A 56,527-nucleotide genomic window follows, 5' to 3' on the forward strand; every position below is an offset into this window, starting at 1 on the left:
GTGTAGAGGTACGCCTGCTGGTCGACGGGGTCGACGAAGCGGTGCAGGCCCTCACCGGTGTTCGTGTACGCGCAGTCGGCGACCACGCGCAGGATGTTGCGGCCCTCCAGCAGGCCGGGCAGGGCGATGCGGGAGTCCGCGAAGACCTCCGCCGGGTCGAGCCCGTCGCCGTTCAGGGTGACCTCGTGGACCGTGGGGGCCACCAGGTCGATGAAGGACTCGGCGCCGTTCTCCGCGACGTCGAAGCGCACCGTCGTCACGGACCGGTACGTACCGCCCTCCTGCGCGCCGGAGAGGTCGAGGTCGATCTCGTACGACTCGACGGTGAGCAGCTTCGCCCGCTGCTGAGCCTCTTCGCGGGTCAGGTTTGTGCCAGGCACGCGGTCATCTCCTCGGTATGTGTCGGTTCGGCGGTCCGGCCATCCTTCCACGCCGTCGGCGGAGAACGCGATGTCCAATTACCGCCGGTGAGCGCGGCGGCCGCGCGTCACCGTGAACCCATGACGACCTACATCCCACGACCCGTCCCCCCGACCGTCCTGAAGGAACTGCGCGCCGCGGACGACGCGGGCCGCCCGATGGCCCCCGTGACCGACGACGAGGGCGGCGCGCCCTTGCGCTGCTGTCTGCGCCGGAGCGCGCCGGGGGAGCGGATCGCCCTCGTGTCGTACGCGCCGCTGCGCCGCTGGGCGGCCCGGACGGGCGCCGAACCGGGGGCCTACGACGAGCAGGGTCCCGTCTTCATCCACGCCGAGGAGTGCGCGGGCCCCGACCTCGACGGCCACCCGTTCGCGAACGCGCACCGCACCCTGCGCCGCTACTCCGCCGACGGGCACATCCTGGGCGGGGAACTTGTCGACGCCCCGGACGACGACGCCTTCCGGAAAGCGTTCGACGACCCGGCCGTGGTGCTCGTCCACGTCCGGGCCGTCGAGTACGGCTGCTTCCTCTACGAGGTCGAAAGGCCCTAGCCCTTGAGCTCCGCCGCCACCAGCTCCGCGATCTGCACCGCGTTCAGGGCCGCGCCCTTGCGGAGGTTGTCGTTGGAGATGAACAGGGCGAGGCCGTTGTCGACGGTCTCGTCCTCGCGGATGCGGCCGACGAAGGAGGGGTCCTGTCCGGCGGCCTGCAGCGGGGTCGGGATGTCGGAGAGCGCGACACCCGGTGCGCCGGCGAGCAGCTCGGTGGCGCGCTCGGGGCTGATCGGGCGGGCGAAACGGGCGTTGACCTGCAGGGAGTGGCCCGAGAAGACGGGGACGCGGACGCAGGTGCCGGAGACCTTCAGCTCGGGGATCTCCAGGATCTTGCGGGACTCGTTGCGGAGCTTCTGCTCCTCGTCGGTCTCGTTCAGGCCGTCGTCGACGAGGTTGCCGGCGAAGGGCAGGACGTTGAAGGCGATGGGGCGCTTGTAGACGCCGGGCTCGGGGAAGTCGACCGCCGCGCCGTCGTGGGTGAGCTTGTCGGCGTCGGCCACGACCTTCTGCGTCTGGCCGTGCAGCTCGGCCACGCCCGCGAGGCCGGAACCCGACACCGCCTGGTAGGTGGCGACGACCAGCGCCTCCAGGCCCGCCTCGGCGTGCAGCGGCTTCAGGACCGGCATCGCGGCCATCGTCGTGCAGTTCGGGTTGGCGATGATGCCCTTGGGGCGGTCGGCGATCGCGTGCGGGTTCACCTCGGAGACGACCAGCGGGACCTCGGGGTCCTTGCGCCAGGCGGAGGAGTTGTCGATCACGACGGCGCCCTGCGAGGCGACCTTTTCGGCCAGCGCCTTCGAGGTCGCACCGCCCGCGGAGAACAGCACGATGTCCAGGCCCGTGTAGTCCGCGGTCGCGGCGTCCTCCACCGTCACGCCGTCCAGCTCCGTCCCGGCGGAGCGGGCCGAGGCGAACAGGCGGAGCTCGGTGACCGGGAAGTTCCGCTCCGTGAGGATCCTGCGCATGACCGTGCCGACCTGACCGGTGGCTCCGACGATTCCGACCCTCACGGTGACTCCTTCTGGATGTTCTCGGTGTCTGCGGCTTTTCCATCATGCGGCCGACCCGGTGCTACCTGTCCAATTCTTTGCATGCCATGCCCGAGGAACGGGACGGCTCGGACCGGGCGGCCGCTGCCAAACTCCCGCCACGCCCCTTCTGAGCTGGAGAAGTTCGTCCTACGATCCCCCTTCGCCGCAAGCCGTGCAGCTCGGGGCGCGGGTGTGACGTACGCCTCGACGCGCGGCGCGGACATCCGGCGAACGTTTCCGTGCGGTGCTGCGTCGTAGAGGAAACGCGGTGAGGGGGGTGGCTTGTGCTGCGCAGAAAGGCCCGCCGTGCCCAGGAGGACGATCACGGCGATCCCCTGGACGCGGCTCAGGAACGCCGGGTGCGGGCAGTGCTCGCGCTGGGCGGGGTGCCGCAGGCGGACCTGCCGGACGGGGTACAGCAGGTACGCCTGCGGCTGCTGGAGCGGGCGGCGAAGGGCTACGAGGCCCCGCGCGACGTCTCCGCGTGGGCGGCGGTCGTCGCCTCCAACCTGGCCATGGACTGGCACCGGGCCAAGAAGCGCCAGGAGCGGCTGGGGGAGCGGCTGTCCTCCCTGCGTCAGCACGAGCAGCCCTCCGGCGAGGACACCAGCGTGCTGTCCCTGGCCGTCGCCCAGGGACTGGACGAGCTGCCCGACGCCCAGCGTCAGGTCCTCGTCCTGCGCTTCTACGCCGACCTGCCCGTCCGCTCGATCGCCCAGGAGCTGGGCGTCCCGGAGGGCACGGTCAAGAGCAGGCTGCACACGGCGGTCCGGGCCCTGCGCGCCCGCCTGCACGAGGACGAGGTGGTGTGAGATGACCGCCGAACACGAGACCCACGGGATGGACGACGGGACCGACGCGCTGATGGCCGCGCTCACCGGCGAGCGGCCCCCGGACGACGCCGACGCGGCCTTCCTCGCCGAGCACCGGCGGGCCGAGGCCGACGTGGCGCTGCTGCGCGAGCAGCTCGGGCTGATCGGGGACGCGCTGGCGGCCGAGCCGCGGCCGGGACGGAGGCCCGCGGCGGTACGGGTTCCCCGCGACCGGCGTCCGGTGCGCAGGTTCGCCTTCGCGGGCCTCGCCGTCGCCGCCGTCACCGGCGTGCTGTCGGGCATGGTCTGGCTGCTCGGGCAGGCCGGCGGCGGGATGAGCGCCGACTCCAGCAGTGCGTCCGGCGCCAAGGCCGCCGACTCCGCGGCTCCCCGCTCGCCGTTCTCCAGCCCCGGCTACCTCGCCTGCGCGGGCCTGGTCGCCGAGGGCGAGGTGACCCGGGTGGACCAGGTGCCGGGGAACGCCGAGCAGGAGCGGATCACCCTGCGCGTGACCCGGTCGTACAAGCCGGAGAAGGGACAACGGGAGCTGAGGCTGCTGGTCGACGAGGAGGCCGTCCGCAAGGACCTGCAGCGGGGCGACCGCGTCCTGGTCGCGGTCCCGCGGCAGGCGGCCACCCCGGACTACGTCCTCGTCGGGGAGAAGGACATCGCCCGTGAACGCCCCGGCCTGCTGCGTGCCCTGCCCCAGTCGGCCGGCCTCACCTGCTGACGGGCCCGGGACGGCGAAGGGCGGGCGCCCGCACGGACGCCCGCCCCACCTGTGCCGTGACGGCTACTGCGTGACCTTCTCGATCTTCACGCTGCCGCTGCCCGCGACGGTGCCGCGGGCGTTGACCAGCTGCACCTGGCCGAAGAACGCGCGGCCCTCCGGGGCGGCGGCCGCCGCGGTGACCGTGCCGGAGACGGTCGCCGAGGCGCCCGTGCCGAGCTTCACCGGCGCCGACTCGTCGACGGTGACGGTGCCCAGGGACGGGGAGAAGAAGACGTCCTGGTAGTCGTAGGCGGTGGAGCCGGCCGGGACGGAGTAGCCCGCGACCTCGATCGTGTACGTACCGGCGGGGGGCGAGGCGATGGAGACCGCCTCCTCCGAGTCGCCGTCGGCGGACTGGCCGACGACCGTGCCCGCGGCGTTCTTCACGGTCAGGTCGAGGTCGGCGGAGGCGTCGGAGACCTTGCCGATGGCCACGTCGAGGGACTTGGCGCCCGCGGGCACCTCGACCGTCGTGGTCTGCGTCTCGCCCTGCTTGATGGTCGGGCGGGCCGTCTTGGCGGAGCCCAGCGGGCCGCCGGCCAGGTGGCCGTCGATGGCGGCCAGCGTGTTCGTCACCTTCCAGGAGACGGCGGCCGGCGTGCCGACCTTCGCCTCGGGCACGGTCACCGTCGCCGGGTCGAAGGCGGCGCCGTAGACGGCGACGTCCAGCTTGTACGGGTTGTCGAGCAGCGGCGAGGTGCGGCGCGACTCGACCTCGATCTCCCAGACGCCGGCCTGCGGGTCCGCGTACGCGCGCACGTCGGGCTTGCAGCCGTTGCCGTCGAGGTAGTTCGGGTAGCAGTACGGGGTGCCGGTGTTGTCGACCGGGACGCCGTAGGGGTGGATCGCGATGAACCGGGTCTGGCTCTTGCCCTTCAGCCCGCCGATGGCGACCTCCAGGGACTTGGCGCCCTCGGGCACGGTCACGAAGTACGACTGCGTGCTGTTGCGCTGCACGGTGTTCGAGGCGGAGAAGGTGTACTTCACCGGTGCCGAGACCACGACCGTGGCCAGGATCTGCTTGTCGACGCCCTCGGTCCTCGGGTCGTCGACCTCCAGGATCGCGCTCTTGAGGCCGGCGGAGCGCGCCTTGGCCTGCACCTTGACGGTCACCGGCTGGTCCAGCGGCAGCCGCACCTCGTCGTCGCCGACGATCCGGAAGGTGTCACCGGCGTTGTTCGCGAAGTGCAGCTCGTGGCGGATCGCCTTGTCCGGGCCGGAGGTCCGGGTGACGGTGACGTCGTAGGTCTTCTTCTCGCCGGCCTTCAGGCCGCCCTCGCGGTCGTAGAGGCCGGTGCCGAAGCCCGGCGTCTTCAGGGCGTAGTCGATCGCGGTGTCGACCGGCGCCTTGACGGTGTAGTCGTGGGCGGTCGCGCCGTGCCGGATGGCGTCCCAGGCGTCGACGATGTCGATCCGGCCCGCGCCTTCCTCGTACGCCTGGACACCCTTGATGTGACCGGCCGTCGAGGTCAGGGCCGTGCGCAGGTCGGCCGGGGAGAGGACGATGCCCCTCTGCTTGGCGGCGCTCAGCAGCAGCGCGGTGGCGCCGGTGGCCTGCGGGGACGCCATCGAGGTGCCCTGCAGCATCGAGTAGCCGGCCGGCAGCGAGTAGCCCGCCTCGGCGACCGGGGAGCCAGGCAGCCAGGTCTGGGTGGTGTTGATCGCGGCGCCGGGAGCGACCAGGGTGGGCGTGAAGCCGCCGTCCTCGCGCGGGCCGCGGGAGGAGAAGGGCATCATCGCGTACTTCTTCTCCACGGCCGAGCCGTAGTTGGCGGCCCAGGTCTCCTTGGAGATGGCGGCGCCGACGGAGATCACCTTGTCGGCCAGGCCCGGGTCACCGATGGTGTTGGCGCCGGGGCCGGAGTTGCCGGCCGAGATCACCAACTGCACGCCGTAGGTGTCGATGAGCCGCGTGTAGAGCTCGGCGCGGGCGTTGTTGCCGTCGTTCAGCGCGGGCAGGCCGCCGATGGACATGTTGACGACGTCGACGCCACGGTTGACGACGAGGTCGATCATGCCCTCGGTGAGCGCGACGTTGGTGCAGCCGCCGCTCCAGGTGCAGGCGCGGGAGGAGACGATCTTCGCGCCAGGGGCGGCGCCGTTCATCCGGCCGCCGAACAGGCCGTTGGCGGCGGTGATGCCGGCCACGTGGGTGCCGTGCTCGGACTCGATGACGCCGATGTTGACGTAGTCGGCCTTCGCGCCCGAGGAGTTGTAGACGACGTCCTTGCGGATCTCGACGACGAACGGGATGCGCTCGACCACGTCCGTGGACGGGTCGTCCGTGCCGAAGTAGCCGATCTGGAAGCCGTCCTTGTACGGCTTCATCGGCACGTCGTCGGTGAAGTCCAGGTTGTCGTTGGTGTCGACGCGCACGGTGCCGGAGGCCGCGTCGTAGAGCACACCCCACGCGTCGGTCGTGTCGCCGTCGCGGTTCAGGTCGCCCTTCATGTCGCCGCCGGTCGTGGCGGACTCGTACATGTAGTTGAACCTGTACGAGCCCTCGGGCGCCTTGAAGGTCTCGCCGCCGGCGGTGAACACGGGGCCGGAGACCGCGGCGGTCATCCGCCGCCAGGTGCCGTCGCCGTCGCTCACCGGGTCCGTCGCCGTCACCCAGTCGACGATCTTCCGCTCGCCGGTGGTGGTCTTCTGCAGCGCGGGGTGGCCGAGGTCGACGCCGGAGTCGAGGATGCCGATGGTGACTCCGCGGCCGTCGGACTTCGGGTGGTCCTTCACGAAGTCGACGGCACCCGTCTCGAAGGACGGGTTGTACGGGTTGCGCGCGGGGGTCTTCTTGCCCGGGGCCGGGTAAGCGGCGCTCGCCGAGGCGGACTTGGCGCCGCCGGTCACGGCGGGGTCGTCCAGCGGAATCTCGTCGCGCAGGTCGATGCCGTGCACGGAGGGGAGCTTCGCGGCGGCGGCGATGGCCGAGTCGGCCTTGCCGGTCGGGACGGTGGCGCGGACGTAGCCGAGCTTGTCGTACGTCCTTCCGACCGTGCCGCCCTTGACCGCGTCGAGCTCCTTGGCGACCTGCTCGGTCTGCCCGGGCGCGGTGGCGATCATCATCGTGACGTTCTTGGCGCCGTCGGCCTTGGCGTCGGCGAGCAGGTCCGCGTCGTCGGAACCGAGCTTCTTCTGCGCGGACTTGACGGTGCCGTCCGCGGGAGCGGTGGCGGCGGGCGGGCCGTCGGCGGAGAAGGCCAGGGGTATGGGCCCGGCCGCGGAGAGCGCGGCGGCGAGACCGGCGACCACGGCTGTGCGGGCCACGCGTCTCTGGGGGGTGAGGGTCATCGGCATCCCTTGTACGTAAAGGAACGTGCGAACGACCGCAAAGCTTTACGCAAGGGACAGTTGTTTGGCAGCTGTTGACCGAAACGATATGGATGTATGGGGAAAACCCCCGATGCCCTTTACCGGCAAAGGTGGTCAACCGGGACGGACCGCCCGGACCTTCATGTCTCCTTCGAGCGCGCGTAATGCCGGGACGCCTTGGCCCGGTTGCCGCAGGCCGCCATCGAGCACCACCGTCGCGTGCCGTTGCGGGACGTGTCGAAGAAGTGCAGGACGCACGCGTCGTGCGCGCAGCCGCGGATGCGGTCGGGGGCGGTGGCCAGCAGTTCCAGGTAGTTCCGGGCGGCCAGCCAGGCGGGCCCCCAGGCCGGGTCGGCGAACTCGGGGAGCTCGCCGGGCCCTTCGGCGGAGAGCGTGGCCCGGATCCTGCCGTGCGCGAGCACCGCGTCCACGGCCTGCGCGCCCTCCTCCAGTGACCCGTCGACGGCCCCCTTCAGCGCGTCGCGGGCCCGCAGCAGGTGCCGCAGGGTCGTGGCGTCGGCGGTGAAGCGGTCGTCCAGGGCGTTGGCCGCGAGCCACACCGCGAGTCCTTCGGTGCCGGTGAGCAGGTCCTGAAGGACGCCCTCCCGGTTCCACCGCGTGTTGAGCAGGTCGAGCGCGAGGGGCTCGCCGGTGAGAGGGCGCGGATCGCGGGCGGCGGACATGGGGGCTCCTTCCTGGCTAACCACTCAAGGGTACGTGACCGGTTGCGCTTATCGCCTCTAACCTTTAATCTCGCTTATAGAGGTTAGACCCAAGAGGGACCGTCACAGGGAGAGCCATGACGACGCTGCGCACCGGCCACATCGGCCTCAACGTCACCGACCTCGACCGCTCGCTCGCCTTCTACCGCGACGTGCTGGGCTTCGCGCTCGTCGCCGAGGGCAAGGAGGAGGGCAGGCGGTACGCCTTCCTCGGCGACGGCGAGAACCTGGTCCTCACGCTCTGGCAGCAGGCGGAACAGACGTACGACGGCGCCCGCGCCGGCCTGCACCACCTCGCGTTCCAGGCGGACTCGGTCGAGCGGGTCAGGGAGTACGAGGCGGCGCTGAAGGCGTACGGCGCCGAGTTCGCGTACCAGGGTGTGGTGGCCCACCGCGAGGGCGCCGCGTCGGGCGGCATCTTCTTCCACGACCCCGACGGCACCCGGCTGGAGATCTCGGTGCCGAGCGGGGCCGAAGGCGCGCCCGCCCCGGTCGAATCGGCTCCGACCTGCGGTTTCTTCTAGGCGAGGCGGCACTCATGGGTGTGTATCACGAGGGTGCGCGGGCGTTGCAGGACCGGCTCGGCGTGCGGACCGCCGCCGACCACGTGGGCCAGATGGTGGGGGAGGGCATCAAGCCGGTGGCGGCGGCCTTCCTGGAGCTGCAGCCGCTGCTGGTGCTGGGCGCGGCGGAGCCGGCCACGGGCCGCGTCTGGGCCTCCGCGCTGACGGGCGCCCCCGGGTTCGCCCGGGCGACGGACCCGCATCGGATGTCGGTGACCGGCTCGGTGCGGCCGGGTGACCCGCTGGCGCGGGCGTCGGCGACCGCGGGCACGCCCGTGGCCACCATCGCCCTGGACCCGCGCACCCGCCGCCGCATGCGCCTCAACGGCCGGCTCCGGCCGACGGCGAGGGGGTTCGCGGTCACGGCGGAGAAGGTCTTCGCCAACTGCCCCAAGTACATCCAGCGACGGCAGTCGTACGAGGTGGTGGACGGACGCACCCCGGGAAGTCCCCGCACCGGCACCGAACCGACCCACGAACAGCGGGAGTTCATCGCCGCCGCCGACACCTTCTTCCTGGCCACGGTCGGCCCGGGCGGCGTGGAGGTCAGCCATCGCGGCGGCAACCCGGGCTTCGTGCGGCCGGCCTCGCCCCGTGAACTGACCTGGCGGGACTACCCCGGCAACAACATGTTCCTGACCCTCGGCAACATCGAGGCCGACCCCCGCGCCGGACTCCTCTTCCTCGACTGGACGACGGGCACCACCCTGCAACTGACGGGCGAGGCACGGACGGTGTTCGGGCCCGACGGGGAACGCGGGGTGCGCTTCACGGCGCTGGAGGTCGTCGAGACGGAGTCCGCGCTCCCGCTGCGCTGGTCCGCGCCGGAATACTCACCTGCCAATCCGCCGCGGTCGGGCTAACTTCCCTGTGTGCGACAGAAATTGAGGGTGGCGGCCTACGCCGTGTGCGTCCGCGACGACCGACTCCTGCTGGCCCGCGGGACCGGCTTCGACGGCCGGCCCGAGTGGACGCTGCCGGGCGGCGGCATGGAGCACGGGGAGGACCCCTACGACACCGTCCTGCGGGAGGTCGAGGAGGAGACCGGCTACCTGATCGAGGTCACCGGCCTCCTCGGCGTCCACACCAACCGCTTCCGCGTCCCCCGCCGCCTTGGCCGCACCGTCGACCGCCAGGGCCTCCGCCTCGTCTACGAGGGCAGCGTCACCGGCGGCGACCTGCGCCACGAGATCGGCGGCTCCACCGACATGGCGGCCTGGCATCCGCTGGCGGACGTGGCCGGGCTGAACCGGGTCCGGCTGGTGGACGTCGGACTGACGCTGTGGCGGGAGCGTCCGGTCACCGGACACGTGACGCCGAGCACTCCGTGAAGCCCGCGGAACACCTCCCCTACCCCGGAAGATGAACACGGAGCGACCGGTCCCGGGCCGTGCGACGAGCACCCGTGAACGCGCGGGGTGCCCGAAGATCCACGTACGGTGATCGGCGTTGCCCGTTGCGGTCTCGTTCACGCACAGGTCATCCCCGGTGCCAAGCATCCAGAGTGAGCGGGTCGTTCGCGCGAGCGAAAGCCCGCGACCACTGCCGACGCGTTCGCACTCGGGGAGATCGCGCCATGTCGCGCACACGCTCTGTCGCCGCCAGCACCCCGGCGGTCAACCGCCGTACCGTCCTCGCCGCCACCGGCGCGGCAGCCGTCTCCGCGGGCGTCGGCTTCGCCCTGCGGCCGACCGACAGCCAGGCCGCCGCCGTCACCCAGCCCCACCAGGCGGTCGTGGCGCAGTCCCGCCGGGCCGCGGCCGCGCCCCTCGCCCCCTACACCAAGGGCACCACCCTCGCGACCGTCGCCGCCCCACGCAGCAGCACGCCGTACCGCCGCCTCGGCGACGGCCCCGGCTGGAGCCGTGTGGTGCGCGGCGAACTCGCCGCCGCCAAGTCCGGCCGCGCCGGCCGCCGTACCGCGCTCGCGGCCTTCGTGCAGCTCACCGACCTGCATCTGATCGACACCCAGCACCCGATGCGGCTGGAGTACCTGCGCTCCACCGACCCGCACGCCTGGCGCCCGCACGAGGCGCTGACCGTGCAGGGCGCCGTCTCCCTCGTGGAACGGATCAACGCGCTGCGCGGCGCCCCGGTCACCGGCTCGCCCCTGCACTTCGCCATGACCACCGGCGACAACACCGACAACAACTCCAAGACCGAGCTGGAGTGGTTCCTCACCATCATGAGCGGCGGCAGGGTCACCCCCAACTCGGGTGACCCGCGCCACTACGAGGGCGTCCAGAACAGCGGCCTCAAGCTGTACTGGCAGCCCGACTCGACGGTCCGCGACGGCGACAAGCAGCTCGGCTTCCCGCACCTCGCCGGCTTCCTCGCCGCAGCCACCCGCGAGGTGCGCAGCCCCGGCCTGAACCTGCCGTGGTACTCCACCGTCGGCAACCACGACGCCATGCCGCTGGGCTGCTACGGCCACGGCGACTCCTGGCTCGCCGAGTACGCCGTCGGCGGACGGAAGCTCATGTCGCTGTCCGCGTCCGAGGCGAAGAAGCTCCAGGACCACATCAAGAACGGCAACGACCCCAAGGGCCACGCCTTCCGGGACCTGCTGAAGGCGCACGCCCGTGACATGCGCTCGGTCACGGCGGACGACCGGCGCGCCCCGTACACCCCGGCCGACTACCTCAAGGCCCACCTCGACCCCGCCCACCGCGGTCTGGGCCCGGTCGGCCACGGCTACTCCTCCGCCAACCTCGCGGCCGGCACCCAGTACTACACCTTCCGCATCGCCGACGACGTGATCGGCATCAGCATCGACACCACCGACCCCGGCGGCCACTACGAAGGGTCCATCGGGACGGCCCAGTTGAACTGGCTGGACAAGCAACTGCGGGACAACAAGGACTCGTACGCCGTCGTCTTCAGCCACCACACCAGCAAGACGATGACGAACACCGGCCACGCCGACCCCGCCCGGCCCGACGAGCGCCGCCACAACGGGCAGGAGGTCGTCGCCCTGCTCGGCCGGCACGCCAACGTGCTGGCCTGGGTCAACGGCCACATCCACCGCAACGACATCACCCCGCACGCGGCCTCGGGCGGACGCTCCTTCTGGGAGATCTCCACCGCCTCGCACGTCGACTACCCGCAGCTCGCCCGCGTGATCGAGATCGCCGACAACAAGGACGGCACGATCTCCCTGTTCACCACCCTGGTGGAGTCCGCGGCCCCGCACCGCACCGACTTCGCCGACTTCACCCAGACCGGTCTGGCGGCGCTCTACCGGGAGCTGTCCTACAACGCCCCCGGCGCCAACAAGACCCTCGGCGGCGCCGCCGACGACCGCAACACCGAACTCGTCCTCAAGAAGGGCTGAGGAGGCGCGGAACGGCCGGTGTCATCGAGCGGACCCCGGCCCGAAGCGCCGGGTTCATCCGCCCGCAACATCCGTGGCGCCTCATATCGGCTAACCCGCTGTTCACGGGGATGGCTCGATTGTGTGCAAGGCGGGTGGTCGTGTGCGTGCCAAGCGCGGACTGCACGTGCTGTCGGTCTACGAGGGCTTCTTCTCCGGGGGAGCCCGAATCGTCCACAGCGACGTCGTACTGGGATTGCAGGAGGGTGGCCAGCACCATCGTGTGCTGAGCATCCACGGTGAGGTGCACCGGGAGGCCACCCGGCAGCGCATGGAGGACGACGCCTGCTACCGGTCGCTGACCGCGGCCGGGGTGGGCGTGACAAGTCTCGGCCGGAGCTTCGGCCCGGGTGGCGCAACCGGTTCTCCGGCCGGCTTCACCGGGCCGGAACTCGCCGACACCGCCCGGGCGACGGCCGACGCGGACGTCATCCTGTCCCTGAAGGAACAGCCGCTGCGGCTGCTCAACCAGGCGGGCCTGCCGCGCCGCCCGGTCGTGGTCGCGCTGCACCGCTCCGACCCCGAGAACCAGGGCGCCGCCCTGGACGAGCTCAAGGCGGCCATCGCCGACGGCACGGTGGTCGCGTGCGTGTGCTGCGCCGAGTCGACGCGGGCCGCCTACGAGGCGGCGGGCGTCCCCGCGGACCTGCTGCACGTCATCCCCAACGGCGTGGACCTGCTCCGCTTCCGCCCCGACCCCGCCCGCCGCCTGGCCCTGCGCACCTCCCTCGGCATCCCGGCGGACGCCCCCGTGGTCGTGTTCGCCGCGCGCTACGACGCGATGAAGAACGTCCCCCTGTTCCTGCGGGCCGCCCGCGCCTGGCTCGCCCGCGAGCCCCACGGTCACGTCCTGATGTGCGGCGCGGGCATGACCCCCCTCAACCCCGGCCTGGACGCGGACATCGAGGCGGCCTTCGGCCGTCGACGCCCGGGCACGGACCGGCTCCACCCCCTCGGCGTACGGCACGACATGGAGCACGTGTACGCCGGGGCCGACGTCGTCGCCCTCACCTCCTCCTGGGGCGAGGCGGCCCCGCTGTGCCTCGTCGAGGGCATGATGTCCGGCGCCGTACCGGTCTCCACCGACGTCGGCGACAGCGCGGCGATCGTCGCCGGACACGGCTTCGTCACCCCGCCCGACGAAGAGGCGATCGCGGCCGCCTGGAGCGAGGCGGCCACCGCCCGCGCGGGCCTGGCACCCGCCCTGTCCGCCTGCCGGGAACGCTTCAGCCGTACGAGGATGATCGCGGCCTACGCGGCCCTGCTGGACGGCGTCCACACCCGCGCGGCCGTGCCCCCCGCCCTCCCCGAACCCTCTGACCCGGTACCCGAGGAGGGGCCGCCCGGCCCCCACCGACGCCCCCTCCCCTCCTGATACCGCCCCCTCCATCACTAACGGGGCAGTACCACGACATACGCGGCCGGGTCGCGGTCGCCCGAGGCCATCAGGGCCGTGCGGACCACCGCCGCCTGCTGCTCCATCGCGTCCCGCAGCTTCTTCGGGGCGATGTGGACGACCGTGATCCCGAGCCGCTCCAGGGTCTCCCGCTTGCGGGCGTACTCCGACCACATCGCGTCCTCGTCCTGGCGCGGGGCGCGGGTGTCCAGCTCCACGGCCACCGCCTGCTCCGGCCAGTACGCGTCCAGGCCCCCGAGGCGCGGGCCGCCGGGCAGGCGCAGATCGACGCTCCAGACCGGGTCGGGCAGGCCGTACTCCCGGACCATGCGGTACAGGCGGTCCTCCGCGGTCGCGCGCACCTCCGCGAGCAGCGAGTCCACCGCGTCCACCACATGCGGTCGGCTCAGCAGCTTGGCGCTCTTCAACTCCTTTACCACCGCCGCCGGTTCGCAGTGGCCGCCGCGCACCGCCTCGGTCAGCAGCCGGCGCACCGCGCCCGCGTCCGCCAGCTCGGACACCGCGTCGGCCAACGCACGCGGGACCGGGGCGATGGGAACTCCCGTCACCTGCTGGGGAGCCGGCAGGGCCGGTGTGCGCACGATCCGCGCGCAACCCGTCGAGCGCAGCCGGCGCAGCCGGGGGACCAGGACGTCGATCTTCTCGATCGACGGCAGCGGGGGCGCGGACGTGAAGCCGTGCAGGGTCAGGGCCGCCAGCCCCGTGATCATCGCCTCCGCGTACACCGCACGGCGCGGGTCGTCCGCGCCCGGTTGGGCGGGCACCCCGGGGGCCGACTCCCGCGCCGCGTAGGTCAGCACCGCGTGCAGCCGCTCCTCGCTGGTCGGCGGTCCCGGGTGGACCAGGAAGACACCCGGGAGGAACTGCTGCCAGGGGCCGCCGGTGCGGCACTGCTCGTTCATCTCCGCCGACGTCACGCCCCGCGCGCGCAGCTGCGCCGTGGTCAGGACGCGGCGGTGCACCTCGGACAGGTGGCGGAGGGTGCGGGGGGAAGCCAGGGGGAGTGGCGTGTAGTGGTTCATGGCGAGGAGGTTCCCGCGCCTGGCGCCTCCCGTAACCGCTGTTACACGCCCGTCGACAAATGCGGACAAGGTCGCACTAAAGGACGGGTGTTCGGGTGCCGAATAGGGACGGAAAACCCCTGGTCCGTTCAGGTGCGGACCAGGGGTTACGGCTGTGATTGCCTGAATTCCGTAACGGTGACCGAGCGGGCAAGCTCAGGCCAAGGATCAGCCTGCGTCCGCCGCCGCGTCGCACGCCTGTCCGCGCAGCGCCCGCGCCAGGTCGTCCCGCGCCTCCAGCACCAGCCTGCGCAGCGCCGGCGCGGCCTGTTCGTGGGCGGCGAGCCAGGCGTCCGTCGCGTCCAGCGTGGCCTGCGAGTCCTGCAACGCCGGGAACAGGCCCCGCACCACGTCCATGCCGATCTGGATGGACCGCTCCCGCCACACCCGCTCGATCGCGTCGAAGTACTTCGCCGCGTACGGCGCGGTCAGCTCCCGCTGCGAGGGCTGGTCGAAGCCCGAGATCGTCGCCTCCACCAGCGCGTTGGACAGCGCGTCCGACTCCACCACCTGGGCCCACGCCTGCGCCTTCACCGCCTCCGAGGGCCGCGCCGCCAGGCAGCGCACCTGGTGCCGCTTGCCCGACGCGGTGTCGTCGCGGGCCAGTTCGGCGGCGAGGACCGCCTCGTCCGCGGCGCCGTGCGCCGCGAGCGGCTCCAGGAACGCCCAGCGCAGCTCCTGGTCGACCTCCAGCCCGTCGATCTTCTCGGTGCCCTCCAGCAGCCCCCGCAGCAGCCGCAGATCGTCCGGCGCCGACGCCACCGTCGCCAGGAACCGCGCCCACGCCAGTTGCTGCTCGCCGCCCGGCCCGGCCGCCCGCAGCTCTCGCAGCGCGCCCTCGGCCAGCAGCAGCTCGCCCGTCTCCCGCCACTGCGGGGCCACGTAGTGGACCAGTGCCGAGTTCGCCCACGCGTGCAGCATCTGCAGCACGCCGATGTCGGACTCGCGCCCCGAGAAGCGCAGCACGATCCGGACGAACTCGCGGGCCGGCAGCAGCGCGTCCCGGGTCATGTTCCACAGCGCCGACCAGCACAGGGCGCGGGCCAGCGGGTCGGTCATCGCACCCAGGTGCTCGCGCAGCGTCGCCAGCGAGGTGTCGTCGAAGCGGATCTTGCAGTACGTCAGGTCGTCGTCGTTGACCAGCACCAGTTCCGGCGCCTCGGCGCCCGCCAGCTCCGGCACGACCGTACGCGCGCCGTCGACGTCCACCTCGGCGCGCGCGTACCGCTCCAGCGTGCCCTCGGAGGTGCGCCGGTACAGGCCCACCGCCACCCGGTGCGGCCGCAGCTCGGGGTGCGACTCCGCCGCCTCCTGGACGACGGCGAGCTCGTCGACCCTGCCCTGCGCGTCCAGCAGCACCTGCGGCGTCAGCGAGTTGACCCCGGCCGTCTGCAGCCACGAGCGCGCCCACGCCCCCATGTCCCGGCCGCTGGTCTCGCCCAGCACCGACAGCAGGTCGCCCAGGCGCGTGTTGCCGTACGCGTGCCGCTTGAAGTAGCGCCGCGCGCCCTCCAGGAACGCGTCCTGGCCGACGTACGCCACCAGCTGCTTGAGCACCGAGGCGCCCTTGGCGTAGGTGATGCCGTCGAAGTTGAGCTTCGCGTCCTGCAGGTCGCGGATGTCGGCGGTGATCGGGTGCGTGGAGGGCAGCTGGTCCGCGCGGTAGGCCCAGGCCTTGCGACGGTTGGCGAAGGTGATCCAGGCGTCCTTGAACCGGGTCGCGCCGACGTTGGCGAACGTGCCCATGAAGTCCGCGAAGGACTCCTTCAGCCACAGGTCGTCCCACCACACCATGGTGACCAGGTCGCCGAACCACATGTGCGCCATCTCGTGCAGGATGACGTTGGCCCGGCCCTCGTAGGAGGACCGGGTCACCTTGCCGCGGAAGATGTACTCCTCGCGGAAGGTCACCAGCCCCGGGTTCTCCATCGCGCCCAGGTTGTACTCGGGCACGAACGCCTGGTCGTACTTCCCGAAGGGGTACGGGTAGTCGAAGTGGTCGTGGAAGAAGTCCAGACCCTGCTTGGTGACGAGGAAGACGTCGTCGGCGTCGAAGTAGGGGGCGAGACCCTTGCGGCACATCGCGCCGAGCGGGATGTCCAGGCGCGTGCCGTCGGGCAGGGTGCGCGCGTAGGAGTCCGTGACGTAGTGGTACGGCCCCGCCACCACACAGGTGATGTACGTCGAGATCGGCTTCGTCTCCGCGAACCGCCAGACGTCGTCGGTGAGTTCGCCGACGCCGTTGCTCCACACCGTCCAGCCCTGCGGCGCCCGCACCTCGAAGCGGAACGGCGCCTTGAGGTCCGGCTGCTCGAAGTTGGCGAAGACGCGGCGCGAGTCGGCCGGCTCGTACTGGGTGTACAGGTAGACCTCGCCGTCCTCGGGGTCGACGAAGCGGTGCATGCCCTCGCCGGTGCGGGAGTACGCGCACTGGGCGTCCACGACCAGCTCGTTCTCCGCGGCGAGGTCCTCCAGGAGGATGCGGGAGCCGTCGAAGACCTGACCGGGGTCGAGGTCCTTGCCGTTGAGTGAGACGGACGTCACACTCGGCGCGATCAGGTCGGCGAATGTGGCGGCGCCGGGCTCGTTGCAGCGGAACCGGATCGTGGTGACCGAGCGGAAGGTGCGCGGCTCCGCGTCCGCCTCGCCCACCGCCGTCCGCAGGTCCAGGGACACCTCGTACCCGTCGACGGACAGCAGGGCGGCCCGCTCCCGGGCCTCGTCACGGGTCAGATTCTCACCGGGCACGGGCGGTACTCCCTCGACAGGTGTTCGGTATGTGGACACGACTTTCTGCTGATCCTGCCACGCGCCCTCGACGGCGGGCACCCGGGAATGGGGACGGTACGGCCCGGCGTTGGTCGTTGAAACGAACACTTTTCCTAGGAGATTCATGTCCGAGACCGCGAGCACCTCCGCGAAGACCCCCGTCGACTTCTGGTTCGACCCGCTGTGTCCCTGGGCCTGGATGACCTCCCGGTGGGTGCTGGAGGTGGAGAAAGTCCGCGACATAGAGGTCCGCTGGCACATCATGAGCCTCGCCGTGCTCAACGAGGACAAGCTCGACCAGCTGCCCGAGGAGTACCGGGACATGCTGGCCACCAAGGCGTGGAAGCCGGTGCGCGTGGTGACCGCCGCGTGGCAGAGGCACGGCGCGGACGTCCTCGGCCCGCTCTACACCGCGCTCGGCACCCGCATCCACAACAACGGCGAGGGCCCGACCGTCGAGGCGATCGCCGGCGCCCTCGCCGACGTCGGCCTGCCCGCCGACCTCATCGACTACGCCGACCAGGAGGACTTCGAGTTCGACGCCGAACTGCGCGCCTCCCACAAGGAGGGCATCGAGAAGGTCGGTCAGGAGGTCGGCACCCCCGTCATCGCCGTCCCCGGCGCCGACGGCGAGCAGATCGCCTTCTTCGGCCCGGTCGTCACCCCGGCCCCCAAGGGCGAGGAGGCCGCGAGGCTCTGGGACGGCACCCTCGCGGTCGCCTCGGTCCCCGGCTTCTACGAGATCAAGCGCACCCGCACCAAGGGCCCGGACTTCAGCAACCTGTAGGACGCCCCTCGCTAGCTCTTGTCGGGCTCGGGGAACTTGGCGCCGTCGGTCCAGTCCCCCCGCCGCTGGTAGCGGCGGCAGCCCTCGCGGGTGCAGACCAGGTAGGAGCCCAGGCGGGTGTGATGCGGGATCTGCCGGCGGACGTACTCCCGCTCGTCCTGGGTGAGCGGACGGAAGTCCTCGTAGGTCCCGCAGTCGTGGCATCGCCAGGACTCCATGCGTCTCCCTCCGGTTCCCGATGAAGGCTCGGTGACCGCCTCCGGCCCTGTGAGCGTAGGTTCTCGCAGGGCCGGTAGAGTACGCCCGGAATCAGTCCCTTCGCGCCCGTTTCCGCGCCTGCGCCAGCCTCTCCAGGTGTTCCTCGAACTCCTTCGCGTAGTACGCCGCCCGTGCCGCGTCGGGTTCCACGACCGCCGTCGGCGCGGTCCACGCCGCCGTGTCCAGCTCCACCCCGTACCGCGCGGCCGCCGCCAGCACCGCGCCCCGCGCGCCCACTTCGCCCTCGACCACCCGCAGCGGGCGGCCCAGGACGTCCGCCAGCAGCCGCATCCACGCCGGACTGCGGGTGCCGCCCCCGCAGACGGCCAGGGTGCCCGTCAGGCCGGCCGCCCGCAGACAGTGCCGGGCCGCGAAGCCGATGCCCTCGCAGGTCGCGCGGATCAGGTCGGCCTTCGTCGACTCCAGTGACACCCCGCTCAGCTCGGCGCGCAGGCTGGGTTCCACGAACGGCGCCCGCTCGCCGGACGGGGCGAAGTACGGCAGCACCCGCACCCCGTGCGCGCCCGGCGGGGTCTCGGCCAGCAGGGCGTCGACCTCCTCGTGACGGACACCGGTCGTGGTCAGCACCCAGTCCAGGGCCGCCGTACCGACCATCGCCGGCATCGCGCGCAGCCAGTGGCCGGGACGGTCGGTGCTGATGTACAGGCCGGCCGGCTCGCCGGTCAGGTCGAGGTCGGTGGTCGCGACCAGGCCGGCCAGACACGTGCCGACGATCAGCAGACCGTCGCCGGGCGACGTCACCCCGGCGCCGAGCGCGCAGGACGGCAGGTCGTACGGGCCGTTCGCCAGCCGGGTGCCGGCCGGGAGCCCCTCGCGGGCCTCGGCGGTGGCGATCGGGTCGCTGACGGGGGCGAGGAGACCCCGGCGGTGGGTGAGACCGAGGAGCTCGACGACCCGGTTGTCGTAGGCGCGGGTGCGCGGGTCCAGGAACGGCATCGAGGCGTCCGACACGTCCGTCGTGGGCCGGGAGCGGCCGGTCAGCCGCTGGAAGACCATGTCCTTGCAGTAGACGGCCGCTCGCGCCGAGTCCAGCGCCTTCGGCTCGTGGCTGTCCAGCCAGGCCAGCAGCGGGCCCGGACAGCCCGGGAACATCGCGCTGCCGGTCCGCCGGAACACCGTCTCGAACGTGCCGTCCGCCAGCCACCGGTCGACCAGTTCATGGGCCCGGCCGTCCATCCAGGAGGCGGCCGGGCGGACCGGGCGGCCGTCGCCGTCGACCAGCCAGACGCCGTCGCCCTGGCCGGTCAGGCCGGCCAGGGCGACAGGGCCGGGACGGCGCGAGGTGAGTTCCCCGAGCACCGTGAGGACCGCGGAGTACACCTCCTCCATGTCCTGTTCGACGACGCCCCCGTGCAGCGCCAGCCCCACCGGGCGTGCCGCGACGTCCAGTTGACGCCCCTCGTCGTCGAACGCGGCGGCCTTCACCATGGACGTGCCCACATCGATACCGACGTACATCTCGCCTCCCGGGTCAGGTCAGACAGTGCGCCAGCGGCTCCCCGCGCACCCAGCGCCCCACTTCCTCCGCGGCGATCCGCGCCGCCTTCTCCGCGACCGCGCGCGAGGCGCCGCCCAGGTGCGGGGTCAGCACGACGCGGTCGGCCAGCGCGTGCAGCCGTGAGTCCGCCGGCAGCGGCTCCGTGACGTACGTGTCCAGGGCCGCCGCGGACAGCCGTCCGCTCTCCAGCGCGTCGCACAGCGCGTCCTCGTCCAGCAGCGGCCCGCGCGCCACGTTCACCACCACCGCGCCCTCGGGCAGCAGGGCCAGTTCACGGGCGCCGATCAGGCCCCGGGTCTCGGCGGTGAGGCGGGCGTGCAGGGTGACCACCCGGGAGCGGCGCAGGAGGTCGTCGAGGGAGTGCACGCGCAGGCCGTGGATCTCGCCCCGCACGTAGGGGTCGTGGACCATCACCTGCGCGCCGAACGCGCACAGCGCGCGGGCGACCCGGCTGCCCACGGCCCCGTAGCCGACGAGACCGACGGGCAGGTCCTCCAGCTCCAGGCCGCTGTGCTCGTAGGTGTAGTACGTCGCTCCCTGCCAACTTCCCCGTCCGGCGAGGAGGTTGTGGGCCTGGGGGATGCGGCGCAGGGCCGACAGGAGGAGGCCGACGGTGAACTCCGCGGTCGCGGCGGCGTTGCGGCCGGGGGAGAAGCAGACGCGGACGTCGTGCCGCTCGGCCGCGTCCAGGTTGACGTTCACCGGCCCGCCCCGGCAGACGACGACGAGGCGCAGGTCGGGGCAGGCGTCCAGGACGCGTTCGGTCACCGGGCCCATCTGGGTGACCAGCACCTGGGTGTCGGCCAGCGCCTCGATCAGCTCGTCCTCGGCGTCGCTCGCCTCGGTCACCTCGGCCACCGGGCCGAAGGGCTCCAGCGGCCAGCCGAGGGTCAGTTCGGCCACCTCGCAGGGCAGGTCGCCGCCGATCGCCTGCCTGATCAGCGACGGCAGGATGAAGTGGTCGCCGGCCGCCAGGACACGTACGTGTTCGCTCATCGCAGGGAGTCTCCCGTCTCGGCGTCGAAGACATGGGTCAGGCGCGCGTCGGCGGTGACCCGGACGGACTCGTCGTGGGCCAGCCGCACCTCGGGGCCGGTCAGGACGACCAGGGGGCGTTCGACGCCGGCCAGGGCGAGGGTGGCGATCCCCGCCTCCAGCAGGGGCTCGTGGGCGACGACCCGGGCGGGCAGGCCCTCGGCGCCGGTCAGGCTCAGGTCCTCGGGGCGGATCCCGACGACGACCTCGCGGCCGGGCGGGACGGGCACGGGGAGCGGCACGCGCACGGAGCCGGAGAGGCGGGCGTGGGCGTCCCCGTCCGCGATGCCGGGCAGCAGGTTGATCGCGGGTTCGCCGACGAAGTCCGCCACGAAGAGGTTCGCGGGGCTGTCGTAGATCTCGTACGGCGTGCCGAGCTGCTGGATCACGCCGTCCTTCATCACCGCGATGCGGTCGGCGAGGGAGAGCGCCTCCTCCTGGTCGTGGGTGACGAGGATGGTGGTGTGGCCCAGGTCGCGCTGGATGCGCTTGAGTTCGCGGCGCGTGGTGTCGCGCTGGGCCGCGTCGAGGTGGGAGAGGGGCTCGTCGAGGAGCAGGACGTCCGGTTCGCGGATCAGGGCGCGGGCGAGACAGACGCGCTGCTTCTGGCCGCTGGAGAGGGTCGCCGGGTGGGCGTCGAGGAGGGGTGTGAGATCGACCCGGGCGGCCATGTCCGCGACCTTGCGGGCCACTTCACCGCGGTCGCTGCCCCTGCGGGCCCGCAGGCCGAACGCCAGGTTCTGGGCCACGGTGAGGGGCGGGTAGAGGGCGTAGTTCTCGAAGGCGACGCCGATGTTGCGGGCCTGCGCGGGCAGTGCGGTCACGGACTTCCCGGCCACCAGGATGTCCCCGTCGGTCACCGTCTCCAGGCCGGCGATCATGCGCAGCGTCGTCGACTTGCCGCAGCCCGAGGGACCGAGGAGGCCGAGGAGCTCCCCGGAGCGCAGGGTCAGGTCGAGGCCGCGTACGGCGGTGACCGGCGGGCGGCCCCGGGAGCGGTAGGTCTTGCGCAGGTCACGTAGCTCCAGTTCGGTCATCTCCGCCCCTCGTCGCGCAGACTTCGTAGGTGACCTTGTGCTCGTCCAGGTCGCGCAGTGCTTCGGGAGAGGCTCCGTCGTCCACCAGGAGCAGGTCGAAGCGGGACAGCGGGGCGACCCGGTGCAGGGCCGTGCGGGCCAGCTTGGTGTGGTCGATCAGCAGGACGTCGCGGGCCGCCGAGTCGAGCATCGCCCGCTTCACCGACACGATGTGCTGCTCCTGGTGGTAGGCGTAACCCCCGTGTACGGCCGACGTGGAGGCGAAACAGACGTCCACGCGCAGGGACTGGACCGCCTCGACGCAGGAGACGCCGAGGAAGGAGGAGTGCAGGGGGTCGTAGTCGCCGCCCAGGGCCATCAGATGGATGCCCCGCTGGTCGGACAGGAGGTTGATCGCCTGGAGGAAGTTGGTGACGACCGTGAGCGGGGTGATCTCGCCGTGGCGCAGGCGGCGGGCTATCTCCAGGGTCGTCGTGGAGTCGTCCAGCATGATCGCCATACCGGGCTCTATGAGGTTCAGCGCACGGTCGGCGACGGCCGCCTTCTCGGCGCGCATGGTCTTCAGGCGGTACTCGACGTTGGACTCGAACACCCCGGACGGCTGGGCCGTCACCCCGCCCCGGAACTTCCGTACGATTCCCTGCCGTTCGAGTTCGTCGAGGTCGCGGTGGATGGTCATCAGGCTCACCCCGAACCGCTCGGCGAGCTCGGCCGCCGTCGCCGAGCCCTCCGCCAGGACCTGTTCGGCCATGGCGGCCTGGCGGGCCGCGGGCCCCTGCTGTGCACCGGTGCTGCTGCTCATCGTTTCCCGATCCGTCGTCCTGGGCCCTGCGGCCCGTCGGCCTCGAACAGCAGCAGGTTCTCAGGCCGCACCGTCAGCCGTACCGGATCGTCGGGCCGCAGACCGGCCGTGTCGCCGCGCGGGGCGACCAGCGAGACGTGCTGCCCGCCCAGCCGGACGGTGACCTCGACCGACCGGCCGAGCACCTCGGTGACGTACACGGTGCCGGTGAGCTCGTGGCCGGGCGCGGTGAGGGAGAGGTCGCGCGGGCGCACGCCGACCAGGACCTCCGTGCCCGCCGGGGCCGCCGCGCGGACGGGCAGTTCCACCTTTCCGTCCGGCGACCGGAAGCGGCCGTCCTCGGTGACCGTCCCCGGCAGGAGGTTGATCCGCGGCCGACCGAAGGCCCGGGCGACCTCGGTGTCGCGGGGCTCGTACCAGATCTCCTCGCGGGTCCCCGTCTGGACGATCCGTCCGTCGCGGATCACTCCCGTCCGGTCGCCGAGGGCCAGGGCCTCGACCGAGTCGTGGGTGACGTAGAGGGTGGTGGTGCGCTGGACCGCCCCGATCGCCTTCAGTTCGGCACGCATCTGCTGGCGGAGCTTGGCGTCCAGGTGGGAGAGGGGCTCGTCGAGGAGGAAGGCGCGGGCGGGGCGGACCAGGACCCGGCCGAGGGCCACCCGCTGCCGCTGGCCGTTGGAGAGCAGACCGACGGGACGGTCCAGCAGGGCGCCGATGCCCAGGAGCTCGGCGATGGCGTGGATGCGGTCGCGGGCCTCGGCGGCCGGGAGGCGGTGACGGGGGGAGCGGAGCGGGGAGGCGAGGTTGTCGTAGGCCGACTTGTGCGGGTAGAGGGCGTAGCTCTCGAAGCACATGGCCACGCCCCGGTCGTAGGGCTCGACGCCCGCCATGTCCTCGCCGTCGAGCAGGACCGTGCCGGCGTCGGGGCGTTCGAGGCCGGCGATCGTCTTGAGCGTGGTGGTCTTCCCGGCACCCGAGGGGCCCAGGAGACAGAAGAACTCTCCTTCGCGGACGTCGAGTTCGAGTCCGTCGAGGGCGGTCACCGGGCCGTACGCCTTGCTGATCCCGCGCAGCCCGATCACGACTTCACCGCCCCGAAGGACAGGCCCCGCACCAGATAGCGCTGGATGGTCAGGGCGAGCAGGAGCGGCGGTACGACGGAGACGAGCGCCGCGGCCGCCGTGAGGTTGTACTTGGGGCGGTCGCCGCCCAGGAAGGACAGCGCGCCGACGGTCACCGTCTGGGCCTCGTTGGAGGTGAGGATCAGCGGGAAGACGAAGTTGTTCCAGGCGAAGATGAAGGCCAGCAGGGACACGGCCGCGACGCCCGGCCTGACCAGCGGCAGCGCCACCTTGAAGAAGGCCTGCTTGCGGGTGTAGCCGTCCAGCAGGGCCGCCTGCTCCAGCTCCGGGGTGAGGTCGGCGAAGTAGGACCGCATGATCCACACGATGAGGGGGAGCGTGACCAGTTGCAGGACCCAGATCATGCCGACGTACGTGTCGAACAGGCCGAGCTTCTGGTACAGCACGAACAGCGGGATGATCACCGTCAGTTCGGGTGCGAAGCGGAACGACAGCAGGGTGAACATCAGGTTCTCGGAGCCCTTGAAACGCCAGCGCGCCGAGGCGTAGGCGGCGGGCAGCCCGACGAGCAGGGAGAGCGCGACCGCGCCCACCGACACCACCAGGCTGTTGACGAAGAACCGCACGAACGGGATGCCCTCGCTGTCGCCGAGCACCGTCCGGTAGGAGCCGAGGGTGGGGGCGAAGGAGAAGTACGTGCTGAAGAGCTGGTTCGCGGGCTTGAGGGACAGGATCACCATCCAGGCGATCGGGAAGAGCGCGAAGACGAAGTAGAGGATGAGGGCCGCGTCCGCGAGCCCGCTCAACAGACGTTTCCGGAAGGTCATTTGGCCTCGGCCGCCTTTCGCTGGATCCGGCCCAGGTGTTTCACCAGCACCATCGCGGCGAGGTACACCACGGCCCACAGCACGATCGTGTAGCTGATGCCGAAGCTGTAGCGCTGGAAGCGGATGGCCTCCAGGTACGCGCGGATCTGCAGGACCACCGTGGAGTCGCCGGGGCCGCCCTCGGTCAGGGCGTAGATGATGTCGAACACCTTCAGCGAGTCCATGAACCGGAAGATCACCGCGACCAGCACGTACGGCCACAGCATGGGCAGCGTCAGCCGCCGGAAGGTGTACCACCAGCCCGCGCCGTCGACCGCCGCCGCCTCGAAGGGGCTCGTCGGCAGGGAGCGCAGTCCGGCGAGCGCGAGGATCGCCACGAAGGGCGTGTAGACCCAGACGTCCACCGCGATCGACGACAGCAGGGCGCCCGTGGGGGTGTCGGTCCACTGGACCCCGCCCAGGCCGAAGGGTCTCAGCAGGTGGTTGACGACGCCGACAGACGGCTGCAGCATCAGCTTCCACATGATCGCCGCGATCACCGGGGCGATCATCAGCGGCAGGATGAGGATCTTCTCCAGCACCCGGCCGACGAGTGAGGAGCGGTGCAGCAGCAGGGCGACGGCCACCCCGAGCACGGTCTCGGCGGCGGCGGCCCCGACCGCGTACAGGACCGTGACCCAGGCAGAGTTCCAGAAGGCGTCCTGGGTGAAGACGGTCTCGTAGTTGTGCAGCCGCACCATGTCGGGCTGCGGTTTGCTCGCCGAGAAGTCGAACAGGGTGTAGTAGAGGCCGAGTCCGAACGGGTAGAGGATCCCGCAGGTCAACAGCAGCGCCGGGACGATCAGGACGTACGGGCGCAGGGTGAGCCGCCAGCCCATCGGAGCTCAGTCCACCTTGGCGGCGAGGTCGCCCGCCAGGCCGTTGAGCACCGACTTCGCGTTCTTGCCGCCGTAGATCTCCTGCAGGGCCGCCGCCCAGCTGGTGGTGGCGTCGAAGAACTGGGCCTGCGGAGTGAACTGGATCTTCGTCTGGTCGACGACCGTCTCGAAGGTCTCGATGAAGCCGGGCAGGTGCCGCATCTTGTCCTTGTAGGCGGCGTCCTGGCTGACCGACTTGCGGACCGGGTCGATGTGGTTGCCGGTGATGGCCGCCCTGCGCAGGTGCTCCTTGCCCGTCGCCCACTGCAGGAACAGCCAACTGGCGCTCTTCTTCTTGGACTTGGCGTTCATGCCGAGCGACCAGATCCACATGTTGGTGGCGAGCGAGCCGTCCGGGCCCTTGGGGCCGGGGTGGAAGGCGATCTTCCCGGAGGCGGGGCTGGCCCCCTTCACGGCCTGGAAGTAGGCGGCCGTGTCCGCGTCGAAGAGCATGCCGGCCTTCTTCGCGCCGAGGTCGCTGGAGCACTGGTACCAGGTGTACGACGTCCAGGACGGCGGCCCGCCCTGCTTGACCATGCCCGCCCAGTCCTGCGTGAACGCGACGGCCTCCGGGGTGTTCATCGCCGGCCTGAGTTTTCCGCCGGAGACGGTGAAGTCGTGCAGGCCGTTGCGGGCGTACATGGTCATGAAACCCGGGTGGATGGTGGCCCAGCTGCGTGAGCCGCGCACGGCGATCCCGTACATGCCGTCGTAGCCGGCGCCGGGCGCCTTCCGCTTGATGGCGCCCGCGATCTCACGCAGTTCGTCGAAGGACTCGGCCGGTTTCAGGCCCAGTTTCGTGAACACCTCGGTGTTGTAGGCGACGACGTTCGTCTCCCAGCCCCACGGCAGCGCGTACTGCCCGCCCCGGCCGAGCGGGGCGCCGTCCTTCAGCGACCACTGGTCGGCCTGGAGGAGGTTGGGGAAGAAGTCCGCCTGGTCCCATTCGGCTCCGGTGGCCGAGGAGTTGCGCATCCACGGTCCGAGGTCCTCCAGCCAGCCCGGCGGGCCGTACTGCCAGACCATGTACGCGCCGAGCATGAAGACGTCGTAGGAGGCGCGCCCGCTGGACAGGTCGACGGTGAGCTTGTCGAAGTAGTTGTCCTCGGGGAAGACGTCGTACTCGACCTTGATGCCGGTCTTGGCGGTGAAGGACTTCAGGTCGGCGATCAGGGCGTCCGTGTACGGGTGCTTGTTGAGCAGGGCCTTGACCGTCCTGCCCTTCTCCCGCTTCCAGTCGAAGGAGCCGGTGACGTCGTCGGCGGCCGAACCGCCGCCCTTGTCGTCACCGCCGCCGAAGCCGGCGCCGCAGGCCGCCAGCAACGGGGTCGCGGCGGCCCCGGCGGTCAGGGCGAGGAAGCGTCTGCGGTCGTGCGCGTGCGTGTCCATCCGTGACCTCCGAGTGGGGTCGGGCCCGGTGCGCTGGGTGGGGGTAACACGTCGAGTCGACTCGCTAACAGAGGGTGTAACGGCGGAAGTTGCGCGTCAATCCCTCGCGCAAGCGAAAATCCCGGGTCAATATCGTGGGTAGGTGTGAAGTTCACAGACTGGATCGCGATGCCCGGGAGGTCCGGATGGCGGACGAGCAGGAGGCGTGGCTGGGGATCGACCTGGGCACGCAGAGTGTCCGTGTGCTGGCCGTCACCGGGGACGGGACGGTCGTGGGGCGGGGTTCGGCCCCGCTCGGCGGGCGCCGCGACGGGGACCGGCACGAGCAGGACCCGGGGGAGTGGTGGGAGGGGGTGTGCGCGGCCGCGCGGCAGGCGGTGGAGGAGTCGCGCGGGGTGCGGATCGGCGGGCTCGCGGTGTGCGGGACGTCCGGGACGGTGCTGCTGACGGACGTGGCGGGGCGGCCGCTGAGCCCCGGGCTCATGTACGACGACCGGCGGGCCTCCGCACAGGCGGCGCGGGCGCGGGCGACGGGGCTGGCGGTGCAGGACACCTGGGCGCTGCCGAAGGCGATGTGGCTGGTGGAGGAGTATGGCGGCCTCCCCGAGGCGCCCGCCAGGGCCCACGCCCACCTCCGGGTCGCCCGGCCCACCCGTTTCCTGCTCGCCCACCAGCCCGACGTGATCGTCACCCGTCTCACCGGCGAGCCCCCGCCCGCCGACTCCTCCCACGCCCTCAAGACGGGCTACGACCTCGAACGCGACGCCTGGCCGCATCCCGCCCTCACCGAACTCGGCCTCCCCGACGGCCTGTTGCCCGACGTCGTACGCCCCGGAACACGGCTCGGCGAGGTCTGCCCGGCCGCCGCCGAGGCCACCGGCATCCCCGCTGGCACCCCCGTCGTCGCCGGGATGACCGACGGCTGCGCGGCGCAGATCGCGTCCGGCGCCCTGCGCCCCGGCTCCTGGAACTCGGTGCTCGGCACCACCCTGGTCCTCAAGGGCGCCTCCACCGCGCCGGTCCACGACCCCACCGGAGTGGTCTACAACCACCGTGCCCCGGACGGGACCTGGCTGCCCGGCGGCGCCTCCAGCGTCGGCGCGGGGGTGCTGACGGCCGCCTTCGCGGGCGCCGACCCGGCGGTCATGGACGAGCGGGCGGCCGCCCACGAACCGTCCGGCGCGGTGGCCTACCCGCTGGTCTCGCCCGGTGAGCGCTTCCCCTTCCACGCCCCGCAGGCCGTCGCCCTCGTCCTCGGCGAACCGGAGGACGACGCGGATCTGTGGGCCGCCCTGCTGCAGGGCGTCGCCTTCACCGAACGGCTCTGCCTGGACTACCTGCACCACCTGGGCGCCTCGCTGGACGGCCCGCTCACCTTCACCGGCGGCGCCGCCCGCAGCCGCTACTGGAACCAGCTGCGCGCCGACGTCCTGGGCCGCCCGGCGCGCGTACCGGCCCAGACCGAACCGGCACTGGGCATGGCGGCGCTGGCCGCCCACGGCGTGGGCGCCCGCCTCGGCCTCGCGGACGTCACCGAGCGCATGGTCCGCGTCCGCACCGTCGTGGAACCCCGCCCGGACCGCACCGCCCTGTTCGCCGAGCCCTACGCCCGGCTGGTCGACGAACTGACGGCACGCGGCTGGCTCCCGCCCCCGGTCGCGGCGCACGCGCACGCCCGCCTCACCCGGAATACTGCGGACTCATGAGCACCACCCTTCTCCTGGCCCGCCACGGCCAGACCGTCTGGCACGCCGAGAACCGGTACGCGGGGATCAGTGACGTGCCGCTCACCGAGACCGGGCACGCGCAGGCGGAGGCCCTCGGCCGGTGGGCCGCCGACCATCCCGTCGACGCCGTGTGGACCTCCCCCCTCTCCCGGGCGGTCGTCACCGCCGAGCCCGCCTGCCGGGCCCTCGGGCTCACCCCGGGCCGCGAACCCGACCTGCGTGAATGCGACTTCGGGGTGGTGGAGGGCCGTACCCTCGCGCAGTTCGCGCGGGAGGACCCGGACGCGGCGGCGGCCTTCCACGCCGACCCGGTGGCCCACCCCTTCCCCGGTGCCGAGGACCCGGTCGCCGCCGCCGGCCGGGGCGCCGCGGCCCTGCGCCGCATCGCCACCGCCCACGACGGCGAACGCGTCCTCGTCGTCGCCCACAACACCCTGCTGCGGCTGGTGCTGTGCCGCCTGCTGTCCGTCCCGCTCGGCGAGTACCGACGGGTCTTCCCGCAGCTGCGCAACGCCGCCGTCACCGAACTCCGCATGGAACCCGACCAAGTCGGTCTGATCTCGCTGAACGTGCCCTGCGACCGGGGAACGGCGTAGGAGGAAGCGGGCCCGCTCGGTGCGACTACGCGGCCACCGACGTGTAGTGCGAGGCGTCGCCCTCGATCGAGTAGCTCTCCTTGCCCTCGATGCCGACCGGAATGTCACCGGCGGCGGTCACCCGGTGCAGCCGGCGCGGCAGACCGTCGTAGTTGTCGACGGCGTAGTGCTGGGTGATGCGGTTGTCGAACAGGACGAGCTGGTTCTCGGACCAGCGGTGGCGCAGGATGTTCTCCGGCCGGGTCACGTACGCCTGCAGCAGGTCGAGGATCTTGCGGGACTCGCCCGGGGAGAGGCCGACGATCCGCTGGGCGAACCCGCCGATGAACAGGCCGCGTTCACCGGTCAGCGGGTGGACGCGGACCACCGGGTGGACCGTGCGGTACTTGATGGACGTGAACTGTGCGCGCTGCGCGGCCTGCCGCTCGTCGACCTCCTCCTCCGGTACGGCGTAGTCGTAGTCGTTGGTGTGCTCGGCCCACAGCGTGTCCGCCAACGCGCGCAGTGCATCGGGCAGTTGGCGGTAGGCGGCGGCCGAGCTGGCGATCAGGGTCTCGCCGCCGTACGGCGGGATCGTGAGCGAGCGCAGGGTGCTGGCCTGCGGCGGGTTGAGGACGAAGGTGACGTCGGTGTGCCAGTGGTTGGCGGCCCGGCCGCGCTCGCTGTCGACCGGGAGGACGTTGGGGACGCCGTCGACGGAGGAGACCGTCGGGTGGGCGGTGGTGACGTCGCCGAAGTGACGGACGAAGGCCTGCTGGCCCTCGTCGTCGAGGTCGACGTCGTCGAAGACGAGCGCCTTGTGGACGTTGAGGGCCTCACGGATCGCGCCGGCCGTCTCCGCGTCGAGGGGCTCGGAGATGTCGACGCCGGACACCCGGGCGCCGATGTTCGCGGTGACCTTCTGGATCTCGATCTCGGACATGTGCGGAGGTCCTTTCAGACGAGGGCGGGCTGGAGGTACTGGTTGGCGGGGCGGGGCAGGCCGTAGCGCTCCCGCAGGGTCTGGCGGGGTCCGTACTCCGTGCGGAGCAGGCCGCGGGCGCGCAGGATCGGGACGACGTGGTCGACGAAGGCGTCGAGGCCGGAGGGCAGGACGGCCGGCATGATGTTGAAGCCGTCGGCGGCGCCCCGGGTGAACCAGCTCTCGATCTGGTCGGCGACCTGCTTGGGCGTACCGGCGAAGGTGAGGTGCCCGCGCCCGCCGCCGAGCCGCCCGATCAGCTGCCGGACGGTGAGCCGGTCGCGGCGGGCCAGCTCGACCACGAGCGTGTAGCGGCTCTTGGCACCCTCGATGGAGTCCTCGGGCGGCAGGTCCTCTGGGAGCGGGGCGTCCAGCTCAAGTGTTCCGGCGGGCAGTTGCAGGAGCCGCTCCAGGTTGGCCACCCCGTGCCGGTGCACGATGTGGTCCTCCAGCAGCTGCTCGTTCGCCCGCGCCTCGGCCTGAGTGGACCCGATGACCGGCACGATCCCGGGCAGCACCTTGATGTGCTCGGGGTCCCGGCCGGCCGCCCTCGTGCGGGACTTGAGGTCGGTGTAGAAGGCCTGCGCGTCCTCGATGGTCTGCTGCGCGGTGAACACGGCCTCGGCGTACCGGGCGGCGAACGCCTTGCCGTCCTCGCTGGACCCAGCCTGCACGAGCAGCGGATAACCCTGGGGGGAGCGGGGGACGTTGAGCGCGCCCTCGACACTGAAGTACGTCCCCTTGTGCCGGGGCGCATGGATCTTGCTGTCGTCGCCCCAGACCCCCGCCGCCTTGTCGGCGACGATTGCGTCGTCCTCCCAGCTGTCCCAGAGCTTCAGCGCCACGTCGAGGAACTCGGCGGCCCGGGCGTACCGCTCGGCGTGCGCGGGCTCGTGCTCCAGGCCGAAGTTCCGGGCGGCCTCCGCACCCGCGGTCGTGACGATGTTCCAGCCCGCCCGGCCACCGCTGATGATGTCCAGCGAGGCGAACTTGCGGGCCAGGTTGTAGGGCGAGTTGTACGAGGTCGACGCGGTGGCGACGAGCCCGATGTGCTCGGTCGCCGTCGCCAGCGCGGTGAGCAGCGTGAGCGGTTCCAGGGCGCCGGCCGGGCGCTGGGCGAGGTTGCTCCACAGCTGGGGGCCGTCGGCGAGGAAGAGCGAGTCGAACGTGCCGCGCTCGGCGATCCTGGCCAGGCGTACGTAGTGGTCCAACTCGACGTGCGCGAGCGGGTCGCTCTCGGGCAGCCGCCACGAGGCCTCGTGGTGACCGGTGTTCATGAGGAAGGCGTTGAGGTGGAGCCGGCGGGTCATCGGTGTTCCTCCGGGAAGCCCAGGTCGGTGGTCATGCGGGGTCCTCGGTGACTCCGAGGTCGCTGTTCATGCGGGGTCCTCGGTGACTCCGAGGTCGCTGTTCATGCGGGGTCCTCGGTGACTCCGAGGGCCGTGAGAAGCCGCTCCCGGTACTCGCCGAGCAGCGGGTCCCGGTACGAGCGCGGATGGGGCCGGTCGATGGTCAGGTCGAGGCCGATACGGCCCCCGTCCAGGACCAGGACCCGGTCGGCGAGGACGATCGCCTCGTCGACGTCGTGGGTGACGAGCAGGACGGAGGGCCGGTGCCGCTTCCACAGTTCCCGCAGCAGCGCGTGCATCCTGATGCGGGTCAGCGCGTCCAGGGCACCGAACGGCTCGTCGGCCAGCAGCAGTTCGGGCTCCCGGACCAACGACCGGGCGAGCGCCGCACGCTGGGCCTCGCCGCCGGACAGCTCGTTGGGCCAGGCCCGCTCGCGCCCTTCGAGCCCCACCTCGGCGAGCGCCTCCCGCCCCCTGCGCTCGGCGTCCTTGCCGTCGAGCCCGAGGAGTACGTTGTCCAGCACCCGCCGCCACGGCAGCAGCCGTGAGTCCTGGAAGACCACGGACACCCGTTCCGGCGCGGTGAGCCGGCCGCTCCCGGTGACGTCGTGGTCCAGTCCCGCGATCGCCCGCAGCAGGGTGCTCTTGCCGGAGCCGCTGTGGCCGAGCAGTGCCGTGAACTGCCCGGCCGGCAGGTCGAGGTCGATGCCGTCGAGGACGGTGCGCCCCTCGAACGACCGGGTCAGACCGCGGAGTTGTACCGCGGGCCGGGTCAGCTGCTCAGTGTGCGGCGCCATGACAGCACCCTCCGTTCGACGAGACGGACCGCGCTGTCGGAGACCAGGCCGAAGACGCCGTAGACGAGCAGCCCGACGAGGATCACGTCGGACCGGCCGTAGTTCTGGGCCTGGAACATCAGGTAGCCGAGACCACTGGTGGCGTTGATCTGCTCCAGCACCACCAGGCCCAGCCAGGAGCCGGTCACCCCGAGCCGGAGTCCCACGAAGAATCCGGGCAGGGCGCCGGGAATGACGATCTGCCGGACGAACCGCACCCTCGACAGCCCCTGTACCTCGGCCAGTTCGACGAACCGGCTGTCGATGCCGGACAGGGCGGCGTGCGTGTTCAGGTAGATCGGGATGTAGACGACGATGGCGATGATGGCGATCTTGAAGGCCTCGCCGATCCCCAGCCACAGGATGAACAACGGGATCAGGCCCAGCGTCGGGATCGCCCGGTTCAGCTGCACGGTCCCGTCGATCAGCGCCTCGCCGACGCGGCTGAGCCCGGACGCCAGCGCGAGCACGACCCCGGCGGTCAGACCGATCGCGAAGCCGTACGCGGCCCGCTCCAGGGAGGTGGCGATGTCGGTGCGCAGGGTCCCGGCGCTCCACAGATGTCCGGCGGTCCGCAGCACCGTCCAGGGCGCGGGGATCGCGCCGGGGTCGAGCCGGCCGGCGGCGGACGCGGCGGCCCACACGGCGACCAGGACGGCGGGGCCGACCAGGCGGCCGCCCGGCAGCCGCCTGCCGGGGGAGAGGCCGCGGCGGCGCCGTCGCGCAGGACGGCTCTCCTGCTGGGCCGTCGCCGGCGCGGCGGTGGTCGTGGTGGTCACGGCGCTCACCTCCGGTACTCCGCCGGTACGGCCTTCGCGGCGATGGACTCGAACCGGTGGTCGAAGAGCGAGGAGACGTCGAACTTCTTCACGAAGCCGCCCTCCGCCAGCAGATCGGCGGTCTCCTGCTCCCACTTGATCGCCTCGTCCCAGCTCGGCGGGAACAGCGGCTTGTTGGCGAGGTCGGAGATGCCCTTGGCCTGGGCGAGGGTCAGGTTCTGCGTCTTGACGTAGAACTCCTCGTTCCAGGTGTCGGGATGCTCGTACTGCCACACCTGGCCCTTGGCCCAGTACGGGATGTACGCGGCGACCGCGGCGGCCTTCGCGGAGTCGGCGAGGACCGAGGTCGGCGCCCACAGCAGGTTGAGCAGGTCGACGACGTCCGTGGCGATCACCCGGGCGCCCTTGGCCCTGTACTGCTGCAGATAGGCGGGTGCCTGGTTGTTGGCGAGCGGCGCGATGTCCACCTGCCCGGACTGCAGGGCGGTCAGGAACTGGTTGCTGGTCAGCGGGACCAGCTTCACGTCGTCGTACTTCAGTCCCGCCTGCTTCAACGCCCGCAACAGGACTACTCCTTGGGCCTGCCCCTGCGAGAAGGCGAGCTTCCTGCCCTTGAAGTCGGCGACGGTGTGGATGTCGCTGCCCGGCTTGGTGGCGAAGAGGTAGTTCGGCTTGCGGGTGATGTCGATCGCGACGATCTTCGCGTCGAAGCCCTGGTAGTGGGCCTGGATGGGCGGAATGCCCGCGTTGTTGGCGAGGTCCAGGGACTTGGCCCGGAAGGCGTTGATGACGTCGGGGCCCGCGCCGATGTTCGCCCAGCTGGTCACCTTGAACGGCAGCTCACCCAACCCGGCCAGCCGGAACTGCAGTTGCTGGATGTTCAGATACGAGGCGATCTTCAGACCGGTGCCGGCCGGGACCTTGTCGGCGAGCGGGGCGGACGTGGCGCCCCGGGTGTCGGCGGCGGCGCTGCCGTTCGCGCAGCCGCTCAGACCGGCGACCCCGGCCGCGGCACCGAGCAGGGAGGTGAGGAAGAGCCGTCGGTCGACACCCGACACAGGTGAGGAAGGCATGGCAGAACTCCGTGAGTCGAGAAGGAAAGAAAGCATGCGGAATTCCGGCCGGCAGACGCCGGGGAAAGGGAATTCACGCAGGGGGAAATGAGCGCTTCACGCGCGGCAACGTGTCAGCAACAAAGGGTGCGACAGCTCACGAACAGGCTCATGACCAGGATGTTCCTGGTTCGGCCCGACCTCTGTCAACATTCGGAGTTTCTGAATTAAATAGCCCGAGGTGACATGGCCAGCGGATCCCGGTAGAGCACGTCCAGAACCACCGAACCACCCGCCATCGCGAGTACCGAATCCGGGAAACTCGTCGGCACCACATGGGCCGCGCGTTCGACTCCGACCTCGTCGCGCAGAGCGCTCAGACAGTCGTCGCGGTGCATGATGCCCACCTCGGTCACGACCACCGTCTCCGGATTGAGCACGTCCAGCAGCAGCCGCGCCGCCCGCCCGACGGCAGCCGCCCGCTCCACCAGCAGCCGCGTCGCCCGGAGGTCGCCCGCGGCCGCGGCCGCGACCACCCGCATCGGGTTCGCGCCCGCGGGCACGCCCGCCGCACGGGCCCGCCGGCACAGCGTCCGCTCGCTCAACTCGGCCTGCAGGCAGCCGATCCGCCCGCAGTCGCAGGGTTCCGTGCCGCCCGGCACCGGCAGATGGGCGATCGCACCGGCCTGCGAGCGGGGCCCGTGATGCACCTCGTCGCCGGTGGCGAACGCCGCGTCGACCACGTTGCCGACGAACAGATGCAGCATGCCGGCGCCGTCCCGGGCCGGCCCGAACAGCCGCTCCGCGTTGACCAACGCCCGCGCGTGCCCGTCGACATGGACCGGCAGCCCCAGTCGCTCACGGAGGACGTCCCGCACCGCGACCTCCCGCCAGCCCAGCAGCGGGTGCTCCACGACGGTCCCCGACTCCCGGTCCACCCAGCCGCCGACGGCGACGCCGACGCCGAGCGGCCGGCAGCCCGGCGCCCCCGAGAGCAGGCGGCCCAGCCCCTCGGCGGCCCGCGCCAGCACCCGCTCCGGCTCGGTGCTCTCGTGCTTCAGCTCGCGGCTGACCAGCACCCGGCCGCGCAGGTCGAGCAGCGCGACGGTCGTGTACGGCACCGCGATGTGCACACCGGCGACCACGAACCGGGAGTCGTCGAGGTCGACCGGGACGTGCGGGCGGCCGACGCCGCCCGAGCGCCGGGGCTCGGACGCCTCCCGGATCAGGCCGAGTTCGGTGAACCGGGCGCAGTAGTCCGTCACCGACGCCGGCGACAGGCCGGTCAGCCGGGCGATGGTGGAGCGGGCCACCGGCCCGTGCTCCAGCACGGACCGCAGCACGATGCTGGCGCTCGTACGGCGCCGGTCGTCGCCACGGGGACGGTCATGACGGGGAGGAGGGGAGGGGAGAGTGGTGGTCGCGGTACGGGGCATGGCGATCATCCTCGAAGAACGGTTCCGACACAGCGCCGTCTCGTGCGGCGGGGCGTGCCGGATCCGGTCCGTGCGCCCCGCTAACGGCGGCGACAGGCGGACGCGCCGACTCGTCGCAGGTCCACATGGCGACGCGACGAGAAGTTCCGGGACTGGGCGACCATGCGCTCGAAGCTAGCAAAACCGGCCGACGCTGCCCAGACGGCGACCGCTGGGCGAGACGACGAAACCCAGGTCACCCCGGCTTGGTGACCGGCGTCACGCCGAGACCCGTGTAACTCGCATCCTTTGTCCGGAGCCCACGAAGGCCTGGCCGCAGCCTTTGTCGAGCGCTGACGGTGATCGCGGCGAGCACTCCGGGTTAGCGTCACGGTGTCCCCGACCGTCCCGATCCCGGAGCCCCCATGAGCACCGCTGCCGTCACCCCCGCCCGCCCCGGACAGGTCCTCGCCGACCTCCTCCCCGCCTCCCGTGTCCGGGACGTGGCCCTCGTGGTCGGCGGTGCCGTGCTCACCGGCCTCGCGGCCCAGATCTCCGTGCCCGTCCCGCACTCCCCGGTGCCCGTGACCGGCCAGACCTTCGCCGCGCTGCTCGTCGGCACGAGCCTCGGCGCGAGCCGCGGCCTGGCCTCGCTCGTCCTGTACGCGCTGGCCGGTCTCGCCGGTGTGCCGTGGTTCGCGGGCGGCACCTCCGGTGTCTCCGTCTCCTTCGGCTACATCCTCGGCATGCTGCTGGCGTCCGCCGTCGTCGGCGCCCTGGCCCGCCGCGGCGCCGACCGCTCCGTGTGGCGCATGGCGGGCACGATGCTGCTGGGCGAGGCCCTCATCTACGCCGTCGGTGTCCCGTACCTCGCCTACGCCGCCGGGCTGTCCGCCTCCGCCGCGGTCGCGGCCGGCCTCACCCCGTTCCTGATCGGCGACGCCCTCAAGGCCGCCCTGGCCATGGGCCTCGTCCCGACCGCCTGGAAGCTGCTCGACAGGCACTGAGGCCGGAGGGGCCGCCGAAGAGGTTCGCCGGGTCGTAGGCCGACTTCAGCCCGGCGAGCCTCGCCCGCGTTGCGGGGTCGTACAGTCCCTCGCTCCGGTCGCCGGCCCCGAAGGCGAAGTTGCGGGCGCGCCCGAGGGTCGTGTCCGCGAGCAGCGCGAGGGCCGGGTCCACCACCGCACGGGCCGTCTCCCGCTCCCCGACGCTCAACAGCCGGAGCAGGAACCGCCCTTCGCGGTACGGCACCGAGTTCGGCGCGGGCCGCGCGAGCGCACCGCCCAGATGGTTGATCTGCACCACGCACATCGGCCCGCCCGTGTCCGGCCCGGTGCGGGCGAGCAGTTCGCCCGCCGCGGTGACGTCCAGCTCGCTCAGCACCGCGCTGTCGCCGTAGTAGGCGTGCGGGAAGTCCGGGTCGCTGTGGATGGTGTGGCTCTCGGAGTACGGCATCTCGCGCAGCGAGTCGGCGAGCACGGGCCCCGACCCCCGCAGCGCGGCCACGACCTCGTCACCGTCGCCGCCGGTGTACGCGACCCGCACCGAGACCACGTACCGCCCGCGCAGCTGCGGCGGAAGCGCCGGCAGGTCCGGGTACGGTACGGCGGCGAAGGACGAGGTCAGCCCGTCCGGCACGGTCCGGGTCCACTCCTCGTACGCCCGCAGCAGGGCCGCCGGGTCGACCTCGCGGCCGTCGAAGGCGAGCGAGCCGCCGTAGAGCCCGCGCACCGGTACGAGGCCGATCTCCAGACCGGTCACGATGCCGAAGTCGTGGCCGGCGCCGAGCAGCGCCCAGTACAGGTCGGGGTCGGATTCGCGGGTCACGTGCCGCTGCCGCCCGTCCGCCGTCACCACGTCCAGCGAGCGCACGTGGTCGGCCGCGTACCCGAACTCCCTCGCGAGGATGCCCAGTCCGCCGCCGAGGGTGTAGGAGACGGCGCCGACGCCCGGCGCGGAACCGTTGAGGGGCGCGAGCCCGTACGGTTCGGCCGCCGCGACGACCTGGCCCCACCGCACGCCCGCCTGCACCCGGACGGTCCGGGCACCGGCGTCGACGACGACCCCGTCCATGCGCTTCGTCGTGACGAGCACGCCGCCCCGCGAGGCCCCGGCCGGCCCGTGACCGGTGGCCTGGACGCCGACCGGCAGCGCGTGCCCGGCCGCGTACCGCACGGCGGCGGTCACGTCGTCGGCCGAGGAGGTGGCGAAGACCACGTCGGGTCGCCGGTCGAACCCGGTCTGGAATCCGGCGAGTTCGCCGTCGTAGCCCGGGTCGCCCAGGCGCAGGACGAGCAGGTCGGTGGTGTTCTCCGCGAAGTCCATGACCCGCACGGTGCCCGCATAACCTGACAGCGGCCGTCAGCATTTCCAGGACGGGCCCGGCGGGGGCGATCACCCCCGCCGGGTCCGTCACACCCGCCGTGGCGGGACCGCTCAGCCGCTCGGGCTCTCAGCCGCGCGGCCGCGGCGGGCCGACCGGCCGCCGGGTCGACCACCACAGCCCGGCCGCCCCGGCCGCGACCAGCGTCGCGCCCGCCGCGCCCAGTGGCAGGACGTCCCGCCCGACGCCGGTCTTCGGCAGTTCGGTCTCGCCGCCCGGCGCCACCGGCTTGTTGTCGGTGCCGAGGAGCAGCGGGGTGGCGGGCGCGTTCGGAGACGGGTTGTTGGTGCCGAACGGGACCGGGCCCTGCTGCCAGTACGTCTTCTTCCCGTCGCCGCTCTGCACGGGCAGACAGATCTTCCCGATCTTGCTCAGGTCGTACGTCGCGTCGACGGCGTACGACTTCGACTTACCGGCCGCCAGATTGTCGATGGGGCAGGAGAAACCGCTGTTCGAGCCTTTCGGAAGGCTGTTCTTGTCGATCGCCGAGCAGCCGGCGACGTTCTTGACCGTGAGGCCGTCGAAACCGACGACCAAAAGCTGGATCTTTCCGCTGTCCTTGCTCCCCTGATTCTTTACCGTGGCGGTGATCGCCGTTTTCTTCGTGCTGTTGTCGACCGAGATCTTCGAGGGCAGGAATGTGGTCGGTTCAACGCCCGCCGGCGCCTTGTCCACGACCTTTCCCCCCTTGCTGCTCCCGGGGCCCTGGTCGTCCGCGCTGGCGGTGCAGGAAAGGATCATCACCGCCGAAAAAGATGCGGTGACCAGCGATCCTGCGATGACCGTACTGCGGCGAGAACTCATGTTCGCATCCCCCTTGACTCCCCCTGGCTGCGCCTGAATTCGCAGTACTTGAAGAGCTACCACAAGATTTCTCCGCACTATGCTGGTACGGCACGAAGTGTGACCATTGTGTTTCAGTAGGGGCGGGTCGGAGCGCTACCGAGGTCGTCTCGGGTTTCAGGGGTTGTTTCAGTTCATCGAGGGGGCGCCGTGGATTTGCCGGGGAATGCGAGGAACGGTGGTGTTCAAGGGCTGCTGGTGACGGGGCGTTATCGTCTGGTCGAAAGTATCGGGCAGGGGGGAATGGGGCGGGTGTGGCGGGCGGCCGACGAAATACTCGACCGCCCGGTGGCCGTCAAGGAGATCCGCATCGACGGCCTGGACGCCGAGGACACGCGCACCCGCCGCGAACGCACCCTGCGCGAGGCCAGGGCGACGGCCCGCATCGACCACCCGAACGTGGTGCGCGTCTACGACGTGGTCGACGAGGGCGAACGCCTGTGGATCGTCATGGAGTTGGTCAGGGGCCGCTCGCTGGAACGCATCCTGGCCGAGGACGGCCCGCTGAGCCCGCGGGAGACGGCACGTACGGGGCTCGGCCTGGTGGCGGCCCTGCGGCAGGTCCACGCCCGCGGTGTCCTGCACCGCGACATCAAACCCGGGAACGTGATCGTCGAGGGCTCCGGCGAACCGGACCGGCGGGTCGTCCTGACCGACTTCGGCATCGCCGCGATCCAGGACGCCAAGGCCCTCACGATGGTCGGCATGCTGGTCGGCTCGCCCGACTACATGGCCCCCGAGCGGGTCTCCGGCCGCCCGCAGGGCCCGCCGTCCGACATCTGGTCCCTGGGCGCGACCCTCTGCGCGGCTCTGGGCGGCCGTTCCCCCTTCTCCCGCGACACGACCCTGGCCACCCTGCACGCGGTCCTCTACGAGGAGCCCGAACTCCCCGCCGCGGCCGGCCCCCTGAGCGACGTCCTGGCAGCCCTCCTGGAGAAGGAACCCGAGGCCAGGCCGGGCCTGCGGGAGCTGGAGGAGGCCCTCAGCCCGGTCGCCTTCCCACCCCCGACCCCGACCCTGCCGGTGGGCGGGAGGGGCGCGGAAACCCCGGAGCACGAGCCCTCGGCCGAACCACCGGCCCCGGCCACCCCGCACACCCGGCTGGTACGCGCCACCCGCGACCCCAGGCGCCCCGAGCCCCCGGAGGACGCCCCACCCTCCGCCCGCCAGGACACCCGCAACCTCCGCAGCCCGAGCCCGAGCCCGAGCCCGAGCCCGAGCCCGAGCCCGAGCCCGAGCCCGAGCCCGAGCCCCACCCCGCCCGAACCCGCCGAAGCGTCACCCGCCCCCGCTGCACCTGCCGACGGCCGTCCCGAACCCGCCTCCCCGGCCGACCCGTCCGCGGACGCCACGGGCCCCGGCGAGGCTCCCGTCGCCCCCTTGACCGCCGCTTCCACCGAAGTCCCCTCCGAACTGCGCTCGGAAGCCGGTTCGGAGACGCCGTCCGCCAACTCCCGGACCGGCACCCCCACCTCCGCCCGCTCCGCGCCTCCCGGCGTCTCCCTGACCCGAGCCCCGGCGGTGACGCGGCGCCGCCCGGCGGCCCCGCCGAACCGCTCCCTGCACGAACAGGGCACCCGGCCCCAGCTCGGCCCCCACCCGCTGAACCAGGAGCCCTCCGGCCCGGCCTCCCCGCCCGTGCCCGGTCGCCGTCGTCGGCGGCGTGCGGGACTCTTGGCGGCCGCCGCGCTGGTCGTCGCCGGGGCCGTGGTCGCCGTGACGCTGCTGCTGAACTCCGGTTCCCGGGGCGGGGACCAGGCCGACGCGTCGACCTCGACCACGCCTCCCACCGCCTCCGGCGGCAGCCCGTCGCCCACCGTGGAGGGCACCTCCCGGCCGCGGACGCTGCCTCCGGGGACCCACGAGGAGGCCGGTGGATACGCGTGGGCGACCCCCAAGGGCTGGAAGCGCAACGTGATGACGGGTGCCGAGGTCCACTACACCTCGCCCGACGGCGCCCAGGAACTCGTGGCCAAGTCCTCCATCGCCCGCGACGACCTCATGCGGACCTGGCAGAAGTCGGAGCAGGACGCCCATCAGGGGCAGAACTACCAGAAGATCCGCTTGGAGCAGACGACGTTCCGCGGCCACTCGGCGGTGGTCTGGGAGTACACCTTCACCCTCAAGGGCGTGGACTGGCACGCGCGGCTGCTCGCCTTCGACCAGGAGGGCAGGTCGTACCAGATCAACACCTGGTACCACCCGGACGTCGAGGCCCAGGCCGTCAGGATCTACGACCGGGTCAAGGACAGCTTCACCGTGCTGTGAGCACACGGAGGGGGCCCGCGGTCCGCACCGCGAGCCCCTTCCGGACGTACGACGTCCCGCGCCTCAGCCGGTCTTGACCTTCCCGGCCTCGTCCCGCGCCGCGGAGGGCACCGCGTCGCCCACGGCCGCCCGGCGGGTCCCGAGGACCTTCTGCCTGACCACGGCGATCACCACCACGACCGCCGCGACCAGCAGGGACAACAGCACGGTCTCCCGCCCGTCGTGCTCCGTGTCCGTGAGCATGTAGCCCAGCACGAACACGATCAACGCGGCCGTCGCCCACGTCAGATACGGGTACAGCCACATCCGCACGACGAGCTTCTCCGGGGCCTCGGCCTGGATGATCCGCCGCATCCGCAGCTGCGAGAAACAGATGACCAGCCACACGAACAGGGCCACCGCACCACTGGAGTTGACCAGGAAGAGGAAGACCGAGTCGGGGAACTTGTAGTTGAAGAAGACGGCCACGAAGCCGAACACCACCGACGCCACGATCGCCGCCATCGGAACGCCCCGGGACGTGGTCCGCGCGAACGCCTTCGGCGCGTCACCCCGCGCGCCCAGCGAGAAGGCCATGCGGGAGGCCGTGTACAGGCCGGAGTTGAGACAGGACAGCACCGACGTCAGCACGATGAAGTTCATGATCTGCCCGGCGTGCGCGATCCCGAGGGAGTCGAGGGCGGCGACGTAGGAGCCCTGGTCCTTGATGGACGGGTCGTTCCACGGCAGGAGGCAGACGACGACGAAGATCGAGCCCAGGTAGAAGACGGCGATCCGCCAGATGATGCTGTTCGTCGACTTCGTCACCGCCCGCTGCGGGTTCTCCGACTCGCCCGCCGCCAGCGTCGCGATCTCGCTGCCCATGAAGGAGAAGACGACGAGCAGCACACCGGTGAGGATCGCGCCGGGGCCGTGGGGGAGGAAGCCTCCGTGGCCGGTCAGGTTGTCCAGGCCCGCCTTGTCGCTGTGGACGCCCGGCAGCACGCCGAACACCGCGAGAGCACCGACGACGATGAACGCGCCGATCGCGACCACCTTGATCCCGGCGAACCAGAACTCGAACTCGCCGTAGGAGCCGACCGAGACGAGGTTGGTGGCGGTCAGCACGACCATGACGATGAGCGCCCAGCCCCACTGCGGGACCGCCGGTATCCAGCCCTCGAGGATCTTGGCGCCGGCGGTGGCCTCCACAGCCAGCACCACCACCCAGAAGAACCAGTACAGCCAGCCGATGGAGAACCCGGCCCAGCGCCCCAGCGCCCGGTCGGCGTGGGCGGAGAACGAACCGGAGGTGGGGTTCGCGGCGGACATCTCGCCGAGCATGCGCATCACGAGGACGACGAGTGTGCCGACGAGGGCGTACGACAGGAGGATGCCCGGTCCGGCGGTGGCGATACCGGAGCTGGAGCCGACGAAGAGGCCGGCGCCGATGACACCGCCGATGGCGATCATCGACAGATGACGGTTCTTGAGTCCTGCCTGGAGCCCGGAGGGCTGGTGCCCGGAAGTCATGGGGGAATTCCTTTGCGCCGGGTGAGCGGTCTCCCGCACGGGGGTGTGTACGGGTCGGTCCAGTGAAACGGAGGCAAAGGAATTCGTGAACCTTTGAATCCGGATTGTTATTTGAGGTTTCCTTGAGGTTCCATGGCGCGGGGTGGATTCCTCCTGGCGGACACCCGGGGCTGCTGCCCGGAAACGGCCGTGTCACACTCACAGGCATGCGCGTGTATCTCGGCTCCGACCATGCCGGCTTCGAACTCAAGAACCACCTCGTCGAGTGGTTGAAGGCGGCCGGCCACGACCCCGTCGACTGCGGCCCGCACATCTACGACGCCCAGGACGACTACCCGCCCTTCTGCCTGCGTGCCGCCGAGCGGACCGCCGCGGACCCCGACTCCCTCGGCGTCGTGATCGGCGGCTCCGGCAACGGCGAGCAGATCGCCGCGAACAAGGTGAAGGGCGTGCGCGCGGCGCTCGCCTGGAGCGAGGAGACCGCCTCGCTCGGCCGCCAGCACAACAACGCCAACGTCGTGGCGGTGGGCGCGCGCATGCACACGGCCGAGGAGGCGACGAAGTTCGTCGAGACCTTCCTGGGCACCCCGTTCTCCGGTGACAAGCGCCACATCCGCCGCATCGACATGCTCGCGGACTACGAGACGACGGGTGACCTGCCCCCGATCCCGGCGCACCACCCGCAGCAGGACTGACGCCCCGCCGAAGGGGCCGGAAAGGAACAGTCACCGTGCCAGAGGGGCACACGATCCACCGGCTGGCGTCGGACTACGCCGGCCGCTTCTCCGGCACGGCGCCGCGCGTCACCAGCCCCCAGGGCAAGTTCTCCGACGCCGCCGCACTGCTCGACGGCGCCCTGCTCACCCGTACGGAAGCCCACGGAAAGCACCTCTTCCTGGGCTTCCGCGACGGCGACTGGGTCCACATCCACCTCGGCCTCTTCGGCAAGGTGACCTTCGGCGCCGCCCCGGCGCCCCCGCCGACCGACACGGTCCGGCTGCGCCTGGCGAACGACACCTCGTACGTAGACCTGCGCGGCCCGACGACCTGCGCGCTCCTCACGGACGCCGAGAAGGAGGCGATACACGCCCGCCTCGGCCCCGACCCGCTGCGGCCCGACGCCGACCCGCGGCCGGCGTACCGGCGGATCTCCCGCAGCCGTACGACGATCGCCGCACTGCTGATGGACCAGAAGGTGATCGCCGGCGTCGGCAACGTCTACCGCGCCGAGGTCCTCTTCCGGCACGGCATCGACCCCTACCGGGCGGGCAAGGACATCACCCCGGCCGAGTGGGACGCCATCTGGGCCGACCTCGTCGCGCTGATGCGCGAGGGCGTGCGCCACAACCGCATCGACACCGTCCGCCCCGAGCACACCCCGGAGGCGATGGGCCGCCCGCCGCGCGTCGACGACCACGGCGGCGAGGTCTACGTCTACCGCCGGGCCGCCCTGCCCTGCCACATCTGCGGCGGCGAGATCCGCACCGCCGACCTCGCCGCCCGCAACCTCTTCTGGTGCCCCACCTGCCAGCGGCCCTAGAAGCCGTGCGGCAGCCACGGGGCGATCGTGGACGCGAAGGCCAGTGACGCCTCCGCGAGGGCGCCCTGGCGCAGCTCCCGCACCCGCCCGGCCGCGGCGAGCGCCTCAAGGGTGACGCCGCCGAGGTACGCCGACCCCAACTCCCGTACGGACAGGGCGAGATCGGGGGCGTCCTCGGTGCGGGCGCAGGAGGCGCCCTTCGGGTCGCCGGTCAGCCGCCAACGGCCCTCGTTCCAGGGGCAGAAGGCGTCCTCGACCGCCAGCACCACGTCCACCGGCGCCTGATAGGTCCGCGCCTGGAGCGCCGCGCCGACGTCCACCAGCCGTACGTACAGCGAGTCCCGCACCCGCAGCGAGCACCGCCGGATGTCGGAGACCAGGTGCTGCCAGCCCTCGTCCAGCGGCCGGCCCCGGGTGTTCACCTTCGACGTGAGGTCGATGTCGAACAGGAACCGCCACAACGCCGCGTGCGCCGCCGGGTCCAGGGCCTCCAGGTCCTGAGCCACCACCGTGCCGTCGGGACCGGTCGGCTCCCAGTCCGGCTTGACGCGGAACCGGGCGTAGCCGACCACCTCGCCCTCCCGCTCCGCCAGCACGCACTGCAGCGGCGACGCGCCGTCCCGGTCGCTCGCCGGGTCCAGCACCCCCAGCCGCTCCCAGCCCGCGCCGCGCACGAGCATCCCCGGCCGCCGCGGCACGAGCCGGGCGTACACCGCCTCGCACACGTCGAGCACCTCCTCGGGCCGCGCGTACCGCAGTCGTACGTCCTCCGTGCCCGGCGGCACGGACAGCCGGACGCGGGTCGTGTCGATCTCGGCGTTCGCGTGGAAGGTCGCGGTCCCGTATCCGAAGCGCCCGTAGATCGCGGGCTCGGAGGCCGTCAGCACGGCCAGCGGCTCGCCCCAGGACCGCACGTCGTCCAACTGGCGCCGCATCATGGACGTCAGAACGCCCCGGCGCCGGTGCGTGGCGGCCACGGACACCATGGTGACGCCGGCGGCCGGCACCGCCGCCCCGCCGGGCACGGTCAGCCGGAAGGCGAACGCCCCGGCCGTCCCGACGCACGCCTCACCGTCCCAGACGCCGACGCACCGCTCCGGCTCGGTGAGCTCGCGCCACAGCGCGCGCTCCTCGTCCGACTCCGGGACCCCGCCGAAGGCGCGGATCAGGTTGTCGTACCACTCGTCCCACTCGTCCTGGCGCAGTACGCGCACATCGGTCGCCATGAACCATGCCTATCAGGGCGGCACCGCAGGAGCGAGGGAATTTGCGTCGCAGGCCGAAAGGCTCAACGGGCCTGTACAAAACGGTCTATTCACGCCCTTCACGGTGACTGTGAAGTTGAACCTCGGATGGGGGACAAGTCGTACCTCCTGTGCCAAGTGACGGGTCCGACGGATAAGGTCCCGAACTAATGGCAGCAGGACGAGAGCGGCGCGCGGAAGCCGAGACGTTCACGGCCCGGTTGAAGATGCAGTGGCACCGGGCCCGGGTCGGCGTGCGCAGAAGCGCCGTCGACTACTTCCGCGGGGACGGCTCGGAGTGGATCGCGCTGGGCCTGCTGCTGTTGACCATCCCGGTCATCGCGGCCGTGACCCTGGCCAACTCGGTGTGGTGCTCGCCGGCCCTGCTGGTCGTCCCGATCGTCGCGGGCGGCCTGCTGCTGCGTCCGGCGAGCCTGCTCGGCCTGTACGCGGCGGCGGCCACGGCGCTGATCGTGGAGTCGGTGAAGCTGGGCCCCTACACGGAGGGCCCCTCGCGGGTCACCCCCGGCGTGGTCCTCGTCGTCGCCGCATGTGGCTTCTTCGGCCTGCTGGTGGCCCAGTTCCGCAGCCGGGTCGGCGTGCCCTGGCGGCGCGGCGGCACCATGCTCTTCGACCTGCGCGAACGCATCCGCGTGCAGAGCAAGCTGCCGAAGCTGCCCGACGGCTGGCACCGCGAGATGGCCCTGCGCCCGGCCGGCGGCCAGTCCTTCTCGGGCGACTTCGTGGTCGCGGCCCGGACGAACGGCGGCCGCACCCTGGAGGTCGTCCTGACGGACGTGTCCGGCAAGGGCATGGACGCCGGTTCCCGCGCGCTGCTGCTGTCGGGCGCCTTCGGCGGTCTGCTGGGCTCCCTCCCGCCGCACGCCTTCCTCCCGGCAGCGAACGGCTATCTGCTGCGCCAGGACTGGGACGAGGGCTTCGCGACCTCGATCCACCTCGTCCTGGACCTCGACTCCGGCGACTACGAGCTCTACACCGCCGGCCACCCGCCGGGCCTTCAGCTCAGCGCGGGCAGCGGCCGCTGGGAGGAGAAGGCGGCCGAGGGGCCGCTGCTCGGTGTGTACGACGGCGCGCAGTTCGACCCCGTGAAGGGATCGCTCCGCCCGGGGGACGTGTTGATGCTGTTCACAGACGGTCTGGTGGAGACCTCCGACCGGGACATCGTCGAGGGCATCGACCGGCTGACCGGGGAGGCCGACCGGTATGTCGCGGGCGGTTTCCACGGCGCGGCCTGGCATCTGATCGAGTCGGTGGCCAAGGACGTCAACGACGACCGGGCCCTGCTGCTGATCTGCCGCGAGGGCCCGACGGCGGTCCAGCCCAGGCCGGCGTAGCCGATGACACTGTCGTTGCTCGAGGTCGAGAGGATCGCGCGCTGGGCGCACGCCACCCAGACCGACAAGCAGGGCCGCCCCTACGTGGAGCACCTCGTCGCCGTCGTGGCGGGCGTGCGCGCCTGCGCCGGGGACGAGGACCAGCTCAAGGCGGCCTGGCTGCACGACGCCGTCGAGGACACACCGCTGACCGAGCAGTGGCTGCGCGGGCTCGAACTGAGCCCCCGTACACAGGACATCGTGCTCGCGCTCACCAAACGGGACGGGGAGCCGGCGCAGGAGTACACCGGCCGGATCCTGGCCACCCCCGGCGCGCGGCTGGTGAAGGCCGCGGACCTCGCCCACAACGCCGACCCGGCACGCATCGCGGGAGTCGAGGACGCGGCCACCCGCGCACGGCTGACCGAGAAGTACGCCGGCATGCGCGCACTTCTCGGTCTGGACGCCTCGGCGCCCTGCTGGGGTGTGGGCTAGGCGTTGACCTTCTCGCGCGGGGCGTTGACACGGCCGCGCGCCGCCTCGACCGAGTCCGGCCTGAAGGCCCACTTCATCTCGGGTTCCATCGCGAACCGGAACACCCGCTGCACCGGGCGGGTGCACAGCACGGTGACGACGGCGGCCGCGGCGATCGTCACGAGGATCTCGCCGAGCGGCCGGCGCATCCACCCGTAGTCGAACCAGCCGTAGAAGTCACCGGCCTTGACCACGAAACCGTGCAGCAGATAGCCGTACAGCGTGCCCGCGCCGAGGGCCGTGAACCACATCCGCCGGCGCGGCACCCAGGCGAAGAAGCAGGCGGTCAGCAGCAGCGAGCAGCCGAACAGCGCCAGCGTCATCACCGGCCCGGACCACCAGGGCGCGGCCAGGTTCTGGGCGGCGTCGCGGTGGTAGAACCACGCGGTGTCCATCCGCGGCACCGCCCACCAGCCGACGGCCAGCGCGGCCGCGAAGACCGGCACGGACAGCATCCGCATCCGGCGGGTGCGCACCCTCTGGAAGTGCTCCGGCTTCATGCACAGACCCAGCACGAAGTACGGCAGGAACTGCAGCACCCGCTGCAGGTCGAGGTCGTCGCCGATGTCCGGGGAGACGGACGCCAGCATGGCGACGGCGAGCGCGAGCGGCAGCGGCCGGCGGACGGTCTTCCACAGCGGGGTCGTCAGGCGCCAGATGAACAGCGCGATCAGGAACCAGGTGAGGTACCAGGGGTCGAGCAGGCTGATGTCCATGCTCGGGTCGTGGTCGCCGTAGCGCTTGAACAGGGAGTACGCCGTCTCGAACACGACGTACGGCACCAGGACGCCGGTGACCAGCCGCCTGAGGCGGTCGGGGCGCATGTCGAAACTGCGCGAGAAGAAGCCGGAGATGATGATGAACGCCGGCATGTGGAAGGAGTAGACGACGGTGTACACGGCCTCCAGGACGCGGCTGTCGCCCTTCAGCGGCTCCCAGGAGTGGCCCATGGCGACCAGCACGATCGCCAGGTACTTGGCGTTGTCGAAGAAGGCGTCGCGCTGCTTGCCGGGCTCGGCCGGTCGCTCCTGGGCCGCACGCGCCTGCTGACTCTGCGGTGAACGCGGACTCGGCACTCCCGACGCCGGCGACTGTGCCGGAGGGAGCGGCGTTCTGTGCTGACCGGGGGACGAGGCGGCGTGAAACATCTGAGGCACCCTAGCGTTGTCTGTGGCTTTTCGTGAAACCGTCCATGTCATTCCTGCTTATAGGCTTCGTGTGCCCCGAAATTGCGCGGAGTTGACCTCACGGTTCGTCCCGGCAAAGAGGCATGAAGGGGACATTCCGCCGGAGTCGCTCGCTGGCCTTATGGGTCGATTAGTCCGGATGAATCACGACAACTGGGTCTGCTGTCTCTCCGCTTTGATGTGCCCGTGGCGACAATTCGAAATATCTGCGAACGCGTTGTGTGGACATGGAAACGATCCCGCCGAATTACCTGGGCGGGTGAGTCCTCGAATTGCCGTGCGGACGGCCGGTGTTGGGGCCCTCGGTGCCCGTGGGCCCGTATGGTTCAGGCAAAGCTGTGACACAGGTGCCGCGCCGATGTCCCACCAGCCGCATACGCAGGCCCTGTTGGTGGCACGATGGTTCTGGCGGGGGTGCGCGGGGATGCGCCCCCGGGCCGGGAGAGCGGACCGACCTAGGGTGTGTGATCAGTTGTGGCCATCTCACTGTCAGTGGTGCTGCTGTTGGCGATCATCCTGGTGGTCCTGATCCGGGGTGGATCGATCAAGGCCGGACCCGCCATCGTCGCGGTGCTCTTCGGCTTCTTCCTCGCGTCGACCGGCATGGCCCCGTCGATCAACCGCTTCCTGAACTCGATAGCGGAAACGATCAACTCGATCAGCTTCTGACCCGGGCCCCGCCGATCACCCTCGCCTCCGCGCGCCCGGCGGCGCCTCGGACAAGGTCGCCTCGGCGGGGGCCGGACGCGGTCCGGCCCCGGCGGGGACACGCGCACCCGGAAAACGCCCGGGGCCGGACCGGAGGATGATCCTCCGGTCCGGCCCCGGGCCGTGTGGAGCGGGCGACGGGAATCGAACCCGCGTAGCCAGTTTGGAAGACTGGGGCTCTACCATTGAGCTACGCCCGCACAGCGCGCGCCGCAGGTCGGAAGACCGCGGCACTGAAGGCATCGTAGCGGGTCGGCCCGCCTCGCCGCACACCCCTTCGCCGCCGGGCCCGGCCCGGCGGCGGCACTCCGGGAAATGCGGCGGTCGCACAGCGTGCGGGCATGTACCCTACGTGTCGCACCAGACGGGGTGTGGCGCAGCTTGGTAGCGCGTCCGCTTTGGGAGCGGAAGGCCGTGGGTTCAAATCCCGCCACCCCGACCATCTGATCACCCGGTGATCACCTTTGGGGCGTGTCGCCGCTGCCGTTACTATGCAAGCTGCACGCCCGTGTGTCTCTCCTCTACGAAGTAGTCCTCCGGGCGGCGATCCGCCGGAGCCGCTCTGGCCCCGGCAGAATCCAAGCAGTCAGCCATCAAGGAGACCGAACCGTGAAGAGCGCCGTGGAGACCCTGAACCCGACCCGGGTTCGGCTCACTGTCGAGGTGCCCTTCGAGGAGCTCAAGGACAGCCTCGACGCGGCGTACAAGAAGATCAACCAGCAGGTCACGGTGAAGGGCTTCCGCAAGGGCAAGATCCCGGCCCGCGTCATCGACCAGCGGTTCGGCCGCGGTGCGGTCCTGGAGGAGGCGGTCAACGACGCGCTTCCGAAGTTCTACACCGAGGCGGTCAACGAGGCGGAGATCGACGTCCTCGGCCAGCCCGAGGTCGACATCACCGAGCTGAAGGACGGCGAGACGCTGAACTTCACCGCCGAGGTCGACGTCCGCCCGACCATCGAGATCCCGGACTACTCCGGCATCGAGGTCGAGGTCGACGCCGTCGAGGTCACCGACGAGGACATCGAGAAGTCCGTCGAGCAGCTCCGCGAGCGCTTCGCCTCGACCTCCCCGGTCGAGCGCGCCGCCGAGGACGGCGACGTCGTCACGATCGACCTGCAGGCCAAGGTCGAGGGCGAGGTCCTCGAGGACGGCGTCGCCGACGGCGTCTCCTACACGATCGGCTCCGGCGAGCTCCTCGACGGCATCGACGACGCCGTCAAGGGCCTGTCCGCCGGCGAGGAGGCCACCTTCACCTCCGAGCTCAAGGGCGGCTCCGCGGCCGGCAAGGAGGCCGAGGTCACCGTCAAGGTCACCCAGGTCGCCGCGCGCGAACTGCCCGAGCTGGACGACGACTTCGCGCAGCTCGCCTCGGAGTTCGACACCCTCGAGGAGCTCAAGGCGGACAGCCGCAAGCGCCTCGAGAACATGAAGCAGTACGACCAGGCCACGCAGGCCCAGGAGCGCGTCCTGGAGAAGCTGCTGGAGCTCGTCGAGGTGCCCGTCCCCGAGAAGCTGCTCGAGGACGAGATCAACACCCGCAAGCACAACCTGGAGCACCACCAGCTCGGCCAGATGGGCCTCGACCTCGAGAAGTACCTCGAGATCCAGGGCAAGACGGTCGAGGAGTTCGACGCCGAGACCAGGGAAGCCGCGGTCAAGGGCATCAAGACCCAGTTCGTCCTCGACGAGCTGGTCAAGCAGGAGAAGCTGAACGTCAACCAGGAGGAGCTCACCGAGCACCTCATGCGCCGCGCCGCCTCCTCCGGCATGTCCCCCGACCAGTTCGCCCAGGCCGTCGTCGAGGGCGGCCAGGTGCCGCTCCTGGTCGGCGAGGTCGCCCGCGGCAAGGCCCTCGCGGTCGTCGTCGAGGCCGCCACGGTCAAGGACACCAACGGCGAGGTCGTCGACCTGGACGACGAGGAGGAGACCGAGGCCGCCGCCGACGTCGCCGCCGAGGCGACCGAGGCCGACGCCACCGACGCCGACGAGGCGGAGAAGACCGAGGGCTGACGCCCTCGGCGCCGCGAGACGTCGTAGGGAAAGGGCCCGGGGACACGCTCCCCGGGCCCTTTCCGGCTCTCGTGCCCGCCGGCCGTCCCACGGAGCTACGGCGCATGCGCTGACAGCGAACAGCCCGAGAACCGGGATGGCACTGTCCGGCCTGCGCGTTAGGGTCCATGTACGAGGGCAGGGGAGTACCCAGAGCTAGCCCAGCCCCCGGATGAGAACACGTGAGACGGCCCGGCGCCGTCGTAAGACGAGCAGGTGGATACGTGACGAATCTGATGCCCTCCGCCGCCGGCGAGCCTTCCATCGGTGGTGGCCTCGGCGACCAGGTCTACAACCGGCTGCTCAACGAGCGGATCATCTTCCTCGGCCAGCCGGTCGACGACGACATCGCGAACAAGATCACCGCACAGCTGCTGCTCCTTGCCGCCGACCCGGACAAGGACATTTACCTGTACATCAACAGCCCGGGCGGTTCGATCACGGCCGGTATGGCGATCTACGACACCATGCAGTTCATCAAGAACGACGTGGTGACCATCGCCATGGGCCTCGCGGCCTCCATGGGGCAGTTCCTGCTCAGCGCGGGCACCCCCGGCAAGCGCTTCGCGCTGCCGAACGCCGAGATCCTGATCCACCAGCCCTCCGCGGGCCTGGCGGGCTCGGCCTCCGACATCAAGATCCACGCCGAGCGGCTGCTGCACACCAAGAAGCGCATGGCCGAGCTCACCTCGCAGCACACCGGCCAGTCGGTCGAGCAGATCACCCGTGACTCGGACCGCGACCGCTGGTTCGACGCCTTCGAGGCCAAGGAGTACGGCCTCATCGACGACGTCATCCCGACGGCCGCCGGTATGCCGGGCGGCGGCGGCACCGGGGCGGCCTGAGGCCACCCTGCCGAGCCCCCAGCCGACCGCCCAAGCCTCTAGGAGACAGACAGTGAACGACTTCCCCGGCAGCGGCCCGTACGGCCGCACGCGCGCCGAGTACGCGGGTCCCGTCGCCGAGTCCCGGTACGTCATCCCGCGCTTCGTCGAGCGCACCTCGCAGGGCATCCGTGAGTACGACCCGTACGCGAAGCTCTTCGAGGAGCGGGTGATCTTCCTCGGCGTCCAGATCGACGACGCCTCCGCCAACGACGTCATGGCGCAGCTGCTGTGCCTGGAGTCGATGGACCCCGACCGGGACATCTCGGTCTACATCAACAGCCCCGGCGGCTCCTTCACGGCGCTGACCGCGATCTACGACACGATGCAGTTCGTGAAGCCCGACATCCAGACGGTCTGCATGGGCCAGGCGGCCTCCGCCGCCGCGATCCTGCTGGCCGCCGGCACGCCGGGCAAGCGCATGGCCCTGCCGAACGCGCGCGTGCTGATCCACCAGCCGTACAGCGAGACGGGCCGCGGTCAGGTCTCCGACCTGGAGATCGCCGCCAACGAGATCCTCCGGATGCGTGCGCAGCTGGAGGAGATGCTGGCCAAGCACTCGACCACGCCGATCGAGAAGATCCGCGAGGACATCGAGCGCGACAAGATCCTCACGGCCGAGGACGCGCTGTCGTACGGCCTGATCGACCAGATCATCTCCACCCGGAAGATGAACAACGCGGCCGTCCGCTGACAAAGAAGCGGGCGGAAGCTGTATCGTCTGCCGCCCCTTGGCACGGTTGGTGTGCTTTGACACGCTGCACGTCACAGTGAACCGCGCCAAGGGGGGCCCGAACGGGGGGCCCGGCAAGGTACCGTCGGATTAGGCAGCACCAGGAGCCGCTGGATCTAGGCGTCTCCCAGGCGAAGGGGAAGCACACCGTGGCACGCATCGGTGACGGCGGCGATCTGCTGAAGTGCTCGTTCTGCGGCAAGAGCCAGAAGCAGGTCAAGAAGCTCATCGCAGGGCCTGGTGTGTACATCTGCGACGAGTGCATCGATCTCTGCAACGAGATCATCGAGGAAGAACTCGCGGAGACGAGCGAGGTGCGCTGGGAGGAACTCCCCAAGCCCCGCGAGATCTACGAGTTCCTCGAGGGCTACGTGGTCGGCCAGGAGGCCGCCAAGAAGGCCCTGTCCGTCGCGGTCTACAACCACTACAAGCGCGTCCAGGCCGGCGAGAACGGCGGCGGCAGCGGCCGTGACGACGCGATCGAGTTGGCGAAGTCCAACATCCTCCTGCTCGGCCCCACGGGCTCGGGCAAGACCCTCCTGGCGCAGACGCTGGCCCGCATGCTGAACGTCCCGTTCGCGATCGCGGACGCGACGGCGCTCACGGAGGCCGGCTATGTCGGCGAGGACGTCGAGAACATCCTGCTGAAGCTGATCCAGGCGGCGGACTACGACGTCAAGAAGGCCGAGACCGGGATCATCTACATCGACGAGATCGACAAGGTCGCCCGGAAGAGCGAAAACCCCTCCATCACGCGTGACGTGTCGGGCGAGGGGGTCCAGCAGGCCCTGCTGAAGATCCTGGAGGGCACCACCGCCTCCGTCCCGCCCCAGGGCGGCCGCAAGCACCCGCACCAGGAGTTCATCCAGATCGACACGACGAACGTGCTGTTCATCGTGGGCGGTGCCTTCGCGGGCCTGGAGAAGATCATCGAGTCCCGGGCGGGCGCCAAGGGCATCGGCTTCGGCGCGACGATCCGCTCCAAGCGCGAGCTGGAGGCCAAGGACCAGTTCGAGGACGTCATGCCCGAGGACCTGGTCAAGTTCGGCATGATCCCCGAGTTCATCGGCCGCCTGCCGGTCATCACCTCGGTCCACAACCTGGACCGCGAGGCGCTGCTGCAGATCCTGGTGGAGCCGCGCAACGCGCTCGTCAAGCAGTACCAGCGCCTGTTCGAACTCGACGGCGTGGAGCTGGACTTCGAGCGGGAGGCCCTGGAGGCCATCGCCGACCAGGCCATCCTCCGCCAGACCGGCGCGCGCGGCCTGCGCGCCATCATGGAGGAGGTCCTGATGTCGGTGATGTACGAGGTCCCGTCCCGCAAGGACGTGGCCCGCGTCGTCATCACGGCCGACGTCGTCCACTCCAACGTCAACCCGACCCTGATCCCCCGCGACGCCCGCAACGGCCGCGGCCCGGGCGAACAGAAGACGGCGTAACGACCCGAACGAAGGGGCCCCGGTCAACAGACCGGGGCCCCTTCGGGGTTGAACGGCAGAATGTCCGTCAGGCCTTGACGCGCACTTCGTTGCGGAGCTTGGCGGTCGTTGCCGCCGCCTCTGTGGGATCCGTCGCGTTGCCCGCCGCGATGTCCGAGTACTTCATCGGCATCACGAAACCGAGCGTGCTGTGGTCGCCCCAGACGCAGTACGTCACGCCCATCTCCTTCGCCATGCCGGACGAGGCCGCGGACGAGTTCTCGACCTTGGCCCCCTGGCACTTGAGGATCGCGCCGTTCAGCCCCGCGGGCTTGTACTCCTTCGGGCTTCCCTCGAAGGTGACGTTCTCCTTCTTGGAGTCGTTCTTCATGAAGCTGAAGAAGGCGTCAACGGCCTTCCCGGGATCATCGATCGTTCCGTAGACACCACCGAACGAGAGGATCTTCCCGCCCAGCGGGTTGCTCGTGTCCTTGACCTCGTAGGAGGCGCTGACGTCCTTGGCGTCCTTGACACCCCAGGACGCCGCGTCCTGCAGGTCGGACTTGGTCATCGTGTTGCTGTCGCCGCTGGACTTCTTGTACTCGGTGAGCACGACCGACGGCGTCGTCAGCTTGTGCGGCCCGTCGTCGGCGACGCTCGAACCAGCGCCTCCGCCCCCGCCGCTCCCTCCGCCGACCACCAAGTACACGCCGACACCGATGGCCGCCACGACCGCCACCGCACCGATGATCAGCCCGGTCTTCTTCTTGCCGCCGCCCGGCACCGGAGGCTGCGGAACCGTGTAGGGCTGCTGCCCATAAGGCTGCTGGCCGTAGGGCGGCTGCTGCTGCCCGTACGGACCGGGCTGCTGCGGGGGCACGCCCTGCGGCGGCGTCTGCGGGTAGCCGTAACCCGGCTGGGCCGGCGGCGGGGGCTGCTGGGGGTAGCCGTAGCCGGGCTGGGGCGCCTGCGGCGGCTGCTGGCCGTAGGGTCCCGGCTGGCCGTACGGCCCGGGCTGCTGGGGCTGCCCGCCGTACGGGCCCGGCTGGTTGTGACTCATTTCTGGGTTCCCCTCCAGATGCCTTATGTGGTCCTGACATCCTGGCGCAGCCGCCGCAGGCACAGTGCATCGGGGGGCGCACCGTTACAGAACAAACGCGTTTCGGGACACCCCCGCGACACCCCTAAACTGACCCCGTGACCGAGAACGCTCAGCAGCAGCCATCAGCGCCCAGCACCGAACTGCCGACCCAGTACGCGCCGGCCGATGTAGAGGGGCCGCTGTACGAGCGTTGGGTAGACAAGGGGTACTTCGCCGCTGACGCCAAGAGCGACAAGCCGGCGTACACCATCGTCATCCCGCCGCCGAACGTCACCGGCAGCCTCCACCTGGGCCACGCCTTCCAGCACACGCTCATGGACGCCCTCACGCGCCGCAAGCGCATGCAGGGTTACGAGTCGCTGTGGCTGCCCGGCATGGACCACGCCGGCATCGCCACCCAGAACAAGGTCGAGCAGCAGCTCGCCGAGGAGGGCAAGTCCCGTCACGACCTCGGCCGCGAGGAGTTCGTCGACCGCGTCTGGCAGTGGAAGGAGGAGTACGGCGGCAAGATCCTCGGCCAGATGCGCCGCCTCGGCGACGGCGTCGACTGGGACCGCGAGCGGTTCACCATGGACGAGGGCCTGTCCAAGGCCGTCCAGACCATCTTCAAGAAGCTCTACGACGACGAGCTGATCTACCGCGCCGAGCGCATCATCAACTGGTGCCCGCGCTGTCTGACGGCCATCTCGGACATCGAGGTGGAGTACCAGGAAGACGACGGCGAGCTCATCTCCATCAAGTACGGCGAGGGTGACCAGACGCTGGTCGTCGCCACCACCCGCGCCGAGACGATGCTCGGCGACACCGCCGTCGCCGTCCACCCGGACGACGAGCGCTACAAGCACCTGGTCGGCAAGCGCATCAAGCTGCCCCTGACGGACCGCGCCATCCCGGTCGTCGCCGACACCCACGTCGACCCCGAGTTCGGCACCGGCGCCGTCAAGGTCACCCCCGCCCACGACCCGAACGACTTCGCCATCGGCCAGCGCCACGGCCTGGAGTCGATCACGGTCATGGACGAGCGGGCCGTCATCACCGCCCACGGCCCCTTCCAGGGCCTGGACCGCTTCGAGGCGCGCAGCGCCATCGTCGCCGCCCTGCGCTCGCAGGGCCGGATCGTCGCCGAGAAGCGCCCGTACGTCCACTCCGTCGGCCACTGCTCGCGCTGCAAGACCACGATCGAGCCGCGCCTGTCCATGCAGTGGTGGGTCAAGGTCGGCCCGCTGGCCAAGGCGGCCGGCGACGCGGTCCGCGACGGCCGGGTCAAGATCCACCCCGAGGACATGTCGAAGCGGTACTTCGACTGGGTCGACAACATGCACGACTGGTGCATCTCGCGCCAGTTGTGGTGGGGTCACCGCATCCCGGTCTGGTACGGCCCCGACGGCGAGGTCGTCTGCGTCGGACCGGACGAGCAGCCGCCGAGCGGCGAGGGCTGGAAGCAGGACACCGACGTCCTCGACACCTGGTTCTCCTCCGGCCTGTGGCCCTTCTCCACCCTGGGCTGGCCCGAACAGACCGAGGACCTGCGGAAGTTCTACCCGACCGACGTCCTGCTCACCGGACACGACATCATCTTCTTCTGGGTCGCCCGGATGATGATGTTCGGCCTGT

The 56,527-nt window shown here is 71.1% G+C and carries 50 protein-coding genes and 2 tRNA genes (2 of these 52 cut by a window edge); 24 read left to right on the forward strand and 28 right to left on the reverse strand.

The genetic code is table 11. The features are described from left to right. A protein-coding gene (pepN, locus tag ACQF4J_RS29195; protein WP_351579179.1) for an aminopeptidase N crosses the window boundary here: on the reverse strand, window positions 1–380 show its 5' end (the start). 2,191 nt of this gene lie to the left of the window's left edge; 380 of the gene's 2,571 nt are visible here — the first part of the coding sequence; it begins with the start codon at window positions 378–380; the stop codon falls past the left edge of the window. Window positions 381–500: 120 nt separating this feature from the next. Between pepN (ACQF4J_RS29195) and ACQF4J_RS29200 the strand changes: the two genes are divergently transcribed. Then, window positions 501–971 carry a DUF1203 domain-containing protein gene (locus tag ACQF4J_RS29200; protein WP_351579176.1) on the forward strand — a complete coding sequence of 157 codons (471 nt, stop codon included), beginning with the start codon at window positions 501–503 and terminating at the stop codon, window positions 969–971. On the opposite strand, the gene ACQF4J_RS29205 is transcribed toward ACQF4J_RS29200, so the two are convergent. After that, complete coding sequence (locus ACQF4J_RS29205) at window positions 968–1,984, reverse strand: aspartate-semialdehyde dehydrogenase (protein WP_351579173.1); 1,017 nt, start codon at window positions 1,982–1,984, stop codon at window positions 968–970. The genes ACQF4J_RS29200 and ACQF4J_RS29205 overlap by 4 nt on opposite strands. A gap of 305 nt (window positions 1,985–2,289) precedes the next feature. Between ACQF4J_RS29205 and ACQF4J_RS29210 the strand changes: the two genes are divergently transcribed. Both ACQF4J_RS29210 and ACQF4J_RS29215 read left to right on the forward strand, forming a co-directional pair. After that, the gene (locus ACQF4J_RS29210) at window positions 2,290–2,817 is read left to right on the forward strand and encodes an RNA polymerase sigma factor (RefSeq protein WP_272174043.1); all 528 of its coding nucleotides are present in this window, start codon (window positions 2,290–2,292) and stop codon (window positions 2,815–2,817) included. 1 nt (window position 2,818) lies between these two features. Continuing rightward, the gene (locus ACQF4J_RS29215) at window positions 2,819–3,547 is read left to right on the forward strand and encodes a hypothetical protein (protein WP_351579169.1); all 729 of its coding nucleotides are present in this window, start codon (window positions 2,819–2,821) and stop codon (window positions 3,545–3,547) included. A gap of 63 nt (window positions 3,548–3,610) precedes the next feature. Here ACQF4J_RS29215 and ACQF4J_RS29220 read toward each other — a convergent pair whose 3' ends face one another. Both ACQF4J_RS29220 and ACQF4J_RS29225 read right to left on the reverse strand, forming a co-directional pair. After that, a complete protein-coding gene (locus tag ACQF4J_RS29220; protein WP_427167149.1) occupies window positions 3,611–6,880 on the reverse strand; it encodes a S8 family serine peptidase in 3,270 nt (1,089 codons plus the stop codon). A 161-nt stretch (window positions 6,881–7,041) separates the two neighbouring features. After that, window positions 7,042–7,584, reverse strand: coding sequence for a CGNR zinc finger domain-containing protein (locus tag ACQF4J_RS29225; protein WP_427167150.1), 543 nt, complete (start codon window positions 7,582–7,584; stop codon window positions 7,042–7,044). A gap of 116 nt (window positions 7,585–7,700) precedes the next feature. Between ACQF4J_RS29225 and ACQF4J_RS29230 the strand changes: the two genes are divergently transcribed. From ACQF4J_RS29230 to ACQF4J_RS29250, 5 genes are all read left to right on the forward strand, one after another. Next, window positions 7,701–8,147: a VOC family protein gene (locus ACQF4J_RS29230; RefSeq protein ID WP_351579160.1), complete on the forward strand. Its 447-nt coding sequence runs from the start codon at window positions 7,701–7,703 to the stop codon at window positions 8,145–8,147. Between the two features lie 14 nt (window positions 8,148–8,161). Then, entirely contained in the window at window positions 8,162–9,049 is an 888-nt protein-coding gene (locus ACQF4J_RS29235; protein WP_427167151.1) for a pyridoxamine 5'-phosphate oxidase family protein, read from the forward strand. 9 nt (window positions 9,050–9,058) lie between these two features. Continuing rightward, window positions 9,059–9,517, forward strand: coding sequence for an NUDIX hydrolase (locus ACQF4J_RS29240; RefSeq protein WP_351579154.1), 459 nt, complete (start codon window positions 9,059–9,061; stop codon window positions 9,515–9,517). A 245-nt stretch (window positions 9,518–9,762) separates the two neighbouring features. Next, entirely contained in the window at window positions 9,763–11,520 is a 1,758-nt protein-coding gene (locus tag ACQF4J_RS29245; RefSeq protein WP_427167152.1) for a TIGR03767 family metallophosphoesterase, read from the forward strand. 166 nt (window positions 11,521–11,686) lie between these two features. Beyond that, the gene (locus tag ACQF4J_RS29250; protein WP_427168634.1) at window positions 11,687–12,934 is read left to right on the forward strand and encodes a glycosyltransferase; all 1,248 of its coding nucleotides are present in this window, start codon (window positions 11,687–11,689) and stop codon (window positions 12,932–12,934) included. A 17-nt stretch (window positions 12,935–12,951) separates the two neighbouring features. Here the strand turns inward: ACQF4J_RS29250 and ACQF4J_RS29255 are convergent, their stop codons facing one another. Then, window positions 12,952–13,998, reverse strand: coding sequence for a hypothetical protein (locus ACQF4J_RS29255; protein WP_427167153.1), 1,047 nt, complete (start codon window positions 13,996–13,998; stop codon window positions 12,952–12,954). 207 nt (window positions 13,999–14,205) lie between these two features. Next, a complete protein-coding gene (pepN, locus tag ACQF4J_RS29260; protein WP_351579145.1) occupies window positions 14,206–16,785 on the reverse strand; it encodes an aminopeptidase N in 2,580 nt (859 codons plus the stop codon). Between the two features lie 145 nt (window positions 16,786–16,930). On the opposite strand from pepN (ACQF4J_RS29260), the gene ACQF4J_RS29265 reads away from it, so the two are divergent. Continuing rightward, on the forward strand, window positions 16,931–17,593 hold the full coding sequence (locus tag ACQF4J_RS29265) for a DsbA family protein (protein ID WP_351801886.1): 663 nt from the start codon (window positions 16,931–16,933) through the stop codon (window positions 17,591–17,593). An 11-nt stretch (window positions 17,594–17,604) separates the two neighbouring features. Here ACQF4J_RS29265 and ACQF4J_RS29270 read toward each other — a convergent pair whose 3' ends face one another. From ACQF4J_RS29270 to ACQF4J_RS29310, 9 genes are all read right to left on the reverse strand, one after another. Beyond that, window positions 17,605–17,811 (reverse strand): hypothetical protein, encoded by a 207-nt coding sequence (locus ACQF4J_RS29270; RefSeq protein WP_351579139.1) that lies wholly within the window; start codon window positions 17,809–17,811, stop codon window positions 17,605–17,607. A gap of 91 nt (window positions 17,812–17,902) precedes the next feature. Then, window positions 17,903–19,330, reverse strand: a complete 1,428-nt coding sequence (locus ACQF4J_RS29275; protein WP_427167154.1) for an FGGY family carbohydrate kinase — start codon at window positions 19,328–19,330, stop codon at window positions 17,903–17,905. A gap of 13 nt (window positions 19,331–19,343) precedes the next feature. Beyond that, window positions 19,344–20,366 carry a 2-hydroxyacid dehydrogenase gene (locus ACQF4J_RS29280; RefSeq protein ID WP_351579133.1) on the reverse strand — a complete coding sequence of 341 codons (1,023 nt, stop codon included), beginning with the start codon at window positions 20,364–20,366 and terminating at the stop codon, window positions 19,344–19,346. Continuing rightward, window positions 20,363–21,442 carry an ABC transporter ATP-binding protein gene (locus ACQF4J_RS29285; protein WP_351579130.1) on the reverse strand — a complete coding sequence of 360 codons (1,080 nt, stop codon included), beginning with the start codon at window positions 21,440–21,442 and terminating at the stop codon, window positions 20,363–20,365. Before ACQF4J_RS29285 ends, ACQF4J_RS29280 begins: the two co-directional genes overlap by 4 nt. Beyond that, a complete protein-coding gene (locus ACQF4J_RS29290; protein WP_351579127.1) occupies window positions 21,420–22,244 on the reverse strand; it encodes a DeoR/GlpR family DNA-binding transcription regulator in 825 nt (274 codons plus the stop codon). The genes ACQF4J_RS29285 and ACQF4J_RS29290 overlap by 23 nt, the downstream gene beginning before the upstream one ends. Next, window positions 22,241–23,326: an ABC transporter ATP-binding protein gene (locus tag ACQF4J_RS29295; protein WP_351579124.1), complete on the reverse strand. Its 1,086-nt coding sequence runs from the start codon at window positions 23,324–23,326 to the stop codon at window positions 22,241–22,243. The genes ACQF4J_RS29290 and ACQF4J_RS29295 overlap by 4 nt, the downstream gene beginning before the upstream one ends. Next, complete coding sequence (locus tag ACQF4J_RS29300; protein ID WP_351801880.1) at window positions 23,323–24,153, reverse strand: carbohydrate ABC transporter permease; 831 nt, start codon at window positions 24,151–24,153, stop codon at window positions 23,323–23,325. Before ACQF4J_RS29300 ends, ACQF4J_RS29295 begins: the two co-directional genes overlap by 4 nt. Then, window positions 24,150–25,031, reverse strand: a complete 882-nt coding sequence (locus ACQF4J_RS29305; protein ID WP_351579118.1) for a carbohydrate ABC transporter permease — start codon at window positions 25,029–25,031, stop codon at window positions 24,150–24,152. Before ACQF4J_RS29305 ends, ACQF4J_RS29300 begins: the two co-directional genes overlap by 4 nt. A 6-nt stretch (window positions 25,032–25,037) precedes the next feature. Further along, a complete protein-coding gene (locus ACQF4J_RS29310; protein ID WP_351579115.1) occupies window positions 25,038–26,459 on the reverse strand; it encodes an ABC transporter substrate-binding protein in 1,422 nt (473 codons plus the stop codon). Between the two features lie 185 nt (window positions 26,460–26,644). Here ACQF4J_RS29310 and ACQF4J_RS29315 point away from each other — a divergent pair, with 185 nt between their 5' ends. Beyond that, window positions 26,645–28,165, forward strand: a complete 1,521-nt coding sequence (locus ACQF4J_RS29315; RefSeq protein WP_351801878.1) for an FGGY-family carbohydrate kinase — start codon at window positions 26,645–26,647, stop codon at window positions 28,163–28,165. Then, complete coding sequence (locus ACQF4J_RS29320; RefSeq protein ID WP_351801876.1) at window positions 28,162–28,782, forward strand: histidine phosphatase family protein; 621 nt, start codon at window positions 28,162–28,164, stop codon at window positions 28,780–28,782. The genes ACQF4J_RS29315 and ACQF4J_RS29320 overlap by 4 nt, the downstream gene beginning before the upstream one ends. A 25-nt stretch (window positions 28,783–28,807) precedes the next feature. On the opposite strand, the gene ACQF4J_RS29325 is transcribed toward ACQF4J_RS29320, so the two are convergent. From ACQF4J_RS29325 to ACQF4J_RS29350, 6 genes are all read right to left on the reverse strand, one after another. Next, window positions 28,808–29,704 carry a TauD/TfdA dioxygenase family protein gene (locus ACQF4J_RS29325; RefSeq protein WP_351801874.1) on the reverse strand — a complete coding sequence of 299 codons (897 nt, stop codon included), beginning with the start codon at window positions 29,702–29,704 and terminating at the stop codon, window positions 28,808–28,810. 14 nt (window positions 29,705–29,718) lie between these two features. Beyond that, window positions 29,719–31,053, reverse strand: a complete 1,335-nt coding sequence (locus ACQF4J_RS29330) for an LLM class flavin-dependent oxidoreductase (RefSeq protein WP_351801872.1) — start codon at window positions 31,051–31,053, stop codon at window positions 29,719–29,721. A gap of 101 nt (window positions 31,054–31,154) precedes the next feature. After that, window positions 31,155–31,889 (reverse strand): ABC transporter ATP-binding protein, encoded by a 735-nt coding sequence (locus ACQF4J_RS29335; RefSeq protein WP_351579102.1) that lies wholly within the window; start codon window positions 31,887–31,889, stop codon window positions 31,155–31,157. Continuing rightward, complete coding sequence (locus tag ACQF4J_RS29340) at window positions 31,865–32,716, reverse strand: ABC transporter permease (RefSeq protein WP_351579099.1); 852 nt, start codon at window positions 32,714–32,716, stop codon at window positions 31,865–31,867. Before ACQF4J_RS29340 ends, ACQF4J_RS29335 begins: the two co-directional genes overlap by 25 nt. Next, on the reverse strand, window positions 32,713–33,780 hold the full coding sequence (locus ACQF4J_RS29345; RefSeq protein ID WP_351579096.1) for an ABC transporter substrate-binding protein: 1,068 nt from the start codon (window positions 33,778–33,780) through the stop codon (window positions 32,713–32,715). Before ACQF4J_RS29345 ends, ACQF4J_RS29340 begins: the two co-directional genes overlap by 4 nt. Window positions 33,781–33,986: 206 nt before the next feature. After that, window positions 33,987–35,195, reverse strand: coding sequence for an ROK family protein (locus ACQF4J_RS29350; protein ID WP_351801868.1), 1,209 nt, complete (start codon window positions 35,193–35,195; stop codon window positions 33,987–33,989). 404 nt (window positions 35,196–35,599) lie between these two features. Here ACQF4J_RS29350 and ACQF4J_RS29355 point away from each other — a divergent pair, with 404 nt between their 5' ends. Continuing rightward, window positions 35,600–36,181: a biotin transporter BioY gene (locus tag ACQF4J_RS29355; RefSeq protein ID WP_351579090.1), complete on the forward strand. Its 582-nt coding sequence runs from the start codon at window positions 35,600–35,602 to the stop codon at window positions 36,179–36,181. Here ACQF4J_RS29355 and ACQF4J_RS29360 read toward each other — a convergent pair. Continuing rightward, window positions 36,120–37,499, reverse strand: a complete 1,380-nt coding sequence (locus ACQF4J_RS29360; protein WP_427167155.1) for an FAD-binding oxidoreductase — start codon at window positions 37,497–37,499, stop codon at window positions 36,120–36,122. The genes ACQF4J_RS29355 and ACQF4J_RS29360 overlap by 62 nt on opposite strands. A 127-nt stretch (window positions 37,500–37,626) precedes the next feature. Further along, the gene (locus ACQF4J_RS29365; RefSeq protein ID WP_427168635.1) at window positions 37,627–38,361 is read right to left on the reverse strand and encodes a hypothetical protein; all 735 of its coding nucleotides are present in this window, start codon (window positions 38,359–38,361) and stop codon (window positions 37,627–37,629) included. Window positions 38,362–38,598: 237 nt separating this feature from the next. Between ACQF4J_RS29365 and ACQF4J_RS29370 the strand changes: the two genes are divergently transcribed. Beyond that, window positions 38,599–40,668: a protein kinase domain-containing protein gene (locus tag ACQF4J_RS29370; RefSeq protein WP_427167156.1), complete on the forward strand. Its 2,070-nt coding sequence runs from the start codon at window positions 38,599–38,601 to the stop codon at window positions 40,666–40,668. Between the two features lie 63 nt (window positions 40,669–40,731). On the opposite strand, the gene ACQF4J_RS29375 is transcribed toward ACQF4J_RS29370, so the two are convergent. Next, window positions 40,732–42,180 (reverse strand): amino acid permease, encoded by a 1,449-nt coding sequence (locus ACQF4J_RS29375; RefSeq protein ID WP_351579079.1) that lies wholly within the window; start codon window positions 42,178–42,180, stop codon window positions 40,732–40,734. Window positions 42,181–42,386: 206 nt separating this feature from the next. Here ACQF4J_RS29375 and ACQF4J_RS29380 point away from each other — a divergent pair, with 206 nt between their 5' ends. Together ACQF4J_RS29380 and ACQF4J_RS29385 are read left to right on the forward strand one after the other, a co-directional pair. Then, window positions 42,387–42,875, forward strand: coding sequence for a ribose-5-phosphate isomerase (locus ACQF4J_RS29380; RefSeq protein WP_351579076.1), 489 nt, complete (start codon window positions 42,387–42,389; stop codon window positions 42,873–42,875). Window positions 42,876–42,910: 35 nt separating this feature from the next. Continuing rightward, window positions 42,911–43,720 (forward strand): Fpg/Nei family DNA glycosylase, encoded by an 810-nt coding sequence (locus tag ACQF4J_RS29385; RefSeq protein WP_427167157.1) that lies wholly within the window; start codon window positions 42,911–42,913, stop codon window positions 43,718–43,720. Here the strand turns inward: ACQF4J_RS29385 and ACQF4J_RS29390 are convergent. Continuing rightward, entirely contained in the window at window positions 43,717–44,946 is a 1,230-nt protein-coding gene (locus ACQF4J_RS29390; RefSeq protein WP_427167158.1) for a GNAT family N-acetyltransferase, read from the reverse strand. The two genes, ACQF4J_RS29385 and ACQF4J_RS29390, sit on opposite strands and share 4 nt — an antisense overlap. A 188-nt stretch (window positions 44,947–45,134) precedes the next feature. On the opposite strand from ACQF4J_RS29390, the gene ACQF4J_RS29395 reads away from it, so the two are divergent. Both ACQF4J_RS29395 and ACQF4J_RS29400 read left to right on the forward strand, forming a co-directional pair. Continuing rightward, on the forward strand, window positions 45,135–46,319 hold the full coding sequence (locus ACQF4J_RS29395) for a PP2C family protein-serine/threonine phosphatase (protein WP_351579068.1): 1,185 nt from the start codon (window positions 45,135–45,137) through the stop codon (window positions 46,317–46,319). Window positions 46,320–46,322: 3 nt separating this feature from the next. Further along, window positions 46,323–46,793, forward strand: a complete 471-nt coding sequence (locus tag ACQF4J_RS29400) for an HD domain-containing protein (RefSeq protein WP_351801860.1) — start codon at window positions 46,323–46,325, stop codon at window positions 46,791–46,793. Here the strand turns inward: ACQF4J_RS29400 and ACQF4J_RS29405 are convergent. Then, a complete protein-coding gene (locus ACQF4J_RS29405; RefSeq protein ID WP_351801858.1) occupies window positions 46,790–47,908 on the reverse strand; it encodes an acyltransferase family protein in 1,119 nt (372 codons plus the stop codon). The genes ACQF4J_RS29400 and ACQF4J_RS29405 overlap by 4 nt on opposite strands. Window positions 47,909–48,493: 585 nt before the next feature. Between ACQF4J_RS29405 and ACQF4J_RS29410 the strand changes: the two genes are divergently transcribed. Then, entirely contained in the window at window positions 48,494–48,688 is a 195-nt protein-coding gene (locus ACQF4J_RS29410; protein ID WP_016435177.1) for a hypothetical protein, read from the forward strand. Window positions 48,689–48,853: 165 nt separating this feature from the next. On the opposite strand, the gene ACQF4J_RS29415 is transcribed toward ACQF4J_RS29410, so the two are convergent. Further along, window positions 48,854–48,927 (reverse strand) — tRNA-Gly (locus tag ACQF4J_RS29415). A 165-nt stretch (window positions 48,928–49,092) separates the two neighbouring features. Here ACQF4J_RS29415 and ACQF4J_RS29420 point away from each other — a divergent pair. The 5 genes from ACQF4J_RS29420 to clpX all read left to right on the forward strand — a co-directional run bounded on the left by ACQF4J_RS29420 (window position 49,093) and on the right by clpX (window position 53,832). Beyond that, window positions 49,093–49,169: transfer RNA gene (locus ACQF4J_RS29420), tRNA-Pro, on the forward strand. A 167-nt stretch (window positions 49,170–49,336) separates the two neighbouring features. Next, window positions 49,337–50,737: a trigger factor gene (tig, locus tag ACQF4J_RS29425; RefSeq protein ID WP_427167159.1), complete on the forward strand. Its 1,401-nt coding sequence runs from the start codon at window positions 49,337–49,339 to the stop codon at window positions 50,735–50,737. A gap of 275 nt (window positions 50,738–51,012) precedes the next feature. After that, window positions 51,013–51,621, forward strand: coding sequence for an ATP-dependent Clp protease proteolytic subunit (locus ACQF4J_RS29430; RefSeq protein ID WP_055570713.1), 609 nt, complete (start codon window positions 51,013–51,015; stop codon window positions 51,619–51,621). Between the two features lie 52 nt (window positions 51,622–51,673). Then, window positions 51,674–52,354, forward strand: a complete 681-nt coding sequence (locus ACQF4J_RS29435) for an ATP-dependent Clp protease proteolytic subunit (RefSeq protein WP_351568720.1) — start codon at window positions 51,674–51,676, stop codon at window positions 52,352–52,354. A 188-nt stretch (window positions 52,355–52,542) separates the two neighbouring features. Next, window positions 52,543–53,832, forward strand: a complete 1,290-nt coding sequence (clpX, locus tag ACQF4J_RS29440; RefSeq protein ID WP_058925301.1) for an ATP-dependent Clp protease ATP-binding subunit ClpX — start codon at window positions 52,543–52,545, stop codon at window positions 53,830–53,832. A 67-nt stretch (window positions 53,833–53,899) separates the two neighbouring features. Here the strand turns inward: clpX and ACQF4J_RS29445 are convergent, their stop codons facing one another. Beyond that, window positions 53,900–54,871, reverse strand: a complete 972-nt coding sequence (locus tag ACQF4J_RS29445) for a hypothetical protein (protein ID WP_351801856.1) — start codon at window positions 54,869–54,871, stop codon at window positions 53,900–53,902. Window positions 54,872–55,008: 137 nt separating this feature from the next. Between ACQF4J_RS29445 and ACQF4J_RS29450 the strand changes: the two genes are divergently transcribed. Next, on the forward strand, window positions 55,009–56,527 hold the 5' portion of the coding sequence (locus ACQF4J_RS29450; RefSeq protein WP_427167160.1) for a valine--tRNA ligase. It continues 1,106 nt past the right edge of the window; the window shows 1,519 of its 2,625 coding nt (coding positions 1–1,519); its start codon is at window positions 55,009–55,011; its stop codon lies beyond the right edge, outside the window.

The organism is Streptomyces sp. C1-1, assembly GCF_050214755.1.
In the GTDB taxonomy this organism is placed as follows: Bacteria; Actinomycetota; Actinomycetes; order Streptomycetales; family Streptomycetaceae; genus Streptomyces.

Bases quoted from the DNA above. Each gene is read 5' to 3' on its own strand.
- ACQF4J_RS29200 (WP_351579176.1), top strand. From the start codon at position 501: ATGACGACCTACATCCCACGACCCGTCCCCCCGACCGTCCTGAAGGAA.
- ACQF4J_RS29215 (WP_351579169.1), top strand. From the start codon at position 2,819: ATGACCGCCGAACACGAGACCCACGGGATGGACGACGGGACCGACGCG.
- ACQF4J_RS29220 (WP_427167149.1), bottom strand. From the start codon at position 6,880: ATGACCCTCACCCCCCAGAGACGCGTGGCCCGCACAGCCGTGGTCGCC.
- ACQF4J_RS29225 (WP_427167150.1), bottom strand. From the start codon at position 7,584: ATGTCCGCCGCCCGCGATCCGCGCCCTCTCACCGGCGAGCCCCTCGCG.
- ACQF4J_RS29230 (WP_351579160.1), top strand. From the start codon at position 7,701: ATGACGACGCTGCGCACCGGCCACATCGGCCTCAACGTCACCGACCTC.
- ACQF4J_RS29235 (WP_427167151.1), top strand. From the start codon at position 8,162: ATGGGTGTGTATCACGAGGGTGCGCGGGCGTTGCAGGACCGGCTCGGC.
- ACQF4J_RS29245 (WP_427167152.1), top strand. From the start codon at position 9,763: ATGTCGCGCACACGCTCTGTCGCCGCCAGCACCCCGGCGGTCAACCGC.
- ACQF4J_RS29255 (WP_427167153.1), bottom strand. From the start codon at position 13,998: ATGAACCACTACACGCCACTCCCCCTGGCTTCCCCCCGCACCCTCCGC.
- ACQF4J_RS29265 (WP_351801886.1), top strand. From the start codon at position 16,931: ATGTCCGAGACCGCGAGCACCTCCGCGAAGACCCCCGTCGACTTCTGG.
- ACQF4J_RS29270 (WP_351579139.1), bottom strand. From the start codon at position 17,811: ATGGAGTCCTGGCGATGCCACGACTGCGGGACCTACGAGGACTTCCGT.
- ACQF4J_RS29275 (WP_427167154.1), bottom strand. From the start codon at position 19,330: ATGTACGTCGGTATCGATGTGGGCACGTCCATGGTGAAGGCCGCCGCG.
- ACQF4J_RS29280 (WP_351579133.1), bottom strand. From the start codon at position 20,366: ATGAGCGAACACGTACGTGTCCTGGCGGCCGGCGACCACTTCATCCTG.
- ACQF4J_RS29285 (WP_351579130.1), bottom strand. From the start codon at position 21,442: ATGACCGAACTGGAGCTACGTGACCTGCGCAAGACCTACCGCTCCCGG.
- ACQF4J_RS29290 (WP_351579127.1), bottom strand. From the start codon at position 22,244: ATGAGCAGCAGCACCGGTGCACAGCAGGGGCCCGCGGCCCGCCAGGCC.
- ACQF4J_RS29300 (WP_351801880.1), bottom strand. From the start codon at position 24,153: ATGACCTTCCGGAAACGTCTGTTGAGCGGGCTCGCGGACGCGGCCCTC.
- ACQF4J_RS29305 (WP_351579118.1), bottom strand. From the start codon at position 25,031: ATGGGCTGGCGGCTCACCCTGCGCCCGTACGTCCTGATCGTCCCGGCG.
- ACQF4J_RS29310 (WP_351579115.1), bottom strand. From the start codon at position 26,459: ATGGACACGCACGCGCACGACCGCAGACGCTTCCTCGCCCTGACCGCC.
- ACQF4J_RS29315 (WP_351801878.1), top strand. From the start codon at position 26,645: ATGGCGGACGAGCAGGAGGCGTGGCTGGGGATCGACCTGGGCACGCAG.
- ACQF4J_RS29320 (WP_351801876.1), top strand. From the start codon at position 28,162: ATGAGCACCACCCTTCTCCTGGCCCGCCACGGCCAGACCGTCTGGCAC.
- ACQF4J_RS29325 (WP_351801874.1), bottom strand. From the start codon at position 29,704: ATGTCCGAGATCGAGATCCAGAAGGTCACCGCGAACATCGGCGCCCGG.
- ACQF4J_RS29330 (WP_351801872.1), bottom strand. From the start codon at position 31,053: ATGACCCGCCGGCTCCACCTCAACGCCTTCCTCATGAACACCGGTCAC.
- ACQF4J_RS29335 (WP_351579102.1), bottom strand. From the start codon at position 31,889: ATGGCGCCGCACACTGAGCAGCTGACCCGGCCCGCGGTACAACTCCGC.
- ACQF4J_RS29345 (WP_351579096.1), bottom strand. From the start codon at position 33,780: ATGCCTTCCTCACCTGTGTCGGGTGTCGACCGACGGCTCTTCCTCACC.
- ACQF4J_RS29350 (WP_351801868.1), bottom strand. From the start codon at position 35,195: ATGCCCCGTACCGCGACCACCACTCTCCCCTCCCCTCCTCCCCGTCAT.
- ACQF4J_RS29355 (WP_351579090.1), top strand. From the start codon at position 35,600: ATGAGCACCGCTGCCGTCACCCCCGCCCGCCCCGGACAGGTCCTCGCC.
- ACQF4J_RS29360 (WP_427167155.1), bottom strand. From the start codon at position 37,499: ATGGACTTCGCGGAGAACACCACCGACCTGCTCGTCCTGCGCCTGGGC.
- ACQF4J_RS29365 (WP_427168635.1), bottom strand. From the start codon at position 38,361: ATGAGTTCTCGCCGCAGTACGGTCATCGCAGGATCGCTGGTCACCGCA.
- ACQF4J_RS29375 (WP_351579079.1), bottom strand. From the start codon at position 42,180: ATGACTTCCGGGCACCAGCCCTCCGGGCTCCAGGCAGGACTCAAGAAC.
- ACQF4J_RS29380 (WP_351579076.1), top strand. From the start codon at position 42,387: ATGCGCGTGTATCTCGGCTCCGACCATGCCGGCTTCGAACTCAAGAAC.
- ACQF4J_RS29390 (WP_427167158.1), bottom strand. From the start codon at position 44,946: ATGGCGACCGATGTGCGCGTACTGCGCCAGGACGAGTGGGACGAGTGG.
- ACQF4J_RS29395 (WP_351579068.1), top strand. From the start codon at position 45,135: ATGGCAGCAGGACGAGAGCGGCGCGCGGAAGCCGAGACGTTCACGGCC.
- ACQF4J_RS29400 (WP_351801860.1), top strand. From the start codon at position 46,323: ATGACACTGTCGTTGCTCGAGGTCGAGAGGATCGCGCGCTGGGCGCAC.
- ACQF4J_RS29430 (WP_055570713.1), top strand. From the start codon at position 51,013: ATGCCCTCCGCCGCCGGCGAGCCTTCCATCGGTGGTGGCCTCGGCGAC.
- ACQF4J_RS29445 (WP_351801856.1), bottom strand. From the start codon at position 54,871: ATGAGTCACAACCAGCCGGGCCCGTACGGCGGGCAGCCCCAGCAGCCC.